This window comes from Pseudomonas abyssi, from assembly GCF_002307495.1.
Taxonomy (GTDB): Bacteria; Pseudomonadota; Gammaproteobacteria; order Pseudomonadales; family Pseudomonadaceae; genus Halopseudomonas; species Halopseudomonas abyssi.
This window is the reverse complement of sequence record NZ_NTMR01000022.1, coordinates 53,881-111,414: the sequence shown is the minus strand read 5'-3', so window position 1 is coordinate 111,414 and position 57,534 is coordinate 53,881. Positions and strand designations below refer to the sequence as shown.

Sequence of the window (57,534 nt, the reverse complement as noted above, 5' to 3'; positions counted from 1 at the left end):
AGCGTGGCGACACTGCCGGTGTGCTGTTGAACTTGCTGCAGGGCCGCGCGGACGGCATCACGTTCCTGTTCGGCGACCAGGCTCAGCAGGTTGCTGCCGCTGGCGGTGCTGGCGCCAGCGCCGGAGTTCATGACGATCAGACTGCGGTCCTGATGGGCCTGGATGGCGCCATCAGCGTCGACAATCATCGGTGTGACGCCGGCGGTATCGCTGGTGATGAAGTCACGAATGAAGTCGGAGAGATCCAGCCCGGAGCCGGCCAGTGCCAGCACGCTGCCGTCTTCGTCCTTGACCACCATGTTGAGCCACACCTTGGTGGTGTCCAGCTCGGGGTTGACGTCGACGTTGAGGTTGAAACCCTCGGTATTGCGCAGGGTGCTGAAGAACCAGCGGTCGGCGTCGTCGTCGGGGTTGAGGATATAGCGTGGCTCGCGGCTGGGAGCCTGGTCGCCGCCATTGAAGTAGTAGCCCAGGGTATCCAGTCGACCAATGAAGTAGGCGTGGTCGCGGAAGTCTGCGCGGTACAGTTCGGCCTCGCGGAAGAACAGGTCGGCCTTGGCCGGGTCGTCCGGATCGCGCAGCCACTGGCGGGTGACCTCGGAATTGGCAAAGCGCAGCGACAGCGCCAGCTCGCGGCTGATCGGCGCGCTGATGCGTTCGCGACTGAGCAGCGTGGCGTTGCGTGCGTAGCCTTCGCCGAAGTGCTGGTGGATGTTATTGAGCACCGACCAGCCGATCAGGCCGGCCGGCACCAATGCCAGTAGACAGGCCAGCAACAGTGCCAGCAGGGATTTACCACGTAAGCCGAATGCGGCCATGCCAGTGTCCTTTCCAGTCGCTCAGTGTTGGCCGGCTGCCCGGCGCCGCGCTGACAGCAGCGTCAGGTCAGTTGATATACCAGTTTTCCGCCATGCAGGGTATGGGTAACCGCTGCGGGCGCGCCTTGCCCGATAAAGGGGCAGTTGCTGCCCCGAGATAGCCAGTTTCGGCCGATCTCGCAGGCCTGCGCTGGATCAAACAGGGTGATGTCCGCCGCGCCGCCAAGCTGCAGCTGGCCGATGCCCACCGGCAGGCCCAGTGCGCTGGCCGGGCCGCTGGTCACCCGCGACAGCGCTGCCGGCAACTCCAGCAGGCCATCGGCAACCAGCGTCAGCGCCAAGGGCAGCAGAATCTCGACGCTGCTGATGCCAGGCTCGGATGCGGCGAAGGGCACGCGCTTGGCCTCGGCTTCGTGTGGCCGGTGATGCGAGGCAATGGCCTGCACCACGCCGCTTTGCACCGCTTCGCGCAGGGCGCGGCGGTCGGCAGCTGAACGCAGCGGCGGCATCACGTGCAGCTGGCTGGAAAAACCAACCAGGTCTTCGTCGCACAGCAGCAGCTGGTAGGCGGCAACGTCGGCGGTCACCGGCAGGCCGCGGGCCTGGGCAGTGGCCAGCATGTCCATAGCGCGGGCGCTGGTCAGGCCGCTGAAGTGCGCGCGTACGCCGGTCTGCTCAATCAACAGCAAATCCCGGGCCAGGGCGACGGTTTCGGCGCTTTCGGGAATACCCACCAGACCAAGGCGTGAGGCGGTGGGCCCTTCGTGGGCCATGCCGCCCTCGGCTAGGTCAGCGTCCTGCGGCGTGAGGATAATGGTCAGGTCGAAAGTGGCGGCGTATTCCAGTGAACGGCGCAGGATGCGGTTGCCGGCCATCGGCGTCAGGCCCTGGGTGAAGGCCACGCAGCCGGCGTCGCGCAGGGCAACCAGCTCGCTGAGTTGCTCGCCTTCCAGGCCCTTGGTCAGGGCGCCGATCGGCAGAACGCGGGCGTTGCCGGCCGCCTGGCTGCGGTCGAGGATGAGCTCGGCAACCGCCGGGGTGTCGAGCACCGGCCGGGTATCGGGCGGACAGCACAGGGTGGTCACGCCTCCGGCGGCGGCGGCGCGCGTTTCGCTGGCGATATTGCCTTTGCGGCTGTGGCCGGGCTCGCGCAGGGCGACGTTGAGATCGACCAGGCCGGGGCAGGCAATCAGGCCGCGGGCGTCGATGCGCTGGCTGGCGTTGAAGCCTTCGGGGGCGGCGCCAATGGCCTGGATGTGGCCGGCGGCGATGTGCAGGTCGGTAATCTCGTCAAACTGGCTGGCGGGGTCGATGACCCGGGCGCCTTCAATCGTCAGTCGCATGGTTCAGTTCGCTTCCTGGGTGAGCTGGCGCTGGGTGGTTTGTCCGGTCATGGCCATCGACATCACGGCCATACGCACGGCGATGCCGTAGGTCACCTGTTTGAGGATCACCGATTGCGGGCCGTCGGCGACATCGGACTCGATCTCGACGCCGCGGTTGATCGGGCCAGGGTGCATGACCAGCGCGTCCGGTTTGGCCAGCGCCAGGGTCTCGCGGGTCAGGCCGTAGAGCCTGTAGAACTCGCTTTCGCTGGGCAGCAGGCCGCTTTGCATGCGTTCTTTCTGCAGGCGCAGCATGATCACCACGTCAACGTCGCGCAGGCCGACGCGCAGATCGTTGAATACGCGCACGCCGTACTGGTCGATCCCCTCTGGCAGCAGGGTGCGCGGGGCGATCACGCGGATATCCGGGCAGCCGAGGGTCTTCAGTGCGAGCATGTTGGAGCGGGCCACCCGCGAATGCAGGATATCGCCGACGATGGCAACCGAGAGGTTCTCGAAGTCACCACGGTGGCGACGGATGGTCAGCATGTCGAGCATCGCCTGGGTCGGGTGGGCGTGGTTGCCGTCGCCGGCATTGATCACAGCCACGTCCGGGCAGACCCGTTCGGCGATAAAGTGCGCGGCGCCGGAATCGCCGTGGCGCACGACGAACATGTCGGCGGCCATTGCCTCCAGGTTTTGCAGGGTGTCGTACAGGGTTTCGCCCTTGCTGGTCGAGGAGGTCGAGATGTTCAGGTTGAGCACGTCGGCCGACAGCCGCTTGGCCGCCAGCTCAAAGGTGGTGCGAGTACGCGTGGAGTTTTCGAAGAAGACGTTGCAGACTGTCTTGCCGCGCAGCAGCGGGACCTTCTTGACGGCGCGCTCGCCCACTTCGAGGAAGGAGTCGGCGGTGTCGAGCAGCTCGGTCAGCAGCTCGCGCGACAGCCCTTCAATAGTCAGAAAGTGGCGCAGCTGGCCCTGTTGGTTGAGTTGCAGGTGGTGCGGCGTCAGGCTCATGGCGATCTCAATTGGTAGCGGCGGTCAGAGTCAGTTGCAGGGGGGCTGGGCCGGTCAATTTTACCCGCTGGCCCGCCGGCAGGGCCAGACTGGCGCCGAGGATGTCGGCGCGGATCGGCAGCTGGCGGGCGTCAACGTCCAGCAAAGTGACCAGAGTGACGGAGGCGGGGCGGCCATAGTCGAACAGCTCGTTGAGGGCGGCGCGAATGGTGCGGCCGGTCATCAGCACATCGTCGATCAGGATGATGTGACGGTCATCGACGGTGAACGGCAGTTCGGAGGGGCGCACTCGCTGCGGCAACCCGTGTTGCTCAAAATCGTCGCGGTAAAAGGCGATGTCGAGGGTGCCCATCGGCGCCTCTGGGGCGACCTTGGCGTGCAGCGCCTCGGCGATCCAAACGCCGCCGGTGTGAATGCCGACAAAGGCCGGGTCAGTGATCTGCCGGGCGTTGAGGTGGGCGCGCAGCTGCTCGGCCATGTCGGCCAGCAGGCCGTCGACCGCAGGAAGTGTACTCATCATGTCTCCTTGCTCTGGCTGCTCAGCCAGGTTTGCAACAGCAGGGCGGCGGCGAGGCTGTCGACCGGATCTTCCCGGTAGCCGCTCGGCGTGCGTCCCTGATCCTTTAAATGTTGTTTTGCCTCGAAGGTGCTCAGGCGTTCGTCGACGGTCTCGACTGGCAACTGGAAGCGGCCATTGAGGCGGCGGGCGAAGCGCGCAGCGCGCTCGCTCATATCGCTGGCGCTGCCGTCCATGTTCAGGGGCAGGCCGACGACCAGTACGTTGGGCTCCCATTCGCGGATCAGTTTGGCGACCTGCTCCCAGTCCGGCACACCGTCGCGGGCGCGCAGGTTGGTCAGCGGCTCGGCGCTGCCGGTGAGCGTCTGGCCGACGGCGACGCCGATCTGACGGGTGCCGTAGTCGAAGGCCATGGCGCGGCGATGGGCGGTCGGCATCAGGCGTGGCCCGCCTGGCTGGTCAGCAGGCTCCAGTCGATACCCAGGGTGCGCGCAGCGGCGCTCAGGCGCTCGCTGCTGGGCAGCTGAAACAGGATGTGATGTTCGGCCGGGCAGCTGAGCCAGACGTTGTTGGCCAGCTCTTGCTCCAGTTGACCGGCGCCCCAGCCGGCGTAGCCGAGGGTGATCAGCGCCTGCTGCGGGCCTTCTCCACACGCCATCGCGCGCAGGATGTCCTGCGAGGTGGTCAGCGTCAGCGGCCCCAGCTCGGCACTCGACTCCCAGCGGCGGTCGCCATCGTGCAGGACAAAGCCGCGTTCGGGCTCCACCGGGCCGCCGTTGAAGACGGTCTGCCGGGCGCGGCCGCTCAGCTCGGGCGCCAGCTGCTCCAGCAGGTCATCGAGGCTGAGTTCGCTGGGCTGATTGATCACCAGGCCCATGGCGCCCTCGGCGCTGTGGTCACAGAGATAAATCAGGCTGTGATCAAAACGGTCGTCGGCCATGTGGGGCATGGCGATCAGAAAATGGTGCGTGAGGTAGTTCGGCGAGGTCTGCATGCCCACAGTATCGGGCCGAAGATCAGGCAGGGCAAGGCGGTTGCGCGTCTGAATGCGCTTGGCGGGGCCAGGTGCTGCAGTGGGGCGTCAGCGGGTCAGAAGCTGGACACGCGGTCACCCGGCTCAAAGCGCCAGGTACGGATGATTTCCAGCACGTCGACATCCATCAGTTCGCCGGTGAACGGCATGAAGGGAGCGGCCAGTCGGACAATACGGATGGCCGCGTCGTCGAGAATCTTCTCGCCTGAGGATTCAAGGATGCGCACATCGCGCAGGCTGCCGTCACGGTTGATCTGGACCATCAGCCGCAGACTGCCGTAGATACGGTTGGCGCGGGCTTCGGCGGGGTAGTTGAGGTTGCCCACCTGCTCCACCTTGCGGCGCCAGGCATCCTTGTAGAACGCTCCCTTGTCGGCCATGGTCGAGGCGGCGTTCAGCCGCAGGATGCGCGGACGGCGTGCGTAGGCCTGGCGCTCTTCGGCCAGTTGGGCTTCCAGGCTGGCGATTTCACGCGAGAGGTCGCTCATGTTGAAGCTCAGCTCGGCGGTGGGTGCTGGCTCCGGCTTGGCGGTCGGCGGTGCGGCGGTGACCTGGTCGACCTTGGGCGCGCTGGTGGTGATGACCTTTTGCTGCTCCTGCTCCGGCGGCGGTGCGCTGACTTGCTGCTGGGGGGTGACTTCGTGGATCTCGCTATCCTGAAAGTCTGCTTCTTCGGTGGTGCTGGGCGCGGCCTTTTCTTCCAGCGTGCCGCTGCCCTGCTGGTTGATCTGGGCCAGGTAGTCGGCCTCTTCCGGGGCCTCGTCGGCCCGCTGTGTGGCCAGGGTGATTTCCAGGCTTTTGGTCAGCTCGCTGGGTGTCGGCAGATCAAAGGTGATACCGAGAATCAGCAGGGCGTGCAGCACCGCAGCGATAAACAGGGTGAAACCCAGGCGGTCACGGGAGGTGACGGTACGGGCTTGGCTGGGCGCAGGAGGGGTCACGGCGGTATTCATGCTGTCCATAGGCGAACTCGGTATCCGTGGAAGTCTGCCCGCCGACGGCACAAAAGTCCATGTGCTGTTCTGTGGGGCAGGTCACGCCGTCGGTGTCGACGGCGTGCGAGCGGGGGTGTTTCAACGCGCCTGCAGCAGGGCTTCGATCGCGTTCATCAGGCGGCCGCCAATGTCGGTGTCGTAGGCCGCATCGATTTCGCGGATGCAGGTCGGACTGGTGACGTTGATTTCGGTCAGGTAATCGCCAATCACGTCCAGGCCGACAAACAGCAGGCCGCGCTCGCGCAGGGCCGGGCCGACCTGGGCCGCGATCCAGCGATCGCGCTCGGTCAGCGGGCGCGCCTCGCCACGGCCGCCAGCGGCCAGGTTGCCGCGCGTCTCACCCTGCTGCGGGATGCGCGCCAGGCAGTAGGGGACCGGCTCGCCCTGGATCATCAGGATACGTTTGTCGCCGTCCTTGATTTCCGGCAGATAGCGCTGGGCCATGATCTGCTGGGTGCCGTGTTGAGTCAGTGTCTCGATGATCACGCTGAGGTTGGGGTCATTCTCTCTTATGCGGAAAATCATGGAGCCGCCCATGCCGTCGAGCGGTTTGAGAATAACGTCACGGTGCTGCAACGCGAATTCGCGCAGAATGTCGGCGCGCCGGGTAACGACGTGATCCGGTGCGCATTGCGGGAACTGGGTAGCAAACAATTTCTCGTTGCAATCGCGCAGACTGGCTGGGCGGTTGACGATCAGTACACCGTCACGCTCGGCCGCTTCCAGAATGTGGGTGGCGTAGAGAAACTCGTTGTCGAAGGGCGGGTCCTTGCGCATCAGCACAACGTCCAGGCTGTCCAGCGGGGCCTTTTGTTCCTCGCCCAGCTCGTACCAGTGGGCGGGATCGGCAAATACCTTGAGCGGGCGCAGGCAGCCGTGAGCCTTGCCGTCGACCAGGTAGAGGTCCTGCGGCTCCAGGTAGAAGAGCTCCCAGTCGCGTTGGGCGGCGGCCAGCAGCATGGCCAGTGAACTGTCTTTCTTGTAATGGATCGCGTTGATCGGATCCATCACGATACCGAGGCGGATTCGCATGGGCAGTGTGTATTCCAGGCTGTTGCAGGGGGCTTCGAGTGTAGCGCCGCCGGCGTCGTGCAGCCAGTGCGTGGTGCTTTTGCGCAAGCTGTATCGTCGCTGGGATGGGTTTATAGATTGGTCGTCGAATCTATGCTAAAAGTACGCCGACAGGGAATTGGCTGGTCAGCGGCTGCGTCGGCGCAGCCAACAGGTACGACCCTCCATCAAAAACAAAGGCTGGTCTTATGGAAGAAAATTTCGAGAGCCTGAAAGTCATGGTGATTGACGACAGCAAGACGATTCGACGCACGGCAGAGACCCTGCTGAAAAAGGTCGGATGCACCGTCATCACTGCGGTCGACGGCTTTGACGCGCTGGCCAAGATTGCCGACAACCACCCGGATATCATCTTTGTCGACATCATGATGCCTCGTCTTGACGGGTATCAGACCTGCGCGCTGATCAAGAACAACAGCGCCTTCCGGGCGACGCCGGTCATCATGTTGTCCAGCAAGGACGGTCTGTTCGACAAGGCCAAGGGCCGTATCGTCGGGTCAGACCAATACCTGACCAAACCCTTCAGCAAGGAAGAGCTGTTGGGTGCCATCCGCGCCCACGTCCCGCAGTCCGGCAATCTGGCCGGTGCCGCCGGCGCCTGAGCGCGAACGCAACACAGAGCACAACCCGGGGGAGTCTGATGGCCCGTATTTTGGTAGTAGATGATTCGCCGACCGAGCTGTACAAGCTGACCGGCATGCTGGAAAAACACGGCTATGAGGTACTCAAGGCCGAGAACGGTGCCGACGGCGTGGCCCTGGCCCGCCAGGAGAAGCCCGACGCCGTCCTGATGGATATCGTGATGCCCGGCCTGAACGGCTTTCAGGCAACGCGGCAACTGACCAAAGATCCGGAAACCGGACACATTCCCGTCATCATCGTAACCACCAAGGACCAGGAAACCGACAAGGTGTGGGGTACTCGTCAGGGCGCCAAGGACTATCTGACCAAACCGGTCGACGAGTCCACCCTGATCAAGACCCTGAAAACCGTACTCGGCAGCTAGGGCCGACGTTACTTGATGCCGGATAAGAACGAGAACAGGGACGGCATGTCAGATATTCAACATCCCTTCGAGCTGCTGCAGCAGCTCGCCAGCCAGTGCCGCCAGCAGGCCGCAGGCCTGCCGTCGCAGGACGTGGTCAGTGAGACCTGGAGCGGCGTAGGCTTTCGCCTGGCCGGTTGCACCATGCTGGCGGCCATGGGCGAAATCACTGAAATTCTGCACGAACCGCGCTACACCGCGCTGCCCCGGGTCAAGGCCTGGGTGCGGGGTGTGGCCAACGTGCGTGGCCGTCTGTTACCCATCATTGATCTGAGCCGGTTCTTCGGCGTCAGCACCACGGCTGCCCGCAAGCAGCGTCGGGTGCTGGTGCTGGATCGTGATGATCTGTTCGTTGGGCTGCTGGTAGATGAGGTGCTGGGGATGCAGCATCTGCCGGTGAATACCTTCAGCACCGAGTTACCGGCGCTGGATGCGCAGGTGCGGCCCTACATTGTAGGGGCGTATCGGGGAGAGCGTGAGGCGCTGGTTTTCAACTTTCGCGCCCTGGCACACGACCAGCAGTTTCTGGACGTTGCCATCTGATGGACTTGGGCGCGGTAGCGGCCTGGCCGCCACCGCGACAGGAGCATGTAGCCAGTAATAACAGCCGTAGGCCAGGTAGGGGCCAGTCATATGAAGCTAATTGATACACAGACGCTGTCTTCCTTGCGAAGCAACCGCACGGTCCTGGGTCTCGGTGCCGTACTGGTCGTTTCGCTGGTACTGCTGATCGCCAACTTCTTTTACCTGAACACCCAAAGCTCGCGTGATACGGAGTACATCGGTCACGCGGGTGAGCTGCGCGTACTGTCGCAGGAAATCTCCAAGTCGGCCACCGAGGCGGCCACCGGTACGCCGGAGGCCTTTGGCCTGCTGCTGACGGCGCGTAACGACTTCCAGCAACGCTGGGACTACCTGGTCAACGGTGATCCGTCCTCCAACCTGCCGCCGATGCCTGACAGTCTGCAGGCGCAGCAGGCCAAGGTGCAGGCCGACTGGGATCGCATGCGTGGCAACGCCGACGCGATTCTGGCCAGCCAGACCACGGTACTCTCGTTGCACGAGGTAGCAATCACCCTGTCCGATACTGTGCCGCAACTGCAGGTCGAGTACGAAGACGTGGTAGACGTGCTGATTGCCAGCGGCGCGCCCGCTGATCAGGTCGCCATTGCCCAGCGTCAGTCGCTGCTGGCGGAGCGGATTCTCGGCTCGGTTAACCGGGTACTCGAAGGTGACGAGGATGCGGTCATGGCGGCGGACAGCTTCGGCCGTGACGCCAGCCTGTTCGGTCGCGTACTCCAGGGCATGCTGGAAGGTAACCCCAGCATTGGCATTGCGCCGGTAACCGACCCTGACGCGGCCAGCCGACTGCAGGAAATCCAGTCGCTGTTCCGCTATGTATCGGACTCGGTGGACCAGATTTTGCTGACCTCTCCCGAGCTCTATCAGGTACGTACCGCAGCCAACGAAATCTTCTCCGGCTCCCAGCTGATGCTCGACAACCTGTCGGAGCTGGCGCAGGGCTTTGAAAGCCGCGCTGATTCGCGCGTTGCCAACAGCCTGCTGGGCTATGTGCTGGCGGCGATCGCCTTCATGTGTCTGCTGCTGATCGGTATTCAGCTGACCCGCGATACCCGTGAACGTCTGGCGGAAACCCGCGAGAAGAACGAGCGTAACCAGGCAGCGATTCTGCGTCTGCTGGACGAGATCGGTGATCTGGCCGACGGTGACTTGACCGCTCAGGCAACGGTAACCGAGGACTTCACCGGCGCCATCGCTGACTCCATCAACGAGTCCATCGACCAGCTGCGTGCGCTGGTAGGTACCATTAACGACACTGCTCAGGAAGTGGAGCGCGCCGCCCAGGAGACACAGGGTACCGCGATGCACCTGGCCGAGGCCTCCGAGCACCAGGCGCAGGAAATCGCCGGCGCCTCGGCGGCGGTAAATGAAATGGCTGTGTCGATCGACCAGGTATCGGCCAACGCCTCCGAATCGGCGGCGGTAGCGGAGCGCTCGGTAGCCATCGCCAACAAGGGTAACGAGGTGGTACAGAACACCATCGTTGGCATGGACACCATTCGTGAGCAGATCCAGGACACCTCCAAGCGGATCAAGCGTCTGGGTGAGTCGTCCCAGGAGATCGGTGACATCGTCAGCCTGATTAACGACATTGCCGACCAGACCAACATTCTGGCTCTTAACGCGGCGATCCAGGCCTCTATGGCCGGTGATGCCGGTCGCGGCTTCGCGGTGGTTGCGGACGAGGTTCAGCGCCTCGCGGAACGTTCCTCCGGTGCAACCAAGCAGATTGAAGCGCTGGTTAAGACCATTCAGACCGATACCAACGAAGCGGTTATCTCGATGGAACAGACCACCTCCGAGGTGGTCCGCGGTGCCCGACTGGCGCAGGACGCCGGTGTGGCACTGGAGGAGATCGAGAAGGTATCGACCAGCCTTGCAGCGTTGATTCAGAACATTTCCAACGCAGCACGTCAGCAGGCGTCTTCGGCCGGTCACATTTCCAACACCATGAACGTGATTCAGGAAATCACCTCGCAGACATCCGCCGGTACCACTACCACGGCGCGCAGCATCGGTGAGCTGGCGAAACTGGCCGAGGCCATGCGCCAGTCGGTTGACGGCTTCACGCTGCCGCAGCAGGGCGACTAAGCTGAGTCGGGTGGCAGGCAACTGCCACCCCGAAACGCCGAGTGCGAGGGTCACACGTGCAGACAACGCAAAACTGGTCGCTGCAGCAGCTGCCAGACATGGACACGCAGCAGTTTCGGCAGTGGCAGACGCTGCTTGAAGCGCGCACAGGCGTGTGCGTCAGCGACCAGCGCAAGACCTTCCTGCAGACCAGCCTCTGCGCCCGCATGCGGGCGCTCAGTCTGAATGACTATCAGGCCTACTACGAGTATGTCACTCAGGGTGCCTCGGGCGCGGTGGAATGGTCCTCGCTGATCGAGCACTTGACCGTGCGCGAAACCAGCTTCATGCGGCATCGTCCGTCCTTTGATGCGGTCGGTCGCCACCTCGACCGACTGCTGGAGAACCGCCCGGCTGATCGCCCGCTGCAGTTGTGGAGCGTGGGTTGCGCCAGCGGCGAAGAAGCATACTCGCTGGCCGTGATGGCCGAGCAGAGTCTGCGCAACGCCAAGGCGCAGACCAGCTACGGCATCTGGGCAACTGACATCAGCCTGAAGGCGCTGGAACAGGGGCGCACTGCCATCTATTCCGGGCACCGGCTGGGTGGTCTGAACGAGCGTGAACGGCGCGAGTGGTTACAGCCGCTGGCCAATGACAAGCACGAAGTAGCCTACGGTCTGCGTGACCGGGTCTGCTTTTCTCGACTGAACATTCTTGAACTGGCCCAGGCTCCGATTCAGGACCTGGATATCATCTTCTGCCAGAACCTGCTCATCTACTTCCGTCGCTGGCGTCGTCGCGACCTGCTGAACCTGCTGGCCAGACGCCTGGCTCCGGGTGGCATGCTGGTGATCGGATTGGGTGAAATCATGGACTGGAACAATCCCCTGCTCGAGCGTTTGCCTGATGATCAGGTACAGGCCTATGTGCGCCGGGATAGCATTGAACGTCTGGAGTGACTATGGGTGATCGGCATGATTATGTCGCGCTTGACTGGGTCAAGGGCGAGATATCCGAAACGCTAAATCAGGCGCGACAGGCGCTGGAAGCCTTTGTCGATAACCCTGAAGACTCGACTCGGCTGCGCTTTTGCCTGACCTACATCCATCAGGTGCACGGCACACTGCAGATGGTCGAGTTCTACGGCGCGGCGCTGCTGGCCGAGGAAATGGAGCAACTGGCTCAGGCCCTGATGAATGGCAGCGTCAGCCGTGAGGGCGAGGCGCTGGAAATCCTCATGCAGGCTATCCTGCAGATGCCGGCCTACCTGGACCGGGTGCAGACCGGCCGGCGTGATCTGCCCATGGTGCTGTTGCCGCTGCTCAACGACATGCGCACCGCCCGGGGCGACAAGCTGTTGTCGGAAAATGCGCTGTTTAGCCCGGAACTGGAAAACAGCGACGTACCGGCCGGCGAGACCGAACTGGCGGACCTCAGCAGCGAGCAGAACGTGCTGCAGCTGCGCAAGTTGCGTCAGGCTCTGCAGATGGCTCAGGCGGGTGTGATTCGTGGTCAGGATGTGGCCGTCAACAGCCGTCACTTGCGTAACGTCTTTGCGCGGCTTGAAACCCTGTGTCAGGGCGCGCCTTACGCGCGTTTGTGGTCGATTTTTGCCGGTGTGGCTGAAGGTCTTGAGCTGGGCAGCATTGAAAATGGCGCGGCAGTGCGTCAGCTGCTGCGTCAGGCTGATCAGGAACTGCGCCAGCTCAAGGCGGGCGGCGCCCGAGCGCTGCAAAGCAATCCGCCGCGCGAGCTGCTGCGTAACCTGCTGTTTTACGTGGCCAAGAGCGCCGACGGCAGTCCCCGGCTGGACGCGTTGAAAGAACGCTATCAGCTCAAGGGCGCCTGGACCGACGAGCAGCGCGCCGCCGGTGACCGCCTGGTTGGTCCCGATCGCGAGGCCATACAGTCGGTCGCTCTGGCACTGGGCGAAGAGCTGTTGCAGGTCAAGGACCAGCTGGACCTGTTTGTGCGCGGTGATCGTTCGCAACTCGACGGCCTGGAGACGCTGCAACCGGTCATGAAGCGTATCGCCGACACGCTGGCGATGCTTGGACTCGGGCAACCGCGCCGTGTGCTGCTGGAGCAGATTGATCAGGTCGGTCGTCTGGTTAGCGGCGAGTCGGCCATGACGGATGCCGCATTGATGGACGTCGCCGGTGGCATGCTTTACGTCGAAGCCAGCCTGCAGGGCATTCTCGGGCTGGAGCGCAGCGATCAGGCCGACGGCCTGGATGGCGACATGCAGCGCCTCGCTGCCGCGCAGGACATTGCTCAGGTTCACCAACTGGTGGTACAGGAAGCGCGCAACGCGCTGGAAGAAACCCGCGAAGCCATCAACGCCTTTATTGCCAATCAGTGGGATCACCGCCAGCTGGAGCCGATTGACGACCTGCTCAACAGTGTGCGCGGCGGTTTGTCGATGGTTCCGCTGGAGCGCGCTGCAGCCGATGTTGCCGCCTGTCGACGTTATATTCGTGAGCAACTGGTGGCCCAGCGGCAGGTACCGGACTGGACCGCACTGGATGCCCTGGCTGACGTCATTACCAGTATTGATTATTACCTTGAGCGCCTGGCGGAAGACGATGCCGATCGCGGCGACAGCATTCTGGATGTCGCCGAAGGCCGTTTGCGCCTGTTGGGTTATCACCCCGAGCAGCTGCCTGACGAAGTGGCCGCCGAGCCCGAACAAGCCGAACAGGACCAACCCGAGGCTGGCGAGCCGCTGGCATTGGAGCCCCTGCAGGATGACACTGCTGAGCCAGAGCCAGAGCCAGAGCCAGAGCCAGAGCCAGAGCCAGAGCCAGAGCTGGATAATGCAGCCGAAACCGACGCTCCGGCTGAGCCAGAAACGACCGCACCGGCAGCAGAGCCCAGTCGCGATGACGTGCTCAGCGAGGCGAGCGCTGACGAAGACGAGCTGGACCCCGAACTGGTCGAGATCTTTGTCGAAGAAGCCGGCGAGGTGCTGGACACCCTCAGCGAATTTACGCCCCAGTGGCAAGCCGACGCGGATGACGCCAAAGCCCTTGGCGAAGTGCGCCGTGCGTTCCACACCCTCAAGGGCAGCGGCCGGATGGTCAAGGCCGGCGTGCTGGCCGAGCTGGCGTGGTCGGTCGAGAACATGCTCAACCGGGTCATGGACCGCAGCATCAACGCCAGTCCGGCGCTGTTCCGGGTGGTCAACGAAGTACGCGCACTGATGCCGCAGCTGGTTGAGGACTTTGCGGCTGGCCAGCAGCGTCCGCTGCCGGATGTGGAGCGCCTGGCCGCTGCCGCCGATGCGCTGGCGCGGGGTGAAACACCGGTGCTGGATGCCTTGCCGGTCGAGGCCGGTGAGCCGGAGATACTTGACGCGGCGCCCGCCGGCGACACACTGATCGCCGAAGCCGAAGCCGAAGCCGAAGCCGAAGCCGAAGCCGAAGCCGAAGCCGAAGCCGAAGCCGAAGCCGAAGCCGGCGACGACTGGATGGAGCTGCAGCCGCTGGACGTCACGGCGCTGGAGGATGTGCTGCCGGCAGAGACCGATAGCGTCGAGGCCGACGAGCCCCTCGAGCAGACGCCGCAGGCTCAGGACTGGAGCGAGGCGCTGCCTGCCGCCGAGGAAGACAGTCCGCTTGACTTTGGCCCCGCCGAGGACACCCTGTCGCCAGAGCCAGAGCCAGAGCCAGAGCCAGAGCCAGAGCCAGAGCCAGAGCCAGAGCCAGAGCCAGTGGTTGCCGGCGGCATGGACCCGGTGCTGCTGGATATCTTCCGTAATGAAACCCGCACGCATATCGACCAGATCAATGCGTATCTGGGCGAGTGTCGCGACTACGGTTTGCCGCGCGCGCTCAGCGACGCATTGCAGCGAGCCCTGCATACGCTCAAGGGCAGTGCGCACATGGCCGGCGTCCAGCCCATCGCCGTGCTGGCCAGCCCGCTGGAAAAACTGTGCAAGGAGTTCAAGGCCAACCTGGTGTCAGCCGACGCCGCACTGGTCGAGCTGCTGAGCGACGCGGTGACCCTGTTCGAACAGGGCCTGCAGCAGTTGGCGTACGACCCGCATGCGCCGATTGCCGGCACCGACGACTTCCTGCGGCGTCTTCAGCAACTGCACCAGCAGGGCCTGATGGCGCGGGAAACTGGGCGCGGCGAGTTGGAAGCGCCGGACAGCGCCGACCTGATGTCGATCTTCCTGACCGATGGGATCGACTTGCTGCTGGATGTCAGTGATGAGCTGAGCATGCGTCAGCCCGGCGCGTCCGTTGAGCTGGACAGCGACGGCCTGGTCCGCAGCCTGAACTCGCTGGCGGAGGTTGCCGGCGAGGTTGAGCTGGGTCCGCTGCAACAGCTCGCCGAGACCCTGGAGCATGTCCATGAACGTCTGCACAGCGGCCTGCTGCTGCCCGACGAGGACGTGCTGCAGGCGCTGGCCGACGGACACGAGCGGCTGATCGGCATGATGGATCAGGTCGCGGCGCATCAGCATCTGCTACCTGCCACGCGTGAGCTGCAGGCCCTGCAGGCGCTGATTCCCGGCGCGGTTGACGCTGCCCCGGCGCCCGCGCCGGCCAGCACTGCTGCCAGCCTGCCTGCCAGCGGCAGCTGGAATCCGGCCCAGGCCGGCACCGATGCTGAGCTGGTCGACATCTTCCTGGAGGAAGCCCAGGAGATTATCGACAGCGCTTCGGCGAGCCTGCAGCAGTGGATTGCCGACACCGGCAATACCATCGCCGTCGAGGCATTGCAGCGTGATTTGCACACCCTCAAGGGTGGTGCGCGCATGGCCGAGATCCGTCCGGTAGGCGACTTGGCCCATGAGATGGAATTTGTCTACGAAGGCCTCTGTGACCAGCGCTACCAGCCCAGTCAGGGGCTGATAGCGCTGTTGCACGCCTGTCACGATGCCCTCGCGGATATGGTTGAGGGTGTGGTGGCTGGTCGTCCGATCAGCGACGGCGCGGCTCTTATCTCGGCGATCAACGGTTTCCGCAAACACCCCGATCAGGAGCCCGTGCTGCCCGGCGCTGGCACCGAGCCGGCGCCAGTGGTGCCCGAGCCGGATGCCGCTGAGGTCGTCGCGCCGGCCGGCCCCGCGCTGCCTGGCATGCTGGCCATGTTTGTCGAAGAGGCCCGTGAGCTGCTGGCGCCCTGCCAAACGCTGTTGCTCGCGCTGGACGATGACCCGAGCGCGGCAGCGAACCTGCTGCACCGTATCGAAACCCTCAAGGGCAGCGCCCGTCTCGCCGGTCAGCAGGCGCTGGCCGACCAGGCCAGACAGCTGGAAGCGGCGCTGCACGAGGGGCGCGCTGACAGTGCCCAGCTGTCCGCGCTGGAACAGGCGGTGGATGCGCTGGCAGCCGGTGCTGACTGGTCGCCGGCAGCTGAACCGGTCTTTACACCGCCGGCCACGCCCCCAGCCGCTCCGGCGCCCGCAGCTCCGGCCGTGGCGTCCGAGGGGCCGTCCCTTGCCGAGGTCAACGGCATGCTGCGCGAGGCCATGGAGGCCAGCAGTCAGGCGGCGGGCGATAGCAGCGCCAAGCGCAGCACCAGCCAGGAAAGCGTCAAGGTATCGGCCAACCTTTTGGAGGAGCTGGTCAACCTGGCGGGCGAAACCTCTATCTTCCGTGGTCGTATCGAGCAGCAGGTGAGCGATGTCGGTCACCTGCTCGAAGACGTTGAGAGCACCATTGAGCGTGTGCGTGATCAGTTGCGCCGGCTTGATATGGAAACCCAGGCACAGATTCTGTCGCGCCACCAGGACGAACTGGGCGCGGGCTACGAGGATTTTGACCCGCTGGAAATGGACCAGTACTCGCAGTTGCAGCAGCTGTCGCGCTCGCTGTTCGAGTCGGCCTCTGACTTGCTGGACCTGAAGGAGACGTTGGCGACCAAGAGCCGCGACGCCGAAACCCTGCTGTTGCAGCAGGCACGGGTCAACACCGAGCTGCAGGAAGGCCTGATGCGCACGCGCATGGTGCCATTTGAGCGCTTGCTGCCACGGCTGCGTCGGGTGGTGCGCCAGGTAGCCGGTGAGCTTGGCAAACAGGTCGAGCTGGTGGTTGGCAACGCCGAAGGCGAGATGGACCGTAGCGTGCTCGAACGCATGATCGGGCCGCTGGAGCACATGCTGCGCAACTCGGTGGATCACGGTATCGAATTGCCGGATAGCCGCGCTCAGTCCGGCAAGCAGACAGAGGGGCGCATCTGGCTGGATCTGGCACGTGAGGGCGGCGAAATTGTCCTGACGCTGCAGGATGACGGCGCCGGTATCCGCCTGGATGCTGTACGCAGCAAGGCCATCGAGCGTGGCCTGATGGACGCGGACGCCGAACTGACCGATCAGCAGGTACTGCAGTACATTCTCGAGGCGGGGTTCTCTACCGCCGAGAAAGTGACCCAGATCTCCGGGCGTGGCGTCGGCATGGATGTGGTCAACGCCGAGGTCAAACAGCTGGGTGGCAACATGACCCTGAGCACCGAGCCGGGCGTGGGGACCACCTTTGTGATTCGCCTGCCGTTCACCGTGTCGGTCAACCGCGCGCTGATGGTCTACTCCGGCGAAGACCTGTACGCCATTCCGCTGAATACCATCGAGGGCATCGTGCGGGTCTCCGGCTACGAGCTGGAAGCCTATTACGCACCCGATGCGCCGCCCTTCGAATACGCCGGCAAAACTTATGACCTGCGCTACCTGGGTGACCTGCTGGTTACCGGTCAGCAGCCGAAGCTGACCGGCCACAGCCTGCCGCTGCCGGTCATTCTGGTGCGCGGCGCCGAGCACAGCGTGGCGGTGCAGGTCGACGCCCTGGCTGGCTCGCGGGAGATCGTGGTGAAAAACCTGGGCAAGCAGTTTGCCGTGGTGCCAGGTATTTCCGGCGCGACCATTCTCGGCGATGGCCGGGTGGTGGTGATTCTCGACCTGCTGGCGGTGATTCGTGCCCAGCAGGCGCTGAATGCCCAGCAGCAGTTGGCGGCGGAGCGCGCCGGCGACGGAGTCGACTACGCCGAGGAGCGACCGACCCTGGTCATGGTGGTGGACGATTCGATCACCGTGCGTAAGGTCACCACGCGCCTGCTCGAGCGCAATGGCATGGAGGTGGTGACGGCCAAGGATGGGGTGGATGCGATTGCCAAGCTGCAGGACCTGACTCCGGACATCATGCTGCTGGATATTGAAATGCCGCGCATGGACGGCTTCGAGGTGGCCACGCTGGTGCGTCATGATGAGCGTCTGTCGCAGTTGCCGATCATCATGATTACCTCGCGTACCGGCGAGAAGCACCGTGAGCGCGCACTGTCGATCGGGGTCAACGAGTATCTTGGCAAGCCCTATCAGGAAGCGCAGTTGCTGGAGGTGATTGCCGAGTTGGTTGCTGCGGGTGACTGATCATGCCGCGGCGATCGCGCTGCTGGCCGGGCATGCCGGCAAGCGCCGCAAGCTGGCACAGGTGCTGGCGGAGTTCGGCTATGCAGTCGTCTTCGCCGATGACCCGGCCGGGTTGACGGCGAGCGAGCTGGAGCAGGTCAGCACGGACGCCTGGCTGCTGGAGTTGGCCGAGGAGTCTCCGCTGGCCGACTGGCTGCTTGAACATAGCAGCGCGCCGGTGTTGCTCGGCGCGGGCGAAATCCCTGAACAGGACAGTGAGGACTATCCCCGCTGGCAGCGCCGGCTCTACGGCAAGTTGCTGCCGTTGCTGGGCGAGCCGCCGGGTGGTCAGGCACCGGTGCTGCCGGCGCCGCTGTTGCCTGCCGCAAGGCCGCAGCAGGCGCCCTGCGTCTGGGTGCTTGGTGCCTCGCTGGGCGGTCCGGCTGCGGTCAAGCAGTTCCTGGATTGTCTGCCGGCCGACTTGCCGGTGGCCTTTATCTATGCCCAGCATATCGACGCCGGGTTTGAGCAACAGTTGCCGCAGATTCTGGGGCGCCAGAATGACTGGCGCATCGTCAACTGTCAGCCGGGGGCGCACCTGCAGGCAGGTGAAGTGCTGGTTGCGCCGATCGCGCGGAGCCTGGACTTTGGCGCCGACGGTGAGGTGTTGTTGAGTGACGCTCCGTGGCCCGGGCCCTATCGGCCTTCGATTGCCGCGGTGCTGGATGCGGTGTGTGATGGCTTTGGCCCCGCCTGCGGCGCAATCATTTTCAGTGGTATGGGGGAGGATGGCGTCGAGGCCTGTGGCCGCATGCGCCGCCAAGGTATCGAAGTCTGGACCCAGGATACCGCCAGCGCAGCCTGTGCAACCATGCCCGGGGCCGTGCAGGCGGCCGGTTTCAGTCATCGCCAGGGCACTCCGGAGCAGCTGGCGCAGGCGCTGCAGCACTGGCTGCGGCAAGAATGGTCGGCCCTGGCCGGCTAGAGCAACCCATCAAGGCAGTAAGGGAGAAGGACGTCATGTCTGAGGCGCTGGAGAGTATCAACGGTCTGATCGTGCCATTGCTGAACGATCCGCTGCTGCTGCCGAACGTGGCAGTGGCCGAGCTGGTGGGCTACCGCCTCAGCCAGGCAGCCAATCAGGGGCCGGAGTGGTTCCTCGGCTGGACCCAATGGCGTGACCAGCCGGTGCCTATGGTCGACCTGGACGCCCTGCGTGCACAGGGTGGTGAGCCGGCGGAAGGGGCTCAGCCGCGCACCCTGATTCTCAATGCCCTGGGGGGCACTGGCCTGCATTTCATCGGTCTGCGAGTCTGGGGTATTCCGCGCTCGCGCAAACTGCTGCGCGATGAGCTGCAGACCCTCGATGGGCCCGCCAGCTACCAGCTGCAACGGGTCACTGTCAGTGACGAGCCGCAGCCGTTGCTGATTCCCGACTTGCTGGCTGTTGAGCGGGCGCTCGAGCAAGCAGGTCTGTTGCGCCGGGCATCCTGAGTCGCCGGCGTCAGCTGACCAACACGAAACTCAGGCGCGCTTCGGTGCCGCCGTCTACCCGGTTGAGCAGTTGTACGCGGGCACCATGGCTGTCAGCGATGCGTTTCACGATTGCCAGTCCGAGCCCGGTTCCCTTGGTAGAGCGCGCCTGATCGCCGCGGATGAAGGGGCTGAACAGGGCGTCGTTTTCCAACGCCTCCACACCCGGACCGCGGTCCAGTACGCTGACGGTCAGCAGGCGCTCGCCGTCCTGACTATGGACATAGGTGCACACCTCCACGCCGCTGCCGCCGTGCACCAGGGCATTGTCGATCAGGTTGATCAGCACGCGTTTCATCGATAACCGCCGCAGGCTCAGGCGCGGTACCTCGGCCAGGCACAGGCGAACCACCTCGCCGTTGCTGTTCAGCGGTGCCACCACTTCACGAATCAGCTCGTTGATATCGGCTTCTTCCGTGGGCTCGGCGCTGCCGTCGCGGATATAGCTCATGAACTGCTCGAGAATGGCGTCCATGTCCTCGATATCGCGGATCATGCCATCGGTCAGCTCCGGCTCGGCATCGGACAACAGCTCGGTCGACAGGCGCATGCGCGTCAGCGGCGTGCGCAGGTCGTGAGATACCCCGGCCAGCAGCATGGTGCGGTCGCGGTTGGCCTGTTCGACGTCCTGTGACATCTGGTTGAAGGCCCGGTACACCTCGGATATTTCCGACGGCCCGCTGGTGTCCAGCAGGCGCACCGTCTGGCCGCGACCGATGCGTTGGGCGGCCCGTTCCAGCATTTTCAGTGGGTGGTTAAGCTGGCGCACCAGCAACCAGGCCGCTGCAGTCGACAGCATGCCGATCAGCACCAGCCAGGTCACCACCAACCAGACGCGCTGGCCGCGCAGCGGGTGGGCGTAGAGCGGTACCTTCAACCAGTAGTTGCCGTAGATCGGCTGGTGAATCCATACCGCGGGATGGGCTTGAGTCTGTACCCGGACTTCAGTCTGGTCACCCAGCTCGTCACGCAACTGGTGGGTAAAGATACCGGAGTAGGGCCAATGCACCTCACCCTGGGGCACCTGCTCGGGCACCATCACACGGATACCGGTCATTTCCTCGATGTCGTGACGCGCGGCCGGGCCGCTGGCCCAGTAGGCGCGGACCAGCATGGCGGTGCCGTGACTGTATTGGCGATCCACCAGCAGGTCTTCGTTGCTCAGCAGATACAGCAGGGTCAGCACCTGTGAAAACAGGGTGACCATGAGTACCAGCAAAATGGTGCGGCCAAAGAAACTGCGCGGCAGTAGTGGGTGCCAGCCGGGACCGCCCTTCACGTACCTTGGCCGTCCGGTACAAAGACATAACCCACGCCCCAGACAGTCTGGATGTAGCGTGGCTTGGACGGATCGGGCTCAAGCATGCGGCGCAGACGGGATATCTGCACGTCAATTGAACGCTCCAGCGCGTCCCACTCGCGGCCACGGGCCAGCTGCATCAGCTTGTCGCGGGTCAGCGGTTCGCGCGGGTGGCGTACCAGCGCCTTGAGCACGGCGAACTCGCCGGTGGTCAGCATGTTGACCTCGTTGCCGCGGGTCAGCTCACGGGTTGCCAGATTCAGGGTGAACTCGCCAAAGGTCACCTGATCGTCGTCGGCGCTGGGCGCGCCCGGCACTTGCGGCGCCTGCCGGCGTAACACGGCCTTCATGCGGGCCACCAGCTCGCGTGGGTTGAAGGGCTTGGGCAGGTAGTCGTCGGCACCGATTTCCAGGCCCTGGATGCGGCTGGTTTCGTCGCCTTTGGCGGTCAGCATGATGATCGGCGTGGTGTTGCCCTCAGCCCGCAGGCGGGCGCAGGCGCTCATACCGTCTTCGCCGGGCAGCATCAGGTCCAGCACGATCAGCGAGTAGATCTCGCGGGCCAGCAGACGGTCCATCTGAGCAACGTCTTCCACCGCCCTGACACGGTATCCCTGCTCGCCCAGAAAGCGCTCGAGCAGTCGCCGCAGCCGTATGTCGTCATCGACAATCAGGATTTTTTCGCCTTCGCCTGTCATGGATACCTACCTGGATTGATGAGCTGGCATTGTGACCCAGGCCCCGTGACTTGCGGGCTGGCCATTGTTACAAGAGGTTTCTTTTTACCCTGTTATGAAGGCATCATCCAGCCGCTTGATGGAGGCCGACCAGAATGCCCTGTCTCGGTTATACTGCCCGTCCTGTTTTAGCTATCAGTGGAAGTGTCTCACCATGCAGAGTATTGCCGCGCGCATCGCCAGCGAGCTGACGGTCCGTCCCGAGCAGGTCGCCGCAACGGTCGCCCTGCTGGACGAGGGGGCCAGCGTTCCGTTTATTGCCCGTTACCGCAAGGAGGTGACCGGCAGCCTGGACGACACCCAGTTGCGCTATCTGGAAGAGCGCCTGCGTTATCTGCGTGAACTGGAAGACCGCCGCAGTGCGGTATTGTCGAGCATCGCCGAGCAGGGCAAGCTCAGCCCCGAGCTGGAGCGTGATATCCGTGACGCCGATACCAAGACCCGCCTCGAAGACCTTTACCTGCCGTACAAGCCCAAGCGCCGGACCAAGGGCCAGATTGCCATCGAGGCAGGACTGGAGCCGCTGGCTGACGCCCTGTTTGATGATCCGACGCTGGACCCCGAACAGCAGGCCGCCACCTTTGTCGATGCCGACAAAGGGGTAGCCGACGTCAAGGCGGCGCTGGACGGTGCCAAGTACATCCTGATGGAGCGCTTTGCCGAGAACGCCAGCCTGCTGGAGCGTCTGCGCAGCGCCCTGCGTGAGGATGGCCGTGTGGCGTCCCGTGTAGTGGCGGGCAAGGAGCAGGAAGGCGCCAAGTTTTCCGACTACTTCGAATACGACGAGCCGCTGAAAAAGGTGCCTTCGCACCGCGCGCTGGCGATTTTACGTGGCCGCAACGAAGGTGTGTTGAGCATTGCCCTGGAGCTGGGTGATGCCGAGCCGGTACCGGGCAGCCTGCACCCGTGCGAGGGGTTGATCGCCGAGACTGTGGGTATCAGCAACCAGGGCCGTGCCGCGGACCGTTGGCTCAACGAGGTAGTGCGCTGGACCTGGCGGGTGAAGCTGCTGGGCCATCTGGAAACCGAGCTGCTGGGTGAGCTGCGCGAAGCCGCTGAAGACGAAGCCATTCGCGTGTTCGCCAGCAACCTGAAGGATCTGCTGCTGTCGGCTCCGGCCGGCCAGCGAGTCACCCTGGGGCTGGACCCGGGGCTGCGCACCGGCGTCAAGGTGGTGGTAGTGAATGCCACCGGCAAGCTACTGGATACCGCGACCATCTTCCCACATGCGCCGCGCAATGACTGGGATCGCTCGCTGGCAACCCTGGCAGCGCTGTGCAGCAAGCATCAGGTTGATCTGATTGCGGTCGGCAACGGCACTGCCTCGCGTGAGACCGACAAGCTGGCGGCAGACCTGATCAAGCTGTGCAGCGGCCAGAAAATGCAGAAGGTGATGGTCTCCGAGGCGGGCGCCTCGGTGTATTCCGCCTCCGAGCTGGCGGCTCGCGAATTCCCGGATCTGGATGTCACCTACCGTGGCGCGGTGTCCATTGCCCGTCGTCTGCAGGACCCGCTGGCCGAGCTGGTGAAAATCGAGCCCAAGGCCATCGGTGTTGGCCAGTACCAGCACGACGTGTCACAAGTGAAGCTGGCGCGAGGCCTGGACGCCGTGGTGGAAGACTGTGTGAACGCCGTTGGGGTGGACTTGAACACCGCCTCTGCGGCGCTGCTGACCCGTGTCTCCGGCCTTAACCCGAGCATTGCCCAGAATATCGTTGATTACCGCGATATCAATGGCGCCTTCCGCAATCGCCGAGAGCTGCTCAAGGTCAGCCGCCTCGGCGAGAAAACCTTCGAGCAGGCCGCCGGCTTCCTGCGGGTCATGAACGGCGACAACCCGCTGGATGCCTCGGCCGTGCACCCGGAAGCCTATCCGCTGGTCCAGCGCATTGCCGGAGATACCGGTCGTGATGTGCGTGGCCTGATTGGCGACTCCACCTTCCTACGCAAGCTGGAGCCGGCGCGCTACACCGACGAGCGCTTTGGCATCCCGACCATCACCGACGTGCTGCGCGAGCTGGACAAGCCCGGCCGTGACCCGCGCCCGGAGTTCAAGGCTGCCGAGTTCCAAGAGGGCGTGGAAAGCCTCAAGGACCTGAAGCCCGGCATGACGCTGGAGGGCGTGGTCACCAACGTCGCCAACTTTGGCGCCTTTGTCGATATCGGCGTGCATCAGGACGGTCTGGTACACATCTCCATGCTGTCGCAGCAATTCGTCAAGGATCCGCGCGACGTGGTCAAGGCCGGTGATATCGTCAAGGTGAAGGTGCTGGAAGTGGATATCCCGCGTCAGCGCATCAGCCTGACCATGCGCATGGATGACAAGCCTCAACCGGCCAGCGAGCGCACTGCCGGTGAGCGGCCGCGCGGACGCCACAATGCGTCGCGTGGCGGCAGCGCTAACGGCAACAACAGCAACGGCAAACCCGGTCAGGGCAGCAGCACTGGCACCTTTGCCAACCTGTTTGCCAACGCCAAGAACCTGAAGAAGAAGTGACAGCATGAGCGACTTGCATCCGGCGCTGGCGGCTTTCGCCGCGCAGCGCAGCAGCGCCTTCACCGCCCTGGTCGGCATCGAGTTTACGGCGATTGAGCGCGGCCAGTGCACCCTGCGTCTGGCGATTGAGGACAAGCACTTCAATTCCACCGGACGAGCACACGGCGGGGTGGTTTTTACCCTGCTGGACTCGGCCATGGGCGCGGCGGCCTTCAGCGTGCTGGAGCCGCATGAAGTGACGGCCACCATCGAGTGCAAGATCAACTACACTCGCGCGGTTACCGGCGGCGTGCTGGAATGCACGGGTAAGGTCATGCACGCCGGTACCCGTACCATAGTGGTGGACGGCGAGGTGTGGCAGGATGGCGCGCTGGTTGCCAAGTGTCTGGGTACCTTTGCCCGCATCTGACGGGCAGGGTTTTACGGCCTTTCTATACTGAACTGCATCGCCGCCCTGCCGGCGGCGACTCTGCCTAAGGAGTGACACCTTGTCACCACTGCTGCGAAAACGCCTCGATCTGCTGGCGCAGCCGGCCTCGCACCCCCTGCTGACTGACTGTCTGCATGGCATCGAAAAGGAAAGCCTGCGTATCACCGCCGACGGCAGCCTGGCGCATACGCCCCATCCAGCCGGCCTTGGCTCGGCGCTGACCCATCCGCGCATCACCACGGATTACTCCGAGGCGCTGCTGGAGCTGATCACCCCGGTCAGCCAGCGTGTTGACGGCTTGTTTGCCCAGCTCGACGAGATTCACCGCTTTACCTACAGTCAGCTGGGTGACGAGCTGCTATGGACCGAGTCCATGCCCAGCCGCCTGCCGGCCAGTGATCAGGACATTCCGATTGCCTGGTATGGCACCTCGAATATCGGCACCCTGAAAAACGTCTACCGGCGCGGTCTGGCGGTGCGCTACGGCAAGGCGATGCAGTGCATTGCCGGCATTCACTACAACTTCTCCCTGCCACCGGGCCTGTGGCAACTGCTGCAGCAGCAAGAGGGCGGGCAGCAGAGCGCGCAGGACAACCAGTCGGCGCGCTACTTTGCGCTGATTCGCAACTTCCGCCGCTATGCCTGGTTGCTGATGTACCTGTTTGGCGCCTCGCCAGCGGTCTGCGCGAGCTTCTTGCAGGGGCGTGACCATCGGCTTGAGCCATTGGGTGAGCGCAGCCTGTATTTGCCCTGGGCGACCAGCTTGCGGATGAGCGACCTAGGCTATAACAACAACGCTCAGGCGGGGCTGAACATCTGCTACAACAGCCTGGATAACTATATTGCCAGCATGCTGAACGCCATCAGTCTGCCCTATGAGCCTTACGCGCAACTGGGCACGCACGATGCGAACGGCGAGTGGCAGCAGCTCAACACCAATCTGCTGCAGATCGAGAACGAGTTCTATAGCCCGATCCGACCCAAGCGTGTCACCAACAGCGGCGAGAAACCGGTGCATGCCCTGCGCGAGCGCGGGGTGGAATACATCGAGGTTCGCTGCCTGGACATCGACCCCTTTGTACCGCTGGGCATTGAGCCGGCGACCGCTTACTTCCTCGATGCCTTCCTGCTGTTCTGCGCGCTGAACGATAGCCCGGATTTGAGCGACAGCGAGTGCGAGCACGCTGCCAACAACTTCAATCTGACGGTCAAGCGTGGCCGCGAGCCGGGGTTGATGCTGAATGACGGTGGCAGCGAACGCACGCTGGTCAGCTGGGGCGAGTCGCTGCTGGATGAGATTGCCGGCTGTGCCGCGCTGCTGGATCAGGTCAAGGGTGGTAACGCCTGTGCCAGCAGCCTGCAGCAGCAGCGCGCCAAGTTGCGAGACGCCAGTCTGACGCCGTCGGCGCGGGTGCTGGCGGCGATTGCCGAGCACGATAACAGCTTCTTCCGCTTTGCTCTGGCCCAGTCTGAAGCCCATAACCGCTACTTCCGTGAGCGTGCCCTCGACCCTGAGGCTCAGGCGGCCATGGCGGATGAGGCAGCCAGCTCACTGGCAGAACAGGCGGCGCTGGAAGAGGCGGATACGATCAGCTTCGATCGTTTTGTGGCCGACTATATGGCACAGTCTGCCTGAGTCGTCCGGCGGGTACCTAGCGTGCCCGCCGGCCCCGTTTTATTGCACGATCAGGTTGGTAAACAGCAGGTCGTCTACCAGCGGATCTCCCTCTTCCTCTTCCAGCACCTGTTGCACGGCGGCCAGCGCGTCGGCGCGCAGAGTCTCCTTGCCTTCCAGCGTGGACAGGTTTTCCGGTAGCTGTGCACTGAACAGAAACACCAGCGCATTGCGAATCAGCGCGTCGTGGTAGTGCAGCTTCTCGACCGCTGCCGGATCGTCGGTGCGCAGGGCCACATCGGCCTTGAGGTATTGAATGCGTGGACCACTGCCAAGGGTGCCGACAAAGGACGGTTTCAGCTCGACGTACTGAGCCTGTGGCGGTGGCGCTTCCTCTTCCTCGGCATGAGCAGCGGGCAACAGGGCGCTCAGCAGCAGAGCGGCTAACAGGGCTTTGAAGTGCATGGCAGAAGGGCTCCTTGGATACCGGCACAGCATAGCCGAGCAGCCGCCCCGCGCCAAATGCCCGCGCTCTCGGACGATGGCGCGTTGAGGCCGTCAGGCACGACGCCCATGTTATGCGTAGCTATCAGCTCGAACCATGTTCGTTGACCCACAGCCCGGTGAAGCGACTAGACTGACGCCATTCATGCACGCAAACCTGGGAGATAAAAATGAAAGCGGTTCTGTGCAAGGCCTACGGTCCGGCCAGCAGTCTGGTGCTGGAAGAAACGACCGATCCGGTCGCCAAGAAAAACGAAGTCGTCATCGATATTCACGCTGCGGGCGTCAATTTCCCCGATACCCTGATCATCGAGGGCAAGTACCAGGTCAAACCGCCGTTCCCGTTTTCACCGGGCGGTGAAGCCGCCGGCGTGGTCGCCAGTGTCGGCGAAAGCGTCAAGCACCTGAAAGTGGGCGATCGTGTCATGGGTCTGACCGGTTTCGGCAGCTTTGCTGAAAAGGTCGCTACCGATGCCATGCGCGTGCTGCCGATGCCCGATGACATGGATTATGTTACCGCCGCCGGCTTCAGCATGACTTACGGCACCTCGATGCATGCACTCAAGCAGCGTGGCGAACTCAAGCCGGGCGAAACCCTGCTGGTGCTGGGCGCTTCCGGTGGCGTGGGTCTGGCTGCGGTTGAAATCGGCAAGGCCATGGGCGCACGCGTCATCGCCGCCGCCTCCAGCGCCGAGAAGCTGGAAGTAGCCAAGGCCGCCGGCGCCGACGAGCTGATTAACTACAGCGAAGTCAGCCTCAAGGACGCCGTCAAGGAGCTGACCAACGGCCAGGGCGCGGACGTGATCTACGATCCGGTCGGCGGCGACCTGTTCGATCAGGCTGTGCGCAGCATCAACTGGAAAGGCCGTCTGCTGGTGGTTGGCTTTGCCAGCGGCCGTATCCCGGAGTTCCCGATCAACCTGGCGCTGCTCAAAGGCTCCTCCATCGTCGGCGTGTTCTGGGGGGCCTTTGCCGCCCGCGAGCCGCAGGCCAACCTGGAGAACTTCCAGCAGCTGTTCCGCTGGCACAGCGAAGGCAAACTCAAGCCGCTGGTCTCCCAGACCTTCGAGCTGAACGAGTACGAAGCCGCGCTGGATATTCTCAGCTCGCGCAAGGCGGTCGGTAAGGTAGTCGTCAAGACCCGCTAAGACCAGCCGCAGGCTGGCCCTGGCGGGAAGCCACAAGCTGCAAACTGCAAGAAAAAACCCGCGCGGTGTTGAATCGCGCGGGTTTTTCTTTGGCTCAAGATAGCCCCACAATTTTGGCAAATGCTTGATTGGCCTGCAGCCCAACTCATCCTGATGCGGCTTGCGGCTTGCGGCTTGCGGCTTGCGGCTTGCGGCTGGGCGCGCTAAAGCGCGCCCCCGTACCCCAGCTGTCGCCACGCTTCATAAATAAGGATCGCTGCGCTGTTCGACAGATTCAGGCTGCGGCTGTCAGGGCGCATCGGAATGCGCAGCACCTGGTCCGCGGGCAACGCCTCGCGCACCTCAACGGGCAGGCCGCGACTCTCTGGGCCGAACAGAAACAGGTCGCCGGCAGCGAACTGCACCTCGCTGAAGTTCTGCGTGCCCTTGGTACTCAAGGCAAAGACGCGATTAGCCTCTACCGCTTGCAGACAGGCATCGAGGTTGGGATACGTTTTGACTGCGGCAAACTCGTGATAATCCAGCCCCGCGCGACGCAGGCGCTTGTCGTCCAGCTCAAAGCCGAGCGGCTCGATCAGGTGCAACTGGCAGCCGGTATTGGCGCACAGGCGAATGATATTGCCGGTGTTCGGCGGGATTTCGGGTTCAAGCAGAGCGATATGGAACATGGTGGGCGGCTACGTGGCGGGACTAGGCGGTAGGCTACCCGGTTGGAGCTGTAAGCTTCAAGCGGCAAGCCGCAAGCAGTCCGTGGTGCTGCGAGCCTTGGTGTTAGTCTGAAGGCTAAAGGCTGGAAGGGTTTGGGGTTTGGGGTTTGGGGTTTGGGGTTTGGGGTTGCTTGTAGCTTGTAGCTTGAGGCTCAAAAAAAAGGCGACCCCAGCCTGCCTGAACCGAGGTCACCCCAAATACACCCATTAGTCATTTAGCATCAAGCGTGCCAGTTTTGCTGCGGGCGTACTTTATTCGCTTTCGTCGTCGTCGGTACCGTCCACATTCATGTCCAGTTCCTTGATCTTGCGGGTCAAGGTGTTGCGGCCCCAGCCCAGCAACTGCGCGGCATCGCGGCGTCTGCCGGCGGTGTGTTTGAGCGCGGTTTCGATCATGATGCGCTCGAAGGCCGGTACTGCAATATCCAGCAGGTTGGTCACGCCGCGGGCCAGCTCCTGGTCAGCCCAAGTGCGCAATCCGTGCTCCCAGTGCCCGTCTGGCGCACTGTCCTGGTGCTGACTGAGCATTTCCGGGGGCAGGTCTTCAATCAGTACTTCCCGGCTGGAGGCCATGACGGTGATCCAGCGGCAGGTGTTTTCCAGCTGACGCACGTTACCCGGCCAGGGCAGGTTGCGCAGGTAATCCTGGGTCTGCGGCTTGAGTACCTTGGGCTCGACGGCCAGCTCCTGGGCGGCGCGGGCGAGGAAGTGCTGGGCCAGTGCGGGAATATCTTCGCGACGCTCCGACAGCTTGGGGATGTGAATGCGGATGACGTTCAGGCGGTGGAACAGATCTTCCCGAAACTTGCCGGCCTGCACCAGACCTTCGAGGTTCTGGTGGGTGGCGGCGATGATGCGTACGTCGACCTTGATCGGCGTGTGGCCGCCCACTCGGTAGAACTCGCCGTCAGCCAGTACGCGCAGCAGGCGGGTTTGTGTCTCTGCCGGCATGTCGCCGATCTCGTCGAGGAACAGAGTGCCGCCATCGGCCTGCTCAAAGCGGCCGCGACGCTGCACGGCGGCACCGGTGAAGGCGCCTTTCTCGTGACCGAACAGCTCGGATTCCATCAGGTCTTTCGGAATCGCCGCCATGTTCAGGGCGATGAACGGGTTGCGCGCGCGCGGGCTGTGGCGATGCAGGGCGTGGGCGACCAGCTCTTTACCAGTACCGGACTCGCCGTTGATCAGCACCGTGATGTTGGAGTGCGACAGACGACCGATCGCGCGGAAGACCTCCTGCATGGCCGGCGCTTCACCGATGATCTCGGGGGTGCGGGTCTGCAGGGTTTCTTCGTTTTGCGATTCCTGTTCGTGGGTATGCGCCAGCGCACGGCGGACCAGGGCAACGGCCTCGTCCACGTCGAACGGTTTGGGCAGGTATTCGAAGGCGCCGCCCTGATAGGAGGCAACGGCACTATCGAGGTCCGAGTGGGCGGTCATGATGATCACCGGCAACTGCGGATAGCGCTCGCGCACGGTGGCCAGCAGATCCAGGCCGCTGGTGCCGGGCATGCGGATGTCGCTGATCAGCACGTCCGGATGCTGGCGCTGCAGACGGGCCAGGGCGGCGTCTGCGCTGTCAAAGGCGACGGGCTCCATGCCTTCCTGTTGCAGGGCTTTTTCCAGTACCCAGCGGATGGAGCGGTCGTCGTCGACGATCCAGACGTTTTCGGCACGATTCTGTGAGCGGGTCATAAATCGGGTCTCCAGTTCCGGTGCTACCGGCAGGCGGGCGCGCCTGAAGTTGTAGGCAGATTGTCAAAGAGGCGCCGTTGCACGGGCGCGATAGGGTCAAGATAGTGTGTCTGCTTGCGCGTCATGGTCAGTCGGCCCCGTCCAGTTCCAATGGCAGAAACAGGGTAAAGATGGTCTGTCCGGGCTCGCTGTCGCACTCGATCAGGCCGTGGTGCTGGCTGATGATGTTCTGGGTGATGGACAGGCCGAGGCCGGTGCCGTCGGCACGACCACTGACCATGGGGTAAAAGATGCTTTCGACGATGTCCGACGGAATGCCGGGCCCGTTATCGATGACTTCAACACGGCAGACCAGGCGATAGCGGGTCTGGCCGATGGTGAACTGACGCAGTGTGCGGGTACGCAGGGTGATCTCGCCCTGTTCCAGCGGGCCGGCAGAAGCTAGCGCCTGCATGGCGTTGCGCACGATGTTGAGCAGCGCTTGGATCAGTTGCTCGCGATCGGCCTGTACATCCGGAATGCTGGGGTCGTAGTCACGCTTGATGCGCAGTGCGCCCTGGGTCTCGGCCTCAATCAGGCTGCACACGCGCTCGGTAATTTCGTGCACGTTGATCGGGCGCAGTGCCGGCGGGCGATAGGGGCCGAGCATGCTGTCGACCAGGTTACGCAGGCGGTCGGCTTCTTCGATGATGACGTCGGTGTAGTCCTTCAGGGCCTCATCGGGTAGCTCACGCGACAGCAGCTGCGCTGCGCCGCGAATGCCGCCCAGCGGATTCTTGATCTCGTGCGCCAGGCCGCGCACCAGTACCTTGGTCACTTCCTGCTTGGACAGCTGGGCCTCTTCCTTGGTAATGCGTAGCAGGCGATCACGCGGATAGAGCTCGATCAGCAGCCAGTTGCGGTTGGCCGCGATGATCGGGGTGACCGAGTAATCGACCATCAGGCTCTGACCGTTGTTCAGTGTCAGCTGAGCCTCCCGCTTGGTGAAGGGGTGCCCGTGCTCTACCGCGTTGTGCAGCGACTCCAGCGCGGCGGCGGTATCGTTGAACAGGTCAGCGACCGGCTGCTGGTGCACCCGTTGGCCACTGACCGCCAGCAGCATCTCCGCTGCCGGGTTCATGAAGCTCAGGCGCAGCTCGCCATCGAGCAGCAGCACGGCGGTGGTCAGGTTATCGAGAATCTGGCGTAAAAATCGATCAGGCAGCATGGCGGTATCCGTGGTTTGCACAGTGAAATGCAAGAAGCGATCCAATTCGGGGCGCGCCGTGATGCAGCGGTAGCTGGTTCTGCCCGTTTCTGTGACGGCCTGCCACTTATGACTGACGCAACGGGTGCAGCGCCCGTACTGTCTGGGGCGGAGGCTGCGCTGCAATGCAGCACAGTGACGTCGTGTGAGGGGGCGGGGCGCCCGCTAAGCCGTCTTGCGCGCCTGAGTGTGGTGCGCAAGGCGGTGCGTTGAGGTGGGAGTATGCACTATATTGGTGCGCCAAGGCAGCCCAAGGTGTGGGCTGCGTTGGTCAGCCGCCGGTCGCGGGCGGGCGAGGCACGTTTGGTGCGGCCGGCGCTGCCGGCGCAGTGGGGGCCTGGTTGGCGCCGCCGATGCGACCCGGCTGGTTGAGCGAGGTGCGCTGCACGTGCAGGGTAATGCCGGTGCTGGCGCTGATCTCTTTGCCTTCACTGTTGGTGACCACGGCCTCGACCAGGTGCGAGCCGCGATCCAGGTTGGTGACTGTCAGGTTGGCCTGAGCTTGCCCGGCACCGGGCAGGGCCTGCTCACCCAGGTTGCCATCAATGCGTGCACGCAGCAGGTGGCCGGCGCGCAGGGGTGGGTCAAACGCGACGACCAGGGTGACGTTGCCATCGTTGGCGCGCACAGGAGTATCGTTGGCCGGGCTGGTGATCTCCAGGCGGCGATAGCTACCGCTGGCTGCGGAGCCGCTGTTGCTGCTGGAGCTGCCGGCACTGGAGCTGCTGCTCTCGTACGCGGGAATCGGCTTGGGCGCTTCCATGCTGTTGGGCGCGCTGACTTCGATGCGTTTGGCGTTGGGGTTGGGCTTGTCCGAGTAGACGGTGTTGCCGTTGGCATCGGTCCAGGTATACACATCGGCCCAAACGGGGCTGGCGCAGAGCAAAGCGCTGCACAGGGCGGTGAGTAGGGTGCGCGACATGATGGTGCTCTCCTTGAGACGAACCTTCATGCTGGCACCGTATGCCGATACTGGCAACTGTCGTTGAATGGCTGGCGACAGGCGTAAAAAAAGGGCGCCCGAATGGGCGCCCTTTTCGCGTGTTGCAACCGCAGCAGGATCAGACGCTGTAGTACAGGTCGTATTCCAGCGGGTGAACGAAGGTGCGAACCTTGATCTCTTCGGCGCTCTTCAGTTCGATGTAAGCGTCGATGAATTCGTTGGTGAACACGTCGCCCTTGGTCAGGAACTCGCGGCCGGCGTCCAGGGACTCCAGCGCTTCCTTCAGGCTGCCGCACACCTGCGGGATCTGTGCGGACTCTTCCGGCGGCAGATCGTACAGGTTCTTGTCGGCTGCATCGCCAGGGTGGATCTTGTTCTGGATACCGTCCAGACCCGCCATCAGCAGTGCGGCGAAGCACAGGTAGGGGTTGGCAGCCGGGTCAGGGAAGCGAGCTTCGATGCGGCGTGCTTTCGGGCTGGAAACGTACGGGATACGGATGGAAGCAGAGCGGTTGCGGGCGGAGTAGGCCAGCATGACCGGGGCTTCGAAGCCTGGAACCAGACGCTTGTAGGAGTTGGTGGACGGGTTGGTGAACGCGTTCAGCGCCTTACCGTGCTTGATGATACCGCCGATGAAGTACAGCGCGGTGTCGGACAGGCCGGAGTAACCTTCGCCAGCAAAGGTGTTGTTGCCGTCTTTGGCGATGGACATGTGAACGTGCATACCGGAACCGTTGTCGCCGTACAGCGGCTTCGGCATGAAGGTAGCAGTCTTGCCGAACGCGTCAGCAACGTTGTGTACGCAGTACTTCAGGGTTTGTACTTCGTCGGCTTTCTTCACCAGGGTGTTGAACAGCACGCCGATTTCGTTCTGGCCAGCAGTCGCCACTTCGTGGTGGTGAACTTCGATGGTCAGGCCCATTTCTTCCATGGCGTTACACATGGCAGTACGGATTTCGTGGTCGTGATCGACCGGCGGCACCGGGAAGTAACCACCTTTGACGCCCGGACGGTGGCCCTTGTTGCCTGTCTCGAAGTCGCCGTCAGTGTTCCAGGAAGCCTGCTCGGAGAAGATCTTGAACATGGCGCCGGAGATGTCGGACTTGAATTTCACTTCGTCGAAGACGAAGAATTCCGGCTCCGGACCAACGAATACGGTGTCACCGATACCGGTGGACTTCAGGTACTCTTCTGCGCGCTTGGCGATGCCGCGCGGGTCGCGCTCGTAGCCCTGCATGGTGGAGGGCTCGATGATGTCGCAGACGATGATCAGCGTCGGCTCTTCAGTGAAGGGGTCCAGAACGGCAGTGCTGTCATCGGGCATGAGGATCATGTCAGACGCTTCGATGCCTTTCCAGCCGGCAATGGAGGAGCCGTCGAACATCTTGCCGTCTTCGAAGAAGTCTTCGTTGACGTCGCGGGCCGGCATGGTGACGTGTTGTTGTTTGCCCTTGGTGTCGGTGAAGCGCAGGTCTACCCACTTCACGTCATGCTCGTTGATCAGTTGCATCGCTTTCGACATGGTTTCCTCCAAAAGGAATCGTTTGCCAGACAGCCGGTCTGGCGCCTCTATATAACGTCCAGCGGGCGGGCCGCTGCTCGGTTGCATTACAAGTGAGCAAAAGGTGTGCCATTTCGGAGCATGGCGTGTAGCCCCCGCAATCAAGGCCTTTCGCTGCAGATTCTACAGCCGCGCACCAATTGGGAGCACCGTGTTGGTGCGATGAGTGTTACGGGTGCACCAGTTTGGTGCCATTGTGCCCGTTTTAGTTACTCAAGCGCCGCGCGCCGGCTGCGGGTATAATGCAGCGCTTTGCGCACGATATGCCAGCCCCCATGAAACTGATCATCAAATTCTTCCCCGAAATCACCATCAAGAGCCGCCAGGTTCGCAAGCGCTTTATTGCCCAGCTCAAGGGCAATCTGAAAAAGCTACTTGCTGCCATAGACCCGCAGGCGCGGGTCAATGGCAACTGGGACAGTCTGGAGGTCAATCTGGGGAGTGATCCGGCACTGCAGCAGCAGTGTATCGAGCGTCTGCGCAACACGCCCGGTATCGCCCACTTCTTTGCCGTGCAGGAGTACCCGCTGGGCACGTTGGACGAGCTGGTGGAGCTGTGCGTGGCCAACCTGGGTGATCAGGTGCAGGGCAAGACCTTTGCCGTGCGCTGCAAGCGGGTGGGCACCCACCCCTTCTCCTCGCAGGATGTCGGCATCAAGGTCGGCAGCGCGCTGAATCGCCGCTGCGGCGCAGCGGGCGTCTCGTTGAAAGCGCCCGAGGTTGAGGTGCACATCGAGATTCGCGACCAGAAGATCTATCTGATTCAGGCGCGCCACGAGGGCATGGGTGGTTTCCCGCTGGGGACCATGGAGCCGGTGCTCAGCCTGCTCTCGGGCGGCTTTGACTCCACCGTGGCGAGCTACCAGATGCTGCAGCGTGGTTTGCTGCCGCACTTTGTATTCTTCAACCTGGGTGGTCGCGCTCATGAGCTGGGGGTGCGTCAGGTTGCGCACTATCTGTGGGAGCGCTACGCCGCCAGCCATCGTCTGCGCTTTGTCAGTGTGCCTTTTGAAGGCGTGGTGGCGGAGATTCTGCAGAACGTCGAAAACAGTCAGATGGGCGTGGTGCTCAAGCGCATGATGCTGCGCGCTGCGGATCGGGTGGCCTATCGTCTGGGCATTGATGCACTGGTGACCGGCGAGGCGATTGCGCAGGTGGCCAGCCAGACCCTGCCCAACCTCAGCGTGATCGATCAGGTGGCCGAGCGCTTTGTTATCCGTCCGCTGATCACCACCAGCAAGCTGGACATCATCGATGTGGCGCGGCGCATCGGCACACTGGAATTCTCCAGCAGCATGCCGGAGTACTGCGGTGTGATTTCGGTTGGGCCGGCCATCCGCACCACCGTGCCCCGGGTTGAAGCCGCTGAGGCCGGCTTCAACTTTGAGGTGCTGTCGCGGGCGGTAGAGAGTGCTGCGTATTCTGAGTGCAGCGAGCTGGGCGAAATGATGGAGGAGGGCTCGCCGGTGGAGATCGTCGAGCAGGCGCTGACCGGCCAGATCGTGCTGGATATCCGCCACCCCGACGAGCAGGAAGCCCGCCCGCTGCAGCTGGACGGCATTGAGGTGAAACCGGTGCCTTTCTACACCCTCAACAGCCGCTTCGCCGACCTGGACCCATCACGCGCCTACCTGCTTTACTGTGAGAAAGGCGTTATGAGCCAATTGCACGCGCAGTATCTGCTTGATGAGGGGTATGGGAATGTGCGGGTGTTGAGGGTGAAGCGCTAGCGCCCCGCGCTGCCGCTTGAGCCACAAGCCACAAGCCACAAGCTACACAGGATGTGCCGCGCGGCGGGGCTGTCTGGGATTTTCAGGCTCATGCTGGCGCCGCTGCTACAAGAACCCGCGCGGTCAGTAACGAGTCGGTTTTACTTGCAGCTTGTGGCTTGCAGCTTGAAGCTCGCGTGCCTGCTTGAACAAAAAACACACACTGTAACCCCCGTCTCTGTATAATGCCTCCCTCTTTTTTTCAGTATGCCGGCTCGCGCCGCGCCTTTCAGGACACTCATAGTGATCGAGAATCTCCGCAATATCGCCATCATCGCCCACGTTGACCACGGTAAAACTACCCTGGTTGATGCCCTGCTGCGTCAGTCCGGTACCCTGGATCGTAAGGAGCTGGATTCCGAGCGGATCATGGATTCCAACGACCAGGAGAAGGAGCGCGGCATTACCATTCTGGCGAAGAACACCGCCATCAAATGGAACGGCTACAACATCAACATCGTCGACACCCCCGGCCACGCCGACTTCGGTGGCGAGGTTGAGCGTGTCATGTCCATGGTCGACTCGGTACTGCTGCTGGTTGACGCGGTAGACGGTCCGATGCCGCAAACCCGCTTTGTTACCCAGAAAGCCTTCCAGGCTGGTCTGCGTCCGATCGTGGTGGTCAACAAGATTGACCGTCCGGGCGCGCGCCCGGACTGGGTTATTGATCAGGTGTTCGACCTGTTCGACAGCCTGGGTGCGACCGACGAGCAGCTGGACTTCCCGTTCGTCTACGCCTCCGCAATCAACGGTATTGCCGGTATGGACCCGGACGAGATGGCCGAGGATCTGACCCCGCTGTTCCAGACCATCGTTGACCGTGTGCCGTCCCCTGACGTTGACCTCGACGGTCCGTTCCAGATGCAGATCTCGGCACTGGACTACAACAGCTTCCTGGGTGTGATCGGTATCGGCCGCATCCGTCGCGGCAAGGTCAAGACCAACACCCCGGTCACCTCTATCGATGCGCAGGGCAAGAAGCGCAACGGCCGTATTCTGAAGATCATGGGTCACCACGGTCTGCAGCGCGTTGAAGTGGAAGAAGCGCAGGCTGGCGACATCGTCTGCATCAGCGGCTTTGACCCGCTGTTTATCTCCGACACCCTGTGCGACCAGCAGAACGTTGAAGCCATGCCGGCACTGACGGTCGACGAGCCGACCGTAAGCATGACCTTCCAGGTCAATGACTCGCCGTTCGCCGGTAAAGAAGGCAAGTTCGTCACCAGCCGCAACATCAAAGAGCGTCTGGAAAAAGAACTGCTGCACAACGTGGCTCTGCGCGTTGAAGAAGGCGACAGCGCCGACAAGTTCAAGGTCTCCGGTCGCGGCGAGCTGCACCTGTCGGTACTGATCGAAACCATGCGTCGCGAAGGCTTCGAGCTGGGCATCTCCCGCCCCGAGGTCGTGATCAAGGAAATCGACGGTGAGAAGCAGGAGCCGTACGAGAACGTCACCATCGACATCGAAGAGCAGCACCAGGGCCCGATCATGGAGCAGATGGGTCTGCGCAAGGGCGATCTGGGCAACATGGTTCCGGATGGCAAGGGCCGTCTGCGACTGGAGTACGTTGTGCCGGCACGTGGCCTGATCGGCTTCCGTAACAGCTTCCTGACCATGACCTCGGGTACCGGCATCATCACCAGTACCTTCAGCCACTACGGCCCGGTCAAGCAGGGTGATGTTGCGCACCGTCAGAATGGCGTACTGGTGTCCATGGCGACGGGTAAGGCACTGACCTACTCGCTGGAAACCCTGCAGGATCGCGGCAAGCTGTTCCTGGAGCCGGGTCAGGATATCTACGAAGGTCAGCTGGCGGGTATCCACAGCCGCGACAACGACCTGGTGATCAACCCGACCAAGGGCAAGAAACTCGACAACATGCGTGCTTCCGGCAAGGATGAAACCATCCAGCTGGTACCGCCGGTCAAGTTCACCCTGGAGCAGGCGCTGGAGTTCATCGACGACGACGAGCTGGTGGAAGTAACGCCCAAGTCGATTCGTCTGCGCAAGAAGCTGCTGCACGAGAACGACCGCAAGCGTGCCAGCAAGGGCTAAGGCCGCGCACGTTGTGTAAAACCCCCGCCGGGCGCTGTCCGGTGGGGGTTTTTTGTGGGCGCTCGTCAGCCGGTAGGCTCTGGCGGTTGGCGTAATGGCCGACCAATGGCTAGCTTGCTAGGGTGGGCGGGCAATTTTAGGGTGATGTCATTTTGATGTTGCACGGTTTGTCTGGGGACAAAAATATGGCTGGAAAAGCCCGCGTTCGACTGCAGCAGTGGATCTGGCGCGCCTTTATACGCAGCGCGCTGGTGCCTCTGGTGCTGGTTGAGGCTGCGCTCATCGCTATCTACTTGTTCAGCAACGCCTCGATTCGTGACGAGCAGACCGCCTATTTGCGGCAAACGGCGCTGGCGGAATTGAGCAGCTCGGCGCAGCTCGAGTCGCGCGTGATCAATGCGCGGCTGGAGCAGGTAGCAGCACTGACCGACGGTTACCGCAACCTGGTCAGCGAGGCGCTGGCAGGGAGCCTGAATGCGCCTGAGGTCGAGACCGCGCAGACTGACAGCGGGGTGACCTACAGCCCGCTGGATGACGGCGGCAGTGCCTTCTTTTACTCCGGCGCGACGCCCCCGGCCAATCAGGACATGAGCAAGATACGGCGCATGGCCACGCTGGACTCGGTGATGCGCGAGCTGCAGCGCAACAATCCGCTGATCGCCAGTGTCTACTTCAACAGCTGGGACAGTTACAACCATATCTACCCCTGGTTCGCCACCCACGAGCAGTACCCGCACGACATGGTGATACCGAACTACAACTTCTATTATCTGGCCGACGCTGAGCATAACCCCAGCCGTGGTGTGGTCTGGACCGACGTTTATCTGGACCCGGCCGGTCAGGGCTGGATGATGTCGGCCATCGCGCCGGTGTACCGCGGGGACTTCCTTGAAGGGGTGGTGGGTATCGACGTCACGGTCGACGGCATCCTGTCCGAGATCAGCCGGCTGCCGGTGCCTTGGGATGGCTATGCGATGCTGGTTAGCCGTGATTTGAACATCATGGCCATGCCCGCCCCGGCCGAGCGCGATTTCGGCCTGCGCGAGCTGACCACACACTCCTATCAGGAGGCCATCCGCAAGGAGATATTCAAGCCGGACGACTTCAACCTTGCCCGCCGAGTCGAAACCCAGGGACTGGCCAAGGTACTGCGCCAGCGTGATAGCGGCGTGCAGCAGCAGATGCTTAACGGCCAGGCCCTGCTGATCGGCTGGACCGGCGTCGAGCAGACCGGGTGGCGCCTGCTGACGGTGGTTGATGAGCAGTCGCTGTTTGCCAGAACCAATGAGATGGCGTCGCACTACCGACGTATCGGCATGTTGCTGATAGCCGGCCTGGTTGCCTTTTACGTGGTGTTTTTTGCCTTCCTGTGGGTACGCGCGCGCGGACTGACCGGTCGGCTATTGGCGCCGATCGAAGGCATCTCCCGGATGATGACGGACATCGGTGCCCAGCGCTGGCGCCCGGAACCGGTGCACTCCGAGATCACCGAGCTCGATGGCATGGCTCGGCATACCCACGAGATCGGCCTGCAGCTTGAGCACAGCCAGAAGCTCAACCGGGCGGCGCAACAGCGTATCGAGCTGGTCCTCGACAGCACCACCGAAAGTATCTGGGAATGGCATGTTGCCGATGAGGAAATAGAGCTACGCGGACGCTTTTGTCAGCGTTTTGGTCTGCCCTCCGGCAGGGTCGGGTTAGGCGTGTTTCGGGCCCGTGTGCATCCGGATGACCGGGAGCGCGTGTTGCAGGCCGAGCAGGCAACGCTGGGTCATGCGTCTCCCTACTCGGCCGAGTTTCGATTTGCCGATGCGCGCGGCGTATATCACTGGCTGCTGAGCCGTGGCCGTGTACTGGAGCAAGACCCGGCCAGCGGCGAGGTCACGCTGCTGGCCGGCACGCACGTTGATATCGATGACCTCAAGCATATTGAAAGCGATCTGCGCTCGGCTACCCGTGATGCCGAGGCGGCCAACCTGGCCAAGGCGCGCTTTATCTCCAGCATGAGTCACGAGCTGCGTACGCCGCTGAATGCGATTCTGGGGTTCGCGCAGCTGATGGAGCTGGACGATCAAGAGCGGCAGCAATCCTCTGAATACGTCAACGAGATACTGATCGCCAGTCGCCATCTGAATAATCTGCTGAGTGACATCCTCGACTGGTCGGCTATCCAGGTTGACGCCCGCCGGGTTGAGCTGATGCCGACCAGCGTACGCCAGATCATGAGCGAGAGCGCCGAGATGGTGCGCCTGCAGATCAAGGAGCAGGGGTTGAGTTTCGACGTGCAGCTACCGGACGCGAGCCTGACCATGCTGGCTGATCCGCGCCGCTTGCGCCAGGTGCTGTTGAACTTGCTGTCCAACGCCAAGAAGTACAACAGGCCCGAAGGCTGGGTACGGCTGTACTGCGAGGAGCGCGGCGATCGCCTGCGGCTGATCGTGGAGGATGGTGGCATGGGCATACGCGCGGAGGATCAGACGCGGCTGTTCGAGCCATTTCAGCGGCTGGGACGTGAGAATACCTCGATCCAGGGTACCGGTATCGGGCTGTCGATCTGCCGTGAATACACCCGGGCCATGGGGGGGGAGATCAGTCTGGAGAGTGAGCTGGGAGTGGGAACGCGCTTCTGGGTCGAGCTGCCGCTGGGCGAGGCGCAGGCGACCGAGCGCGATGCCAGGCCACTGGTGTACTGCCTGACGGATGATGACCTGCTGGCTGACCAGGTGCGTGCGGTGCTGGCGGAGGATGCGCAGCTGGTGCCGGTCACCAGTACCGGCAGCCTGCTGGAGCAGACAACCGATCGACCGGCCGCACTGGTGCTGCTGGATGATGCGGCACTGGATGCATCCAGTGCGCCGACCTTGCAGCGCCTGCGACAGCAGATGGCCGGCAGGACGCTGCCGGTGCTGCTGCTGGCCGGTTCGCTTGAGTCGCCGCTGGTACAGGAGCTGGTCGGCGCCTGTCAGGGGCTGGTACGTAAACCCTTGGACGACGACGAGCTGGGTGCGTTGGTGCGTGCCTTGCTGGAGGAGTGAAGGATGTTGAATTCCACGCTGCACGGTGCGCGGGTGGTGATTATCGACGACGTGCAGGCAAACATGCGGCTGCTTGAGTCGAGCCTGCGGACCATGGGGTTGGGGCAGGTGAAAGGTTTCAGCGATTCTGCCGAGGGCCTGCGCTGGCTGCAGGAGAATTCCTGGGATCTGCTGCTGCTGGACCTGGATATGCCGGAACCGGACGGCTTTACTATTCTCGAGGCGTTGCGAGAGCGTGATCGCACCGCGCAGCAGGTGATTCTGGTCACCGCGCTGGGCGATGCTGCCAGCCGTCGCCGTGGCCTGGATCTGGGCGGTAATGACTATGTCACCAAGCCAGTCGATCTGCCGGAGCTGCTGTTGCGAGTGCGCAATTGTCTGGAGTTTGGTCACACTCACCGGGCGCTGCTGCAGGAACGTAACGCGCTGGAGGAGCGCGTGCAGGAGCGCACGGTACGGCTGCGTGACAGTTACCGCGCGGTCATCCGTGCGCTGGCGCGCGCGGCGGATTACAAGGACAACGAGACCGGCAAGCACATCATGCGCATTGGCGAGACGGCAGCGCTGATTGCCCAAGGGCTTGGGGCGCCGGCGACCTGGGTAGAGCTGTTGCGCCTGGCGGCCCCCATGCATGACGTGGGCAAGATTGGCATTGCAGATCAGATCCTGCGCAAACCGGGCAAGCTGTCCGAAGAGGAGTTTCGGACCATGCAGGAGCATGCGCGTATCGGTAGCCAGATCTTGTCTGACAGCGGTCGCTCCTCGCTGCTGGAACTGGCGGCCGAGATTGCGCTGAATCACCACGAGAAGTGGGATGGCACGGGTTACCCATCGGGGCTGCAGGGTGAGCAGATCCCCTTGTCGGCGCGTATCGTCGCACTCTGTGATGTGTATGACGCCCTGCGCAGTGAGCGCCCTTACAAGCCGGGCTGGACGGCCGAACGGGCGCAGGCGTTCATCCGGGAACAGTCCGGCAAGCACTTTGACCCGGCGGTGGTGCGGGTCATGGCCGGTCTTTTCGATGAGATCGAGCTGGTCAGGGCAACGCTGAGCGACGACTAGGTGTGTAAAGCCAGTAGGTTGTTCATCATCGGCAGCCTGCTGATAGGTGGCAGATTACCGATAGCTGAGTGTGGGCGATGCCAGTTGTACTGATGTAGCCATGCATTGAGATGATCTGCTCTTTGCTCAGAGTCGTGGTAAGAACGAGCGTAAGCCCACTCCCGTAATGCCGTTTGTATCCAGCGCTCGGCCTTGCCGTTGGTTCGTGGTGTATAGGGCTGCGTGCGGCCATGCTTGAGCCCCAATCGTCGGCAAGCGCGTGCAAACAGCGCGGAGCGATAGCAGCTACCGTTGTCCGTCAGCAAGCGCTGAATACGTATCCCGAGTGACCGGTAGTAGCGAATGGCGCTGGTCAGCGCACGCCATGCACTGGCAGCCGTCTCGTCAGGATGAGTCGTTGCCCACGCAACACGGCTATGGTCGTCAATGGCCATGTGGATGTACTCCCAGCCTGCGCCGTGCGACTTCCCTTTGAACTCACCTGTGACACGATGACCGGGGCGCCGGAAGCGTGCCAGCTTCTTGATATCCAAGTGCAACAGGTCGCCAGGGTTGTCGTGTTCATATCGATTGGTCGGCCGTGCAGGCTCAAGCGCACTCAGCCGGTTCAGGCCTGCTCGCCGTAAAACTCGGCCGATAGTGGCGACGCTCACGCCTACCTGGGCGCTGATATGCCTATAAACTCGGCGCTCGCGGCGCTGTTCAATGATCTGCTGTTGCTGATCAGGTGGCGTTTCATGCGGGCAATAGCGAGGTCGGGAAGAACGATTGTGCAGCCCATCGTTGCCCTCGTTTTTGTAGCGCGCGAGCCACTTGTAAGCGGTACGCAGGCTGACACCCATCGCTTGTGCAGCTTCGCAGGGGCGCAGACCATCTTCAAGGATACGAGTGATCAAAAGGGCTCGACCATGGACAGTTAATCGGGCATTTTTGTGGTTGTTCATTCGGGACTCCGGGGGCTTGTTGTTTCGCACCTCCAATCTGCCGGGTATGTCCCGAATGAACAACCTACTGAAAGATCACAACTAGGCGCGCTCAGCGGCCAGTCCGAGTAAACAGGCGGCAACCTGAGGTCTGCTCGGCGGACAGCGGATCGCATTTGACGCAGGAGGAAGGCTAGCCATTGGCTGCGTGAGCAGCCATCGCCCGAAAGGGTGGGATAGATGACGTGTCACCTGAATGGGTGCTGGTGTTGGGCGGGGGCGGCGCTAGAGTGGCGCTCAGGCAACCCGAGGTCCGATCGGCAGAAGCCGGATCGTGATGTACCTACAACAATAACCACGCACGATTCATGGAGGCTCTAGCCCATGCCATTCAACAAAAAAGGCATTCTTGCCGCCTGTGGCGCCAGCGCGCTGCTGTTCTCGATGTCGGCCTTGGCCAACAACCCACCGCCCACTGACCCGGATCCGGGTAACGGTGGCAGCTCACCCTACCAGCGCGGCCCCGACCCGAGTGTCAACTTCCTGGAAGCCGATCGCGGTCAGTACAATGTTGATGACGAGCGCGTTTCCAGCTTTGTCAGCGGCTTTGGCGGCGGCACCATCCACTACCCGACAGGCACTACCGGCACCATGGCGGCGATTGTGGTGATTCCCGGCTTCGTCTCGGCCGAGTCCTCCATTGAGTGGTGGGGCCCGAAGCTGGCTTCCTACGGCTTTGTGGTCATGACCATTGATACCAACACCGGGTTTGATCAGCCACCGAGCCGTGCGCGTCAAATCAACAATGCGCTGGACTACCTGGTTGACCAGAACACCGCCGTTGGCAGCCCGGTTCGCGGCATGATCGACACTGATCGTCTGGGCGTGATTGGCTGGTCGATGGGCGGCGGCGGTACTCTGCGGGTTGGCCGTGAAGGGCGCATCAAGGCGGCCATTCCGCTGGCACCCTGGGATACCAGCAGCTACTACGCCAGCCGTGCTCAGGCACCGACGCTGATCTTTGCCTGCGAGTCAGATGTGATCGCGCCGGTGTACCAGCACGCCTCGCCGTTCTACAACGCGCTGCCGTCCAACATCGACAAGGCCTTTGTCGAGATCAACAACGGCAGCCACTACTGCGGGAACGGTGGCAGCATCTACAACGACGTACTCAGCCGCTTCGGTGTGTCCTGGATGAAGCTGCACCTCGACGAGGATGCTCGCTATAAGCAGTTCCTGTGTGGCCCGAATCACACCTCCGATCGCGATATCTCTGATTATCGCGGCAACTGTCCGTACTGATCGGTAGCAGGTTTCCGGCAAACTGACGCCGCCCTTCGGGGCGGCGTTTGCGTTTCAGGCCGGGCGCGGCAGCTGTCGCACTGACCCTTGCGGTACTTGTGCCAGGTGTCGAGACGGTCGCTGTCGGCGGCGGCGACCAGGCGGGCTTCCTGCACGGACCCCGGCAGAGGTGTGCACACAACAGAGCCCGGTGGCGTGCTGAGCCACCGGGCGCGCGGCCTTAATCGTCGAAGAAGAAGCGTTCCTCGCCAAAGGCAGGCTCAAGGTGATTGAGCCAGGTGGCGTCTTCGTTGTACTTGGCAAAGAAGGGGCGCTGTACCCAGTCCGGGTCGCGGCCCTGAATCATGCGCAGGGCAATGATCTTTTCGCCGTTGATTTCGGTGACGCCCTGGATTTCCACTTTGCCCGGGTGCGAGCTCATGGAGGGGCCGCGCGCGGTGCGGGCGATACCCGAGACCTGCTGCATGGCATCGCGGTAGATCTCCCAGGCCTTGACCAGCGGCACCTCGAAGTAGTGGCGGGCACCGGTGTCGCGCTCGACAAACATGTAGTAGGGGATGATGCCCAGCTCGACCTGTGTCTGCCACAGGCGTGCCCAGACCTTTGCGTCGTCGTTGATGTGAGCCAGCAGCGGGCCCTGGGCGCGAATCTGTGCGCCGGTGTCGCGGATGCGACGAATGGCTTCACGGGCGATGGCCGGCTCCAGCTCCTGCCAGTGGTTGTAGTGGGCCATCAGCGCCAGGTGCTTGCCGGCGGCCTGAATCTCGCGGAACAGGGCGAGCAGGTCTTCGGCGTCGTCATCGGTCACCACGCGCTGGGGCCAGAAGGTCAACGCCTTGGAGCCGATACGGATGGTGCGAATATGGTCAAACTCTGCGCTCAGCAGCGGCTCCAGATAGGCCCGCAGGTTGCGGGTCTTCATCACCAGCGGGTCGCCGCCGGTGACCAGCACGTCGGTGACTTCCGGATGGGCGCGCAGGTAATCCTGTAACTGATTGGATTCACGCGCGGCGATTTTCAGGTCCTTGTCGCCGACAAACTGCGCCCAGCGAAAGCAGAAGGTGCAGTAGCTGTGGCAGACCTGACCGGAGCTGGGGAAGAACAGCACCGTTTCGCGGTACTTGTGCTGCAGCCCTTCGACGACTTCGCCGTCCAGCATCGGAATATTGTGTTCCAGCTGGCCGGCCGGGTGCGGGTTCAGTTCGGCACGAACGTCGCTGATCAGCGCTTTGAATTCAGCGGCGGGCAGTTCACTGCGCACGGCCTCGGCGACACGGTCGTAGTGCTCAGGCTTGAGCATGCCGCGCTGCGGAAAGGTGAGCTGGAAGATCGGGTCAGCCGGTACCTGGTGCCAGTCGATCAGCTCGTCGATGACGTACTGGTTGACCCGAAAGGGCAGCACGCTGGCAACGACCTGCATCTCGAAGCGCTGCTCGGCACTGAGCTGCTGCAACTGCGGAATCTGGTCCAGCTGCTTGGCGGTGTAGACCTTGAAGCGCTGGTGACGCACCGCATCGGCATCAAACTCGGACGCCGGGGATGAAGCAATGGCGATGATATTGGATTTTGACATAGAGGCTATTCACATATTTATTGTCGAAAGTATTCTGGCGCGTCAGTAGACGGACCATGGTCTGCAGAATATCTGCAGTAAAAACGCGATTAACTGCTGGAGTTAATGCATAAAAGCGCCGATCAGAGGATTATCCTGAGCGAGCAATGTGATGGGCTGATGACTCAGCAGTCGCGCATAATAACCAAGATTTAGATTGATGTCTAAAAAGTGAACAGGGCGGCCCCCTGGAGTATGCTGGCGGCTCGCTGACACTCGCTCTGGAGGCCGCATGTTTACCTACATCACCCTTGGTACCAACGATCTGCTGCGGGCGACCGTTTTCTACGACGCGGTCATGGTCACGCTGGGGATAGCCCGGGTACAGACACCGGGTGAGGGTGACTGGGACGGTTGGGCCGGCTGGGGGTATTACCAGGACAAGGGCGCTGCCGAACTGGCGCTCTGGTTGTGCGAACCCTTTGATGGCGGAGCGGCCTCGGTCGGCAACGGCGTGATGGTCGCTTTTGCTGCCCCCGACTGGAAATCCGTGCGCGCCTTTCATGCCGCTGCCCTCGCCAGCGGAGGGTCCAGCGAGGGCGAGCCCGCCTTGCGGCCACAATACAACCCGGACTTCTACAGCGCCTACATTCGCGACCCCGACGGTAACAAGCTGGCTGCGGTTTGCCGCGGTCACCTGAGCGATCCCGGCTGACGCTGGTCCTCACCGGGCGGCCTGGTTGGGCGCCAAATGCCCGGAACCGATCCGTGCAGCACCGTTCTGATCGAGTATAGGCAACTGGTAAGACCGCAACACGAGTGGGGGAGCTGAGTGACGCCCGTCGATGAAGTAATCACATTCTGGTTTGGTGAGTTGCAGCCGGTGCAGTGGTGGCGCGCTGATCCGGGCCTGGACCGTTTTATTCGCGAGCGCTTTGGGCCGCTGCACGCGCGTGCCGAGCGCGGCGAACTGATGAACTGGCGTGGGACGGCGCTGGGCCGGCTGGCCGAGATCATTGTGCTGGACCAGTTTTCACGCAACATCTGGCGCGGCACCGCGCGCTCGTTCGCCAGCGATGGCATGGCGCTGGTGCTGGCGCAGGAGGCTGTGGCCGGCGGTGCCGATCAGGCGTTGCCGTTGAAGATGCGCGCCTTCATGTACATGCCGTTCATGCACAGCGAGTCCATGGTCATTCACGAGCAGGCCATGATGCTGTTCAGCGCGCCGGGGCTGGAGGACAACCTGCGTGCAGAGCGCCAGCACCTGGAGATTCTCAAGCGCTTTGGCCGTTATCCGCATCGCAACGAAGTGCTGCTGCGCCCGACCACCGCCGAGGAGTCGGCTTTTCTGCGTAACGAAGGGCGGGGGTTCTGACATCCGTGGCCAACTGTACTCCTGTCTGCAGTCGCGGCTGTGTTGCTGCGCTGCCGACTGATTGGAGTAGGCTGGAAGTTTTACTGCTGGAGCTGCGCAATGAAACTACCTCTCTATCAGGTTGATGCCTTTACCGACCGTCTGTTCGGTGGCAACTACGCGGCGGTGATGCCATTGCCGCATTGGCTGGATGACGCCGTATTGCAGGCTATTGCAGCCGAAAACAACGTGTCGGAAACCGCCTTTCTGGTCGAGCAGCAGCCTGGCCATTTCGCGATTCGCTGGTTCTCGCCGCTGGCGGAAATCGATTTTTGTGGCCATGCAACTCTGGCCAGTGCGCATGTGCTGTTCAGCCGCGACCCGGCCTGTCAGACGCTGACCTTTAGCGCCGCCGCCGTGGGTGAGCTGCAACTGACGCGCGGCGAGGGTGGCCTGATCAACATGTCTGCGCCGCTGCTGCCGCCGGTCGCGGTCGCCCAGGTGCCGCCGGAGCTGCTGGCCGGACTGTCATTGCCACCTGCGCAGGTGCTGGTCAGCGATCAGGCCTGGTTTGCGCTCTACCCTGATGAGGACGCGGTGCGCGCGGTGCAGGCTGATCCGCAGGTGCTGGCGCGTCTGGCACCCAGAGATGTGGTGGCGACGGCGCCCGGACGTGAGGTGGATTTTGTCTCGCGTTATTTCTGGCCAGCCAATGGCGGGTTGGAGGATATGGTGACCGGTTCCATTCACGCCGGTCTGGCGCCACTCTGGGCCGAGCGGCTGGGACGGCGCACGCTGCACGCCTATCAGGCATCGGCGCGCGGCGGCCATTTGTACTGCGAAGTGGGGCCTCAGCGGGTGCAGATCAGCGGTTACGCCGTGCTCTACCTTGAGGGCCTGGTCCACCTGCCTGACGGATTGCAGGGTGCCGCGAGCGGCGCCTGAGGCTATGCTTGGTCGGTGTTCACCCTCATCAAGGAGATAGACGATGACCCAACGCCAAGGCCTGATGGCAACGGCACTGCTGAGTACTCTGCTGGTCGGCTGTGCCGGTATGTCCGGTAACGACCAGGCCCCACCGCCCCCCAGTGCCGAGGCACTGCCCAGCAGCGGGGTGATGATTCTGCAGTGCGGGGGGACTCCGGTGCGCGTCACCCTGCATAACGAGGAAGCGCTGATCGAAGCTGTGCATGGACAGTACATTCTCAAACAGGTGGTCAGTGCCTCAGGCGCCCGTTACGAGGACCCGCAAGACAGTACCACCAGTTTCTGGAACAAGGGTGACAAGGGCATGCTGACCATCAAGGGTGACACCTTTCCCGAGTGTGAGCCGGCGGGTGCACTGATCCTGCAGGCCGGAGAGTGGGTGGTTGAGGACATTAACGGCGGCGGCATCATCGACCGCTCGCGGGTGACGCTCAACTTCGGCAATGACGGTCGCGTGTCTGGCCGCGCCAGCTGCAACAACTACGTTGGTGCCTACGAGGTGCAAGGGCGCAACCTGACGGTTAGCCAGCTCGCGACCACCCGCAAGGCCTGTGCTCCCTCGTTGAACCAGCAGGAGACGCGCTTCGTACAGAGCCTGGAGCAGGCCAGCCGTTTCCGCCTTGATGAAACCGGCGCACTGGTGCTGGAGGGGGAAGAGGGCGGTTCTCTGAAAGCGCGGCTGGAGTAAGATGGCAACGCCGCTCCAATGCAGAGCGGCGCACCATAACCATAACAACGGAGTACCGTGATGCTGCTGCTGATATTGGGCCTGATACTGTTTCTGGGCATGCATTCCGCACGCCTGTTCGCCGCTGACAAGCGCGCCTCGTTCATCGCCGCCAAAGGGCCGCTGGCCTGGAAGGGCATCTATGCGCTGGTGTCGATTGTCGGCTTTGTATTGATCATCTACGGTTACGGGCAGGCGCGCATGAGCCCCACCTGGCTGTGGATCTCGCCGGTCTGGACGCGTCACCTGGCCGCTCTGCTGACCATCCCCGCGTTTATCCTCATCGTCGCGACCTACATCCCCGGTTCCTGCATCAAGGCGCGAGTCGGCCATCCGATGTTGCTGGGTGTGAAGTTCTGGGCGCTGGCGCACCTGATTGCCAACGGCTCGCTGGCGGACCTGCTGCTGTTCGGCGGCTTCCTCGCCTGGGCCACCGCGCTGTTTGTGGTTTCGCGCAAGCGCGATCGTGCTGCCGGCGTCAGCTACGGCAAGGGCAAGCCGGTGATGGACGCGGTGGTAGTGGTGGTTGGCCTGGTCGCCTGGGCGGCCTTCGCGTTCTACTTGCATGGTGCCTGGATCGGGGTCAAGCCGATGGGTGTGTGATTCCAGCAGGCATGAAAACCCGCAGTGATGCGGGTTTTTTGTGTTTGGTCGGGAGCTTTCAAGGTGATCATCACTCTCGTTCGACCGTTTCCTGCACTTAGCTGTTACTGAGCTAGCCTTTCGCCTTCCCGGCGAGCCAAGGGGGGCTGCTTGCCCAGCCCCCCCTTAGCGATCCCCGGGGCACCCGACTACGCGGCCCTGCGGGTTCACTGCGTTGCTCGATTTGTCGGGGTGGCCGGCGAGGTGAGCCACAAAACTCGGGGGCTCCGCCCCCTCAGACATCCTGTGGCTCTTTTTCCCGACAAATCTGCGCTACTCGCCCGCGTAAACGGGACGAACCCCGGTGCCCACTCCACCATGCGAGCATTTGGCAAAACGCTCTGGATTTGTACTACGGCGTATCTCCTGTGCCTGATCGGAAAATCAGCAAAAAACCGCATCACTGCGGTTTTTTGTTGGCTAGGACAGCTCCGGTCTTATTGTCCGGTCTTGATCTTGTTCCAGGCACGCGTACGCACACGCTCGGCGGCCAGCGGCAGCGGCTTGAGGGTAAACAGGCGGGCCTGTACCTCGGCCGGCGGATAGGCACCGGGGTTGTTGCGCAGGCTTTCATTGACCAGCTCGGTCGCGGCGGCGTTGGGGTTGGCGTAGCCCACCACGTTGCTGATCTCAGCAACCACTTCAGGCTTGAGCAGGTAGTTGATAAAGGCGTGCGCCGCCGCCGGGTTGGGTGCGTCCTTCGGAATCGCCATCAGGTCAAACCAGACCTGTGCCCCTTCTTTCGGAATGCGGTACTCAAGGTGCACGCCGTTGTTGGCTTCCTGCGCGCGGGAGTTCGCCTGCAGGATGCTGCCGGACCAGGCGACAGCAACGCAGATTTCACCGTTGGCGATGTCGTTGAGAAAGCGCGAGGAGTTGAAGTAGCGCACGTAGGGCTGGATCTTGCTCATCATGGCGACGGCGGCGTCGTAGTCCTCGCTCTTGGTGCTGTTCGGGTCCAGGCCCAGATAGTGCAGCGCGCCCGGCAGGATTTCCGACGGCGAGTCGAGGAAGGCGACGCCGCACTCGGCCAGTTTTTCCATGTTCGCCGGGTCGAAGACCAGTGCCCAGGAGTCGACCGGCGCATCGTCACCCAGCGCCGCGCGGACTTTCTCCGGGTTGTAGCCGATGCCGTTGGTGCCCCACATGTAGGGCACGGCGTACTGGTTACCCGGGTCACTGCCCTCCAGCACCTTCATCAGGTCCGGGTTGAGGTTGCCAAGGTTCGGCAGCAGGCTTTTGTCCAGCGGCTGAAAGGCGCCGGCCTGACGTTGTTTGGCGAGAAAGCTGTCGCTTGGCACCACCACGTCATAGCCGGATCGGCCGGACAGCAATTTGGCTTCCAATACCTCGTTGGAATCGAAGGTATCCAGCGTCGGAGTGATGCCGGTTTCGGTCTGAAAGCCGTCCAGCGTGGTTTGTGGGGTGTAGTCGAACCAGTTGTAGATCTTCACCTGGTCGGCGGCCAGTGCACTGAACGACAGTGCGGCCAAGGGGGCGATCAGCCCCAACGTGCTTGCCAGTTTCATTGGGCTTCTCCTTGAGTGGTGACGGTTGCATCGAATGCGCTGAGGACGTTGACGGCGTTGATGCCGATTTCTTCCACGGCGTAGCCGCCCTCCATGACAAAGAGCGTGGGCAGCCCGAGCCCGGCGATCAGCTCGCCCATCTTCAGATAGTCGGGGCTGTCGAGCTTGAAGCTGGAAATGGGGTCGGCCAGATAGGTATCCACGCCGAGCGAGACGATCAGATAATCCGCACCGAACCCGGCAATCTGCCGCAGCGCATCGCGCAGCGCCTGCGACCAGACACCCCAGTCGCTGCCGGCGGGCAGCGGGTAATTGTGGTTGTAGCCAAGGCCGGTGCCTTCACCGCGCTCGTCGGCGTAGCCGGCAAAGCACGGATACTCGTTGCGCGGGTCACCGTGGATCGAGGTAAAGAGCACATCCGGGCGTTGATAGAAAATGTCCTGGGTGCCGTTGCCGTGGTGGAAGTCGACATCGAGGATGGCGACCTTGCCGGCGCCCTGATCGAGCATGGCCTGCGCAGCAATGGCCGCGTTGTTCAGATAACAGTAGCCGCCCATGTAGTCGATCCCGGCGTGGTGTCCGGGCGGCCGGCATAGCGCGAAGGCCGCGTGCGCGCCAGCGCACAGGTGGGCCTGCGCCGTCAGCGCGACCTGCGCACTGCTGTAGATCGCCTGCCAGCTGCCTGCGGTCAGCGGCGCGCCGACATCAAAGCTGTAGTAGCCGAGCTGGCCGTCGATGTCTTCCGGGCAGCGTGACGGCAGCCGTCGCAACGGCCAGGCCAGCGGCAGCATGTCGTGACTGCGGCCGAGGGCGCTCCAGCGTTGCCAGGCACTCTGGATAAAGTCGACAAACTCCGGGCTGTGCACGCGCTTGAGCGGTGCCAGCCCAAAGTCCTGCGGTTCGCTGATCGGCCCCAATCCGGTTCGTTTCACCTGCTCCAGCACCATATCGGCGCGCGAGGGCATCTCGAAGCAGGGCATGAGCTGGCCTTCGTTGAGTTCGGCGTTGGCGTGGTGCAGTCGATGGTCGTCGCTGTAGAACGTCTGCATGGCAAATCCTGTGGCTGCTGACTCGGTTGCCATCGATCATGGCGCGCACCGAGGCCGCGGGAAATGCTGCAGAGGGACAGAAAAGGGATCGAAACGGACAGTCGTGTGGCCGGTGAAATCCGTTTCGCCGGCGTCAGAGAGGGTTGTGCGCGTGCGGCTGGCTTTGCCGCCAGGCCCGTGGTGTGGTGCCCGACCAGCGCTGGAAGGCATGGCGGAAGCTGGCGGTCTCGCTGAAACCGAGCTGTTCGGCAATGGCGTAGATGGGCAGCTGTTGGTGGTCCAGCAACTGTTTGGCACGCCGGAAGCGCAGTTGATCCAGCAACTGTTGGTAGCCGTAGCCGTCGCGCTGCAGGTGGCGACGCAGGGTCCGGCTGGTGCAGTGCAGCTGGGTCGCCAGTTGCTCAAGTGACGGCGGCGCTTCGAGTTGTTGCTCGAGCTGGGCACTGAGCTGACTGACCAGTGCCGAGGGTTCCGGACGGAAACTGTCCTGCACTGTCTGGCAGTGACGCCTGGCCTCGAAGTGCGTAACCGGTTCGGCCAGCGGCAATATGGCGTCCAGCGTTCCGGGCGCAAACACCAGCCGCTCGGCGTCCTGACCGGCCAGCAGCGGGCAGGCTCCGACGTAATGAGGGTATTGATCGCCGTGGGCGGGCGTGCTCGTGCTCAGGTGCACGGCGCCGAGCTGCAGCTGGGCGCCAAGGGCGTCGTCCAGCATGGCCTTGATTGAGGAGAGGCACAGCTCGACATTGAACAGCCGCAGGGCGGGCGATGCGTGATAGTGGTCCGCGCGCAGGGCGAGCTGGCCATCCGGCAGGGTCTCCAACTGCAGTCGGAAGTAACTGCCGAGCAGAACCGGAAATGCCAGCATGACCTGCAGCGCATCAAACAGCGTGGGGGCCGAGAGCATCGCGTAGCCCAGCTGGCCATACGCAGAGACGCGCATGCGTTGGCCAAGCTTGAGACCGATCAGCGGGTCGGCGGTCAGCCTGACGGTGTTGGCGAACACCTGTTGTTCCTGCTCCGGCGTAATCAGCAGCGAAGGCGTCTGCAGGTCGTCCAGGCTCAGGCCGCTGTCCTGCAGCACAGGCGCGACCGGCAGCCCATGCTCGGCTAGCCAGCAGGCAATCAGGCAGGTGCTCTGCAGGCTGATCAGCCGTAGGTCTGGCGCCTGGCAGGAAAGATCGGAGGACGACATGGTGTTTTCTCTTGTCTGACAGCTCACTTCAGTGAAGCACAAAGAGTGCCAGTCGCAGTCGTGCTTTGTTCGGTAAAACCGATCACCAAAACCTGAAATATCCGCTTATATCGATTTAAAAGGTGCTTAGAATGGTTTGATATTTCGACCGGAGAGCATCATGCCACGTCTGTATCCCAGCCCCATGCAGCTGCGTCCGCTGCAGCACCTGGATAGCCCGCGCGAGGTCATCCGCCAATTTACGCCTAACTGGTTTGCCGTAGTGATGGGCACCGGTATCCTGGCTTTGGCCCTGCCGACGCTGGGCGCGCCTGGGCTCGGTCAGGGGGTATGGCTGGCCAGTCTGTTGCTGTTTGCATTGTTTTCTGTGCTCTATGCGCTGCGCTGGCTGTGCTACTTCGATCAGGCGCGGCGCATCTTCGGTCACGCCACGGTGTCCATGTTCATCGGCACCATTCCCATGGCGCTGGCGACCCTGCTCAACGGTCTTCCCAGCTACGGGGTGGCGCTCTGGGGGGACGGCGTACGGGCATTGATGTTGCCGATCTGGTGGCTCGACGTGGCTATGGCGCTGGCCTGTGGTGTGGTCATCCCCTATCTGATGTTTACCCGCCAGGAACACAGTATCGACCGCATGACAGCTGTCTGGCTGTTGCCGGTGGTCGCCGCCGAGGTGGCGGCGGCCAGCGGTGGGCTGATGATTCCCTTGCTGCCACCGGCAGACGCCTACGTGGTGCTGATTACCAGCTACGTACTCTGGGCCTGCTCGGTACCGGTGGCGCTGAGCATTCTGGTTATTCTGCTGCTGCGCATGGCGGTGCATAAATTGCCGCCGCGCGATATGGCGGCTTCCAGCTGGCTGGCGCTGGGGCCGCTTGGCACTGGCGCGCTGGGGTTGCTGCTGCTGGGGCAGGATGCGAGCGGCGTTTTTTCAGCGCAGGGCTTGGCCGAGGTTGGCAGCGTGGCACAGGGGGTAGGGGTGATCGGCGGTCTGCTGCTCTGGGGGCTGGGGCTGTGGTGGTTGCTGCTGGCGTTGCTGATACTGGGCCGCTACCTGCGTGACGGTATTCCCTTCAATCTGGGCTGGTGGGCGTTCACCTTTCCACTGGGGGTCTACGCGTTGGCGACGTTGGCATTGGCCGAGGTCCTGGGGCTTGCGTTCTTCAGCCGGTTTGGTGAGTTACTGGTAGTTGCGCTGGTTCTGCTCTGGCTGTTGGTCATGGCTGGCACGCTACGTGGCGCCTGGCGCGGTGAGTTGTTCGCTGCACCATGCCTCAGTCACTAGCGTGCCGGCCGTGCAGCTGTCGGAGGGATATGGTATCTATCGTCAGGCCTGATGTACTGACTATAAGGACGGCCGTATGCGCCTGACCGCAATTCCCCTGCGTTTTCTAACCTGGTCCATGTGTGTGCTGGGTGCCCTGGTGGGCCTGGCATTGACGCTGCTTTCTCCTCTCTGGTGGCTGTTGGCTGCGCCGCTGCTGGCGCTGGCTCTGCTGGGGCTATGGGATGTGTGCCAGCGACGCCGCACCATCAGCCGCAACTATCCGGTACTGGCGCACTTTCGTTACATGCTGGAGTCCATCGGCCCGGAGCTGCGCCAGTATTTCATCCAGTCCGACACCGACGAGCTGCCGTTTTCCCGCGAGCAGCGCAGCGTGGTCTACCAGCGCGCCAAGAATGTGCTCGACAAGAAGCCCTTTGGCTCGCTCAACCGTATGAACGAGGAAGGCTACGAGTGGCTCAATCATTCGCTGGCGCCGGTGCATATTGCCGACAGCAATTTCCGCGTACGGGTGGGCAGCCACCCGGATACCAGTCAGCCCTACGATGTCAGCGTATTCAATATTTCCGCGATGAGTTTCGGCTCGCTGTCGGCCAACGCCATTCTGGCGCTCAACACCGGGGCGAAGAAGGGCGGTTTCTATCACGATACCGGCGAAGGCTCGATTTCACGCTATCACCTGCGTCCCGGCGGCGACCTGGTCTGGGAGATTGGTTCGGGTTACTTCGGTTGTCGCACCGCGGATGGCGGTTTTGATGCTGCGCTGTTCGAGCGCAACGCCCGCCTGCCGCAGGTCAAGATGATCGAGATCAAGCTGTCGCAGGGCGCCAAGCCCGGTCATGGCGGCATCCTGCCCGGCGCCAAGGTGTCGGCGGAGATCGCGGAGGCACGCGGGGTGCCGGTCGGGGAGGATGTGGTGTCGCCGGCCAGCCATTCGGCATTCTCGACGCCGCTGGAGTTGATGGACTTCATCGGCCAATTGCGTGCGCTGTCCGGCGGCAAGCCGGTGGGGTTCAAGCTGGCGATTGGTCATCCGTGGGAGTGGTTCGGTATCGTCAAGGCGATGCTGGAGACCGGCCAGCACCCGGACTTCATCGTCGTCGACGGGGGAGAGGGCGGTACCGGTGCGGCGCCGCTGGAGTTTATCAACCGTCTCGGCACACCGATGACCGACGGCCTGCTGCTGGTGCACAACACGCTGGTGGGCGCCAACCTGCGCGAGAAGATTCATATCGGCGCGGCCGGCAAGATCACCACCGCCTTCAATATCGCCCGTACCCTGGCGGTCGGCGCCGACTGGTGCAACGCGGCGCGTGGTTACATGTTTGCGCTTGGCTGCATCCAGAGCCTGAGCTGCCACAGCGATAAATGCCCCAGCGGGGTTGCCACCCAGGACCCAAGCCGCAGCGCGCGGCTGGATGTGGCGGACAAGAGCGAGCGGGTCTATCACTTCCACCGCAACACCGTGCTGGCGCTGGCGCACATGCTGGAGGCGGCCGGGCTCAAGCATCCCAGCGAGCTAGGCCCGGAGCACGTTATTCGGCGTGTATCGCGCTATGAGGTGCGCCCGTACAGCGAGCTGTTCGAGTTTCTTGAACCGGGTGTGCTGCTGGATGGTCGCGCCGAGCTGCATCTGTTCAAGAAGTACTGGGCCCAAGCCCGTGCCGACAGCTTTGCGCCGCCGGACTACATGCTCAGGTTGCGTGAAACCAAGCTGCGCTGAGCTTCCAGCGCCAGCAGGGCGAAGCTGGCCAGCCAGTGGCTGCCCATGTAGTCGTCCTGCAGGTGATTCAGCGCGGCCTGCAGGTGTGCCTCGGCGGTGGCCTGCAGGTACGGCGCGCTCTGCGCCAGCAGAAACCAGCACCAGGCGCGACTGAGGTTCAGGCCGTCCAGATGCGCCAGCTTGCCGTCGCTGCGCTCATGCACGCTGACGGGCTGGCGCAGCACGGCGGGCTGCCCGTTTGCCAGGTGCGGGAAGAAAGCCGCCAGCCAGGCGCCGAAGGCCTCGGGCGTCATTATCCGCTGCATCAGTACCGCCTGCTGCAGGCTGGGCGACAGGAAGTCTTCACCGCCGGGTTCGCCCCAGGCCGGGCAGGCCACGTCATTGGCAAACCACTCCAGACTGCGTTGGCGCAGCAGCTCCGTCAGCGGCTGGTCCTGCGTCGTGCTGGCGTAGTCCAAGACCAGCAGCAGGGCGAAGGCGGTGTTGTTGTGCTGGCCGCTGCGAATGGGGTAAGGCAGGCGCGGCAGGTAATCCGTCAGCCGCTGGCGCAGTCGATCCGCCAGCGGCTGGAGGGTCTGCGCCGCATGCCTTGCCGCCGGCTCGTTGCTGCTCAGCAGCTCCGCCTGCAGCTTGAGTAACCAGGCCCAGCCGTAGGGGCGTTCGAAGCCTGCGCCCTGGCGCTCGAAGGTCGCTATCTCGGCCGCGACGTCGGCGTCGTTGAACTGCTGCAGTCGCCGGCGGATAGCCTCTGCCTCCGCCAGCTGCGGCGCGCTAGTGAGCACGCGTATCAGCAGCCAGTGGCTGTGCACGCAGGAGTGCCAGTCGTAGCTGCCGCAAAACAGCGGGTGAGCCTGTTCGGGGGGGAGCCAGTCGCTGGCGCTGGTGAGCCGCTGGGGGCCGCTATGGGGATAGACCTTGGTGATGTGCCCCAGAGCGATGCGCGCCAGCGCAGCGTAATCGGGCGCGTGCATCTCAGCGTACCGGCTGCCAGTCGAGGCTGCGCAGCAGCCACTCGCCGTCGTCGTCCAGCCACACCAGGGTCAGGTCGTACTGGCCTGCGCTATTGGGGATAAAGCGCTCGGCGCCGGTCAGGGTAACGCGGGCGCTGCTGTCTGCGCGTTCAGGGTAGCCGGGGTCAATGTCGGTCTGCTGGCTGGTAACCAGCACGCCGATGCGCTGATTGCGCAGAAACATCAACTGCAGGGTGCGCTCGGCCCACTCGCTGTCGTACTCGTCCTGGGCCGTGAATTCAGGGTGCAGCAGTGCCAGAACGGCGCTGCGGTCGCGCTCTTCAATGGCGTTTTGGAAGTCCGCAATGGCTTGATTCAGGCGGGCATCCGGGCTGGACGGGCCGCAGCCGGCGAGGCCGAGCAGCAGGGTCAGGGCAAGCAGCAAACGCATAGGTGACAGCAGCCTCGTGGGTCAGTAATGTGGGGCTTTCCAACGTGAGGTGAGCGGCGCCGGCGCCTGCTCAGGCCAGGGAGCCCCATCATGCAGCTGTTGTACCCGGAGATCAAACCCTTCGCCCGCCACGAGCTGGCGGTGACGTCCCCCCATGTTCTCTATGCCGATGAAAGCGGTCAGTCCGATGGGCTGCCGGTGGTC

Annotated in this window: 48 protein-coding genes (2 of these 48 cut by a window edge); 25 read left to right on the top strand and 23 right to left on the bottom strand. The window is 62.9% G+C overall.

Translation table 11 applies throughout. From position 1 onward, the window contains the following. The 8 genes from siaA to gshB all read right to left on the bottom strand — a co-directional run. Positions 1-818, bottom strand: partial view of a biofilm regulation protein phosphatase SiaA gene (gene siaA / locus CNQ84_RS16020; protein WP_096005836.1) — the 5' end (the start) only. 1,174 nt of this gene lie to the left of the window's left edge; the window shows 818 of its 1,992 coding nt (coding positions 1-818); it begins with the start codon at positions 816-818; its stop codon lies beyond the left edge, outside the window. A gap of 62 nt (positions 819-880) precedes the next feature. After that, entirely contained in the window at positions 881-2,161 is a 1,281-nt protein-coding gene (locus tag CNQ84_RS16015) for a dihydroorotase (RefSeq protein WP_096005835.1), read from the bottom strand. 3 nt (positions 2,162-2,164) lie between these two features. After that, positions 2,165-3,160, bottom strand: a complete 996-nt coding sequence (locus CNQ84_RS16010; RefSeq protein WP_096005834.1) for an aspartate carbamoyltransferase catalytic subunit — start codon at positions 3,158-3,160, stop codon at positions 2,165-2,167. Positions 3,161-3,167: 7 nt separating this feature from the next. Next, the gene (gene pyrR, locus CNQ84_RS16005) at positions 3,168-3,677 is read right to left on the bottom strand and encodes a bifunctional pyr operon transcriptional regulator/uracil phosphoribosyltransferase PyrR (protein ID WP_096005833.1); all 510 of its coding nucleotides are present in this window, start codon (positions 3,675-3,677) and stop codon (positions 3,168-3,170) included. Next, entirely contained in the window at positions 3,677-4,114 is a 438-nt protein-coding gene (gene ruvX, locus CNQ84_RS16000) for a Holliday junction resolvase RuvX (RefSeq protein WP_096005832.1), read from the bottom strand. The genes pyrR and ruvX overlap by 1 nt, the downstream gene beginning before the upstream one ends. Further along, the gene (locus tag CNQ84_RS15995) at positions 4,114-4,671 is read right to left on the bottom strand and encodes a YqgE/AlgH family protein (protein ID WP_096005831.1); all 558 of its coding nucleotides are present in this window, start codon (positions 4,669-4,671) and stop codon (positions 4,114-4,116) included. The genes ruvX and CNQ84_RS15995 overlap by 1 nt, the downstream gene beginning before the upstream one ends. 95 nt (positions 4,672-4,766) lie before the next feature. Continuing rightward, the gene (locus CNQ84_RS15990) at positions 4,767-5,663 is read right to left on the bottom strand and encodes an energy transducer TonB (protein ID WP_096005859.1); all 897 of its coding nucleotides are present in this window, start codon (positions 5,661-5,663) and stop codon (positions 4,767-4,769) included. A 120-nt stretch (positions 5,664-5,783) separates the two neighbouring features. Next, positions 5,784-6,737, bottom strand: coding sequence for a glutathione synthase (gene gshB, locus CNQ84_RS15985; protein WP_096005858.1), 954 nt, complete (start codon positions 6,735-6,737; stop codon positions 5,784-5,786). A gap of 227 nt (positions 6,738-6,964) precedes the next feature. Here gshB and CNQ84_RS15980 point away from each other — a divergent pair, with 227 nt between their 5' ends. The 8 genes from CNQ84_RS15980 to CNQ84_RS15945 all read left to right on the top strand — a co-directional run bounded on the left by CNQ84_RS15980 (position 6,965) and on the right by CNQ84_RS15945 (position 19,318). Further along, the gene (locus CNQ84_RS15980) at positions 6,965-7,378 is read left to right on the top strand and encodes a response regulator (RefSeq protein WP_096005830.1); all 414 of its coding nucleotides are present in this window, start codon (positions 6,965-6,967) and stop codon (positions 7,376-7,378) included. A gap of 38 nt (positions 7,379-7,416) precedes the next feature. Further along, on the top strand, positions 7,417-7,782 hold the full coding sequence (gene pilH, locus CNQ84_RS15975; RefSeq protein WP_083725030.1) for a twitching motility response regulator PilH: 366 nt from the start codon (positions 7,417-7,419) through the stop codon (positions 7,780-7,782). Between the two features lie 45 nt (positions 7,783-7,827). Then, positions 7,828-8,364, top strand: coding sequence for a chemotaxis protein CheW (locus CNQ84_RS15970; protein WP_096005829.1), 537 nt, complete (start codon positions 7,828-7,830; stop codon positions 8,362-8,364). A gap of 90 nt (positions 8,365-8,454) precedes the next feature. Next, entirely contained in the window at positions 8,455-10,494 is a 2,040-nt protein-coding gene (locus tag CNQ84_RS15965) for a methyl-accepting chemotaxis protein (protein WP_096005828.1), read from the top strand. A gap of 56 nt (positions 10,495-10,550) precedes the next feature. Then, on the top strand, positions 10,551-11,432 hold the full coding sequence (locus tag CNQ84_RS15960; protein ID WP_096005827.1) for a CheR family methyltransferase: 882 nt from the start codon (positions 10,551-10,553) through the stop codon (positions 11,430-11,432). Positions 11,433-11,434: 2 nt separating this feature from the next. After that, positions 11,435-17,845: an Hpt domain-containing protein gene (locus CNQ84_RS20945; RefSeq protein ID WP_096005826.1), complete on the top strand. Its 6,411-nt coding sequence runs from the start codon at positions 11,435-11,437 to the stop codon at positions 17,843-17,845. Further along, entirely contained in the window at positions 17,838-18,809 is a 972-nt protein-coding gene (locus CNQ84_RS15950; RefSeq protein ID WP_096005857.1) for a chemotaxis protein CheB, read from the top strand. Before CNQ84_RS20945 ends, CNQ84_RS15950 begins: the two co-directional genes overlap by 8 nt. Positions 18,810-18,844: 35 nt before the next feature. Then, positions 18,845-19,318, top strand: a complete 474-nt coding sequence (locus tag CNQ84_RS15945; protein WP_165771311.1) for a chemotaxis protein CheW — start codon at positions 18,845-18,847, stop codon at positions 19,316-19,318. Positions 19,319-19,328: 10 nt separating this feature from the next. Here CNQ84_RS15945 and CNQ84_RS15940 read toward each other — a convergent pair whose 3' ends face one another. Continuing rightward, complete coding sequence (locus tag CNQ84_RS15940) at positions 19,329-20,564, bottom strand: ATP-binding protein (RefSeq protein ID WP_096005856.1); 1,236 nt, start codon at positions 20,562-20,564, stop codon at positions 19,329-19,331. Positions 20,565-20,632: 68 nt separating this feature from the next. After that, positions 20,633-21,355, bottom strand: coding sequence for an osmolarity response regulator transcription factor OmpR (gene ompR / locus CNQ84_RS15935; RefSeq protein WP_096005824.1), 723 nt, complete (start codon positions 21,353-21,355; stop codon positions 20,633-20,635). Positions 21,356-21,548: 193 nt separating this feature from the next. Between ompR and CNQ84_RS15930 the strand changes: the two genes are divergently transcribed. The 3 genes from CNQ84_RS15930 to gshA all read left to right on the top strand — a co-directional run bounded on the left by CNQ84_RS15930 (position 21,549) and on the right by gshA (position 25,957). Continuing rightward, entirely contained in the window at positions 21,549-23,891 is a 2,343-nt protein-coding gene (locus CNQ84_RS15930) for a Tex family protein (protein ID WP_096005823.1), read from the top strand. Positions 23,892-23,895: 4 nt separating this feature from the next. Continuing rightward, positions 23,896-24,300 (top strand): PaaI family thioesterase, encoded by a 405-nt coding sequence (locus CNQ84_RS15925; protein ID WP_096005822.1) that lies wholly within the window; start codon positions 23,896-23,898, stop codon positions 24,298-24,300. Between the two features lie 79 nt (positions 24,301-24,379). After that, entirely contained in the window at positions 24,380-25,957 is a 1,578-nt protein-coding gene (gene gshA / locus CNQ84_RS15920) for a glutamate--cysteine ligase (RefSeq protein WP_096005821.1), read from the top strand. Positions 25,958-25,996: 39 nt separating this feature from the next. Here the strand turns inward: gshA and CNQ84_RS15915 are convergent, their stop codons facing one another. After that, a complete protein-coding gene (locus CNQ84_RS15915) occupies positions 25,997-26,401 on the bottom strand; it encodes a flagellar basal body-associated FliL family protein (RefSeq protein WP_096005820.1) in 405 nt (134 codons plus the stop codon). 209 nt (positions 26,402-26,610) lie between these two features. Between CNQ84_RS15915 and CNQ84_RS15910 the strand changes: the two genes are divergently transcribed. After that, positions 26,611-27,588 (top strand): NADPH:quinone oxidoreductase family protein, encoded by a 978-nt coding sequence (locus tag CNQ84_RS15910; protein WP_096005819.1) that lies wholly within the window; start codon positions 26,611-26,613, stop codon positions 27,586-27,588. Positions 27,589-27,791: 203 nt separating this feature from the next. Here CNQ84_RS15910 and trmL read toward each other — a convergent pair whose 3' ends face one another. The 5 genes from trmL to glnA all read right to left on the bottom strand — a co-directional run bounded on the left by trmL (position 27,792) and on the right by glnA (position 33,701). Beyond that, positions 27,792-28,256, bottom strand: a complete 465-nt coding sequence (trmL, locus tag CNQ84_RS15905) for a tRNA (uridine(34)/cytosine(34)/5-carboxymethylaminomethyluridine(34)-2'-O)-methyltransferase TrmL (RefSeq protein WP_096005818.1) — start codon at positions 28,254-28,256, stop codon at positions 27,792-27,794. Positions 28,257-28,547: 291 nt separating this feature from the next. Then, positions 28,548-29,990: a nitrogen regulation protein NR(I) gene (gene ntrC / locus CNQ84_RS15900; protein WP_096005817.1), complete on the bottom strand. Its 1,443-nt coding sequence runs from the start codon at positions 29,988-29,990 to the stop codon at positions 28,548-28,550. A gap of 127 nt (positions 29,991-30,117) precedes the next feature. Next, entirely contained in the window at positions 30,118-31,197 is a 1,080-nt protein-coding gene (glnL, locus tag CNQ84_RS15895; RefSeq protein ID WP_096005816.1) for a nitrogen regulation protein NR(II), read from the bottom strand. A gap of 310 nt (positions 31,198-31,507) precedes the next feature. Beyond that, entirely contained in the window at positions 31,508-32,188 is a 681-nt protein-coding gene (locus CNQ84_RS15890; RefSeq protein ID WP_096005815.1) for a DUF4124 domain-containing protein, read from the bottom strand. Positions 32,189-32,297: 109 nt separating this feature from the next. Beyond that, positions 32,298-33,701, bottom strand: a complete 1,404-nt coding sequence (gene glnA / locus CNQ84_RS15885) for a glutamate--ammonia ligase (protein WP_096005814.1) — start codon at positions 33,699-33,701, stop codon at positions 32,298-32,300. Between the two features lie 314 nt (positions 33,702-34,015). On the opposite strand from glnA, the gene thiI reads away from it, so the two are divergent. From thiI to CNQ84_RS15865, 4 genes are all read left to right on the top strand, one after another. Beyond that, positions 34,016-35,470: a tRNA uracil 4-sulfurtransferase ThiI gene (thiI, locus tag CNQ84_RS15880; RefSeq protein ID WP_096005855.1), complete on the top strand. Its 1,455-nt coding sequence runs from the start codon at positions 34,016-34,018 to the stop codon at positions 35,468-35,470. 282 nt (positions 35,471-35,752) lie between these two features. Next, entirely contained in the window at positions 35,753-37,564 is a 1,812-nt protein-coding gene (gene typA, locus CNQ84_RS15875) for a translational GTPase TypA (RefSeq protein WP_096005813.1), read from the top strand. A 185-nt stretch (positions 37,565-37,749) separates the two neighbouring features. After that, positions 37,750-40,599: an ATP-binding protein gene (locus CNQ84_RS15870; RefSeq protein WP_096005812.1), complete on the top strand. Its 2,850-nt coding sequence runs from the start codon at positions 37,750-37,752 to the stop codon at positions 40,597-40,599. 3 nt (positions 40,600-40,602) lie between these two features. Beyond that, positions 40,603-41,661: an HD domain-containing phosphohydrolase gene (locus CNQ84_RS15865; RefSeq protein ID WP_096005811.1), complete on the top strand. Its 1,059-nt coding sequence runs from the start codon at positions 40,603-40,605 to the stop codon at positions 41,659-41,661. Here the strand turns inward: CNQ84_RS15865 and CNQ84_RS15860 are convergent. Further along, the gene (locus tag CNQ84_RS15860; protein WP_096005810.1) at positions 41,658-42,605 is read right to left on the bottom strand and encodes an IS481 family transposase; all 948 of its coding nucleotides are present in this window, start codon (positions 42,603-42,605) and stop codon (positions 41,658-41,660) included. The two genes, CNQ84_RS15865 and CNQ84_RS15860, sit on opposite strands and share 4 nt — an antisense overlap. 363 nt (positions 42,606-42,968) lie before the next feature. On the opposite strand from CNQ84_RS15860, the gene CNQ84_RS15855 reads away from it, so the two are divergent. Next, positions 42,969-43,886: an alpha/beta hydrolase family protein gene (locus tag CNQ84_RS15855; protein WP_096005809.1), complete on the top strand. Its 918-nt coding sequence runs from the start codon at positions 42,969-42,971 to the stop codon at positions 43,884-43,886. A gap of 220 nt (positions 43,887-44,106) precedes the next feature. Here CNQ84_RS15855 and CNQ84_RS15850 read toward each other — a convergent pair whose 3' ends face one another. Next, positions 44,107-45,459 carry a KamA family radical SAM protein gene (locus CNQ84_RS15850; protein WP_096005808.1) on the bottom strand — a complete coding sequence of 451 codons (1,353 nt, stop codon included), beginning with the start codon at positions 45,457-45,459 and terminating at the stop codon, positions 44,107-44,109. 271 nt (positions 45,460-45,730) lie between these two features. Here CNQ84_RS15850 and CNQ84_RS15845 point away from each other — a divergent pair, with 271 nt between their 5' ends. The 5 genes from CNQ84_RS15845 to CNQ84_RS15825 all read left to right on the top strand — a co-directional run bounded on the left by CNQ84_RS15845 (position 45,731) and on the right by CNQ84_RS15825 (position 49,109). Further along, positions 45,731-46,153 (top strand): VOC family protein, encoded by a 423-nt coding sequence (locus tag CNQ84_RS15845; protein ID WP_096005807.1) that lies wholly within the window; start codon positions 45,731-45,733, stop codon positions 46,151-46,153. A 117-nt stretch (positions 46,154-46,270) separates the two neighbouring features. After that, positions 46,271-46,813, top strand: coding sequence for a DUF924 family protein (locus tag CNQ84_RS15840; protein WP_096005806.1), 543 nt, complete (start codon positions 46,271-46,273; stop codon positions 46,811-46,813). Positions 46,814-46,912: 99 nt separating this feature from the next. After that, positions 46,913-47,737 carry a PhzF family phenazine biosynthesis protein gene (locus CNQ84_RS15835; RefSeq protein WP_096005805.1) on the top strand — a complete coding sequence of 275 codons (825 nt, stop codon included), beginning with the start codon at positions 46,913-46,915 and terminating at the stop codon, positions 47,735-47,737. A 43-nt stretch (positions 47,738-47,780) separates the two neighbouring features. Next, the gene (locus CNQ84_RS15830) at positions 47,781-48,467 is read left to right on the top strand and encodes an META domain-containing protein (RefSeq protein ID WP_096005804.1); all 687 of its coding nucleotides are present in this window, start codon (positions 47,781-47,783) and stop codon (positions 48,465-48,467) included. Between the two features lie 60 nt (positions 48,468-48,527). Beyond that, the gene (locus CNQ84_RS15825; RefSeq protein WP_065336171.1) at positions 48,528-49,109 is read left to right on the top strand and encodes an NnrU family protein; all 582 of its coding nucleotides are present in this window, start codon (positions 48,528-48,530) and stop codon (positions 49,107-49,109) included. Positions 49,110-49,585: 476 nt separating this feature from the next. On the opposite strand, the gene CNQ84_RS15820 is transcribed toward CNQ84_RS15825, so the two are convergent. From CNQ84_RS15820 to CNQ84_RS15810, 3 genes are all read right to left on the bottom strand, one after another. After that, positions 49,586-50,671: a polyamine ABC transporter substrate-binding protein gene (locus tag CNQ84_RS15820; protein WP_425439978.1), complete on the bottom strand. Its 1,086-nt coding sequence runs from the start codon at positions 50,669-50,671 to the stop codon at positions 49,586-49,588. A 2-nt stretch (positions 50,672-50,673) separates the two neighbouring features. After that, positions 50,674-51,726 (bottom strand): histone deacetylase family protein, encoded by a 1,053-nt coding sequence (locus CNQ84_RS15815; protein ID WP_096005802.1) that lies wholly within the window; start codon positions 51,724-51,726, stop codon positions 50,674-50,676. Positions 51,727-51,859: 133 nt separating this feature from the next. Further along, a complete protein-coding gene (locus tag CNQ84_RS15810) occupies positions 51,860-52,921 on the bottom strand; it encodes an AraC family transcriptional regulator (protein WP_096005801.1) in 1,062 nt (353 codons plus the stop codon). 160 nt (positions 52,922-53,081) lie between these two features. Here CNQ84_RS15810 and CNQ84_RS15805 point away from each other — a divergent pair, with 160 nt between their 5' ends. After that, on the top strand, positions 53,082-54,206 hold the full coding sequence (locus tag CNQ84_RS15805; RefSeq protein WP_096005800.1) for an SLAC1 family transporter: 1,125 nt from the start codon (positions 53,082-53,084) through the stop codon (positions 54,204-54,206). A gap of 76 nt (positions 54,207-54,282) precedes the next feature. Then, on the top strand, positions 54,283-55,929 hold the full coding sequence (locus CNQ84_RS15800) for an FMN-binding glutamate synthase family protein (RefSeq protein ID WP_096005799.1): 1,647 nt from the start codon (positions 54,283-54,285) through the stop codon (positions 55,927-55,929). Here the strand turns inward: CNQ84_RS15800 and CNQ84_RS15795 are convergent. Both CNQ84_RS15795 and CNQ84_RS15790 read right to left on the bottom strand, forming a co-directional pair. Next, on the bottom strand, positions 55,893-56,900 hold the full coding sequence (locus CNQ84_RS15795; RefSeq protein ID WP_096005798.1) for a DUF2891 domain-containing protein: 1,008 nt from the start codon (positions 56,898-56,900) through the stop codon (positions 55,893-55,895). The genes CNQ84_RS15800 and CNQ84_RS15795 overlap by 37 nt on opposite strands. 1 nt (position 56,901) lies before the next feature. Continuing rightward, a complete protein-coding gene (locus tag CNQ84_RS15790; RefSeq protein ID WP_096005797.1) occupies positions 56,902-57,330 on the bottom strand; it encodes a hypothetical protein in 429 nt (142 codons plus the stop codon). Between the two features lie 90 nt (positions 57,331-57,420). Here CNQ84_RS15790 and pip point away from each other — a divergent pair, with 90 nt between their 5' ends. Then, on the top strand, positions 57,421-57,534 hold the 5' portion of the coding sequence (gene pip, locus CNQ84_RS15785) for a prolyl aminopeptidase (protein WP_096005796.1). Its footprint extends 858 nt past the window's final position; 114 of the gene's 972 nt are visible here — the first part of the coding sequence; its start codon is at positions 57,421-57,423; its stop codon lies beyond the right edge, outside the window.

What these genes read in the sequence shown, in the direction of transcription:
- CNQ84_RS15790 (WP_096005797.1), bottom strand. Translation starts at nt 57,330, where the DNA reads ATGCGTTTGCTGCTTGCCCTGACCCTGCTGCTCGGCCTCGCCGGCTGC.
- CNQ84_RS16015 (WP_096005835.1), bottom strand. Translation starts at nt 2,161, where the DNA reads ATGCGACTGACGATTGAAGGCGCCCGGGTCATCGACCCCGCCAGCCAG.
- CNQ84_RS15855 (WP_096005809.1), top strand. Translation starts at nt 42,969, where the DNA reads ATGCCATTCAACAAAAAAGGCATTCTTGCCGCCTGTGGCGCCAGCGCG.
- CNQ84_RS15865 (WP_096005811.1), top strand. Translation starts at nt 40,603, where the DNA reads ATGTTGAATTCCACGCTGCACGGTGCGCGGGTGGTGATTATCGACGAC.
- CNQ84_RS15815 (WP_096005802.1), bottom strand. Translation starts at nt 51,726, where the DNA reads ATGCAGACGTTCTACAGCGACGACCATCGACTGCACCACGCCAACGCC.
- CNQ84_RS15945 (WP_165771311.1), top strand. Translation starts at nt 18,845, where the DNA reads ATGTCTGAGGCGCTGGAGAGTATCAACGGTCTGATCGTGCCATTGCTG.
- CNQ84_RS15835 (WP_096005805.1), top strand. Translation starts at nt 46,913, where the DNA reads ATGAAACTACCTCTCTATCAGGTTGATGCCTTTACCGACCGTCTGTTC.
- CNQ84_RS15805 (WP_096005800.1), top strand. Translation starts at nt 53,082, where the DNA reads ATGCCACGTCTGTATCCCAGCCCCATGCAGCTGCGTCCGCTGCAGCAC.
- ompR (WP_096005824.1), bottom strand. Translation starts at nt 21,355, where the DNA reads ATGACAGGCGAAGGCGAAAAAATCCTGATTGTCGATGACGACATACGG.
- ntrC (WP_096005817.1), bottom strand. Translation starts at nt 29,990, where the DNA reads ATGACCCGCTCACAGAATCGTGCCGAAAACGTCTGGATCGTCGACGAC.
- CNQ84_RS15795 (WP_096005798.1), bottom strand. Translation starts at nt 56,900, where the DNA reads ATGCACGCGCCCGATTACGCTGCGCTGGCGCGCATCGCTCTGGGGCAC.
- CNQ84_RS15825 (WP_065336171.1), top strand. Translation starts at nt 48,528, where the DNA reads ATGCTGCTGCTGATATTGGGCCTGATACTGTTTCTGGGCATGCATTCC.
- CNQ84_RS15830 (WP_096005804.1), top strand. Translation starts at nt 47,781, where the DNA reads ATGACCCAACGCCAAGGCCTGATGGCAACGGCACTGCTGAGTACTCTG.
- gshB (WP_096005858.1), bottom strand. Translation starts at nt 6,737, where the DNA reads ATGCGAATCCGCCTCGGTATCGTGATGGATCCGATCAACGCGATCCAT.
- CNQ84_RS15910 (WP_096005819.1), top strand. Translation starts at nt 26,611, where the DNA reads ATGAAAGCGGTTCTGTGCAAGGCCTACGGTCCGGCCAGCAGTCTGGTG.
- CNQ84_RS15860 (WP_096005810.1), bottom strand. Translation starts at nt 42,605, where the DNA reads ATGAACAACCACAAAAATGCCCGATTAACTGTCCATGGTCGAGCCCTT.
- CNQ84_RS15925 (WP_096005822.1), top strand. Translation starts at nt 23,896, where the DNA reads ATGAGCGACTTGCATCCGGCGCTGGCGGCTTTCGCCGCGCAGCGCAGC.
- CNQ84_RS15890 (WP_096005815.1), bottom strand. Translation starts at nt 32,188, where the DNA reads ATGAAGGTTCGTCTCAAGGAGAGCACCATCATGTCGCGCACCCTACTC.
- CNQ84_RS15870 (WP_096005812.1), top strand. Translation starts at nt 37,750, where the DNA reads ATGGCTGGAAAAGCCCGCGTTCGACTGCAGCAGTGGATCTGGCGCGCC.
- CNQ84_RS20945 (WP_096005826.1), top strand. Translation starts at nt 11,435, where the DNA reads ATGGGTGATCGGCATGATTATGTCGCGCTTGACTGGGTCAAGGGCGAG.
- pyrR (WP_096005833.1), bottom strand. Translation starts at nt 3,677, where the DNA reads ATGAGTACACTTCCTGCGGTCGACGGCCTGCTGGCCGACATGGCCGAG.
- trmL (WP_096005818.1), bottom strand. Translation starts at nt 28,256, where the DNA reads ATGTTCCATATCGCTCTGCTTGAACCCGAAATCCCGCCGAACACCGGC.
- glnL (WP_096005816.1), bottom strand. Translation starts at nt 31,197, where the DNA reads ATGCTGCCTGATCGATTTTTACGCCAGATTCTCGATAACCTGACCACC.
- CNQ84_RS15850 (WP_096005808.1), bottom strand. Translation starts at nt 45,459, where the DNA reads ATGTCAAAATCCAATATCATCGCCATTGCTTCATCCCCGGCGTCCGAG.
- CNQ84_RS15810 (WP_096005801.1), bottom strand. Translation starts at nt 52,921, where the DNA reads ATGTCGTCCTCCGATCTTTCCTGCCAGGCGCCAGACCTACGGCTGATC.
- CNQ84_RS15965 (WP_096005828.1), top strand. Translation starts at nt 8,455, where the DNA reads ATGAAGCTAATTGATACACAGACGCTGTCTTCCTTGCGAAGCAACCGC.
- CNQ84_RS15800 (WP_096005799.1), top strand. Translation starts at nt 54,283, where the DNA reads ATGCGCCTGACCGCAATTCCCCTGCGTTTTCTAACCTGGTCCATGTGT.
- pilH (WP_083725030.1), top strand. Translation starts at nt 7,417, where the DNA reads ATGGCCCGTATTTTGGTAGTAGATGATTCGCCGACCGAGCTGTACAAG.
- thiI (WP_096005855.1), top strand. Translation starts at nt 34,016, where the DNA reads ATGAAACTGATCATCAAATTCTTCCCCGAAATCACCATCAAGAGCCGC.
- CNQ84_RS15990 (WP_096005859.1), bottom strand. Translation starts at nt 5,663, where the DNA reads ATGAATACCGCCGTGACCCCTCCTGCGCCCAGCCAAGCCCGTACCGTC.
- glnA (WP_096005814.1), bottom strand. Translation starts at nt 33,701, where the DNA reads ATGTCGAAAGCGATGCAACTGATCAACGAGCATGACGTGAAGTGGGTA.
- CNQ84_RS15980 (WP_096005830.1), top strand. Translation starts at nt 6,965, where the DNA reads ATGGAAGAAAATTTCGAGAGCCTGAAAGTCATGGTGATTGACGACAGC.
- CNQ84_RS16010 (WP_096005834.1), bottom strand. Translation starts at nt 3,160, where the DNA reads ATGAGCCTGACGCCGCACCACCTGCAACTCAACCAACAGGGCCAGCTG.
- CNQ84_RS15940 (WP_096005856.1), bottom strand. Translation starts at nt 20,564, where the DNA reads ATGGTCACCCTGTTTTCACAGGTGCTGACCCTGCTGTATCTGCTGAGC.
- CNQ84_RS15845 (WP_096005807.1), top strand. Translation starts at nt 45,731, where the DNA reads ATGTTTACCTACATCACCCTTGGTACCAACGATCTGCTGCGGGCGACC.
- ruvX (WP_096005832.1), bottom strand. Translation starts at nt 4,114, where the DNA reads ATGCCGACCGCCCATCGCCGCGCCATGGCCTTCGACTACGGCACCCGT.
- CNQ84_RS15915 (WP_096005820.1), bottom strand. Translation starts at nt 26,401, where the DNA reads ATGCACTTCAAAGCCCTGTTAGCCGCTCTGCTGCTGAGCGCCCTGTTG.
- CNQ84_RS15995 (WP_096005831.1), bottom strand. Translation starts at nt 4,671, where the DNA reads ATGCAGACCTCGCCGAACTACCTCACGCACCATTTTCTGATCGCCATG.
- CNQ84_RS15970 (WP_096005829.1), top strand. Translation starts at nt 7,828, where the DNA reads ATGTCAGATATTCAACATCCCTTCGAGCTGCTGCAGCAGCTCGCCAGC.
- CNQ84_RS15930 (WP_096005823.1), top strand. Translation starts at nt 21,549, where the DNA reads ATGCAGAGTATTGCCGCGCGCATCGCCAGCGAGCTGACGGTCCGTCCC.